The organism is Amycolatopsis sp. NPDC114505 (assembly GCF_055633615.1).
The window spans coordinates 729,787-786,055 of record NZ_JBVKDV010000003.1; the positions used below are offsets into that span (position 1 = coordinate 729,787).

Genomic DNA, 56,269 nt, shown 5'->3' on the forward strand with positions numbered 1-56,269 from the left:
GCCGACCTGCGCGAAGCCCACCGCCTCCGCGAGGTGCTGCGCGAACTCGCGCTGGGCGCGGTCGACGGGGTCGCGCCGCGAGCCGACCAGGTGACCCCGCTGACGGCGTTCCTCAAGACCGAGCCGATGCACCTGGCCGCGCTCGACCGGCTGCACCGCAGCGCGCCGCCGACGGCGTCGGACGCCTTCGCCCGGCTCGCCCATCAGGCGGCCGACTGGCTCACCGGACCGCTGCGCGAGGACCTGCGGGCCTGCCCGGAGCAGGACTGCCGGGGCGTGTTCGCCGACCCGGGCGGGCGACGCCGCTGGTGTCCCTCCCCCGCCTGCGCCAGCCGGGGCCGGGTGCGCGCGCTCAGGGAACGGCGGCGCACCGAAGACTCATGACGGCCAGAGGATCCGGCGCATCGGCACGGCGCCCCGCGCCCGCTTCCGCCACTCGCGCGGGTAGCCGAGCGACACCTCTTCGAACCGCACGCCGTCGGCCTCGGTCGTGCGCGGGATGTGCAGGTGGCCGTAGACGGCGATCTCCGCGCGGTAGCGGATATGCCAGTCCTCGGTCTTCGTGGTGCCGCACCACAGCGCGAAGTCCGGGAAGTACAGCGGTGCGGTCGGGTGGCGGTGCAGCGGCCAGTGCGACATCAGGATCGTGCCGTGGTCCTCGGGGATCGCGTCGAGGCGCTCGGTGCTGATCTTGAGCCGGTCCGCGCACCACGCCTGCCGGCTCGGGTACGGGTCCGGGTGCAGGAAGTACTCGTCCGTGCAGACCACCCCGGCCGCCCTGGCCTGGCTCAAGGCTTCCTCCAGGGACTTGCCCTCGGCCGCGGGGGTCCGCCAGCTGTAGTCGTAGAGCAGGAACAGCGGCGCGATCGTGAGGGGCCGCCCGCCCTGGTGCCAGACCGGGAACTCGTCTTCCGGGGTGAGCACGTCGATCGCGCGGCACTGCTCGACGAGGTATTCGTAGCGGGCCTGGCCGCGAAGCTGGCAGTCGTCGTTCTTCGTGGTCCACAGCTCGTGGTTGCCCGGTACCCAGACGACCTTCGCGAACCGCTCCCGCAGCGTCTTCAAGGTCCCGATGGTCGCCTCGGCCCGCTCGGCCACGTCCCCGGCGACGAGCAGCCAGTCGCCGGGCGTCTCCGGGACGACGTCGTCGAGGATGGGGCCGTTGCCCTCGTGGGTCACGTGGAGGTCGCTGGTGGCGAAGAGGTGCGGCACCCCTCCACCGTAACCATCGAAGTCGGGGAAGTTCCGCGAAACCCGCGCTTCCGGGCCAGCATGAGCATTCCGGCGAAGACGTAGATGCCCGCCTGGATGTTCAGCAGCAGCGCCGGTCCGGTCGTCGCGACCAGCGTGCCCGCCAGCAACGCCCCCACCGTCGTGAACGTCGCGATCGCGGCGAACGCCGTGCTCAGCACCCGGCCGGCCCGCTCCGGGGCCACCGCGCTCTGGATCTCCGACAGCACCCCCGCGCCCGCGGCCACGCCCGGCGCGCCGACCAGGACGAACAAGCCCACGTACAGCCCGAGCGCGGTCGTCACCAGGTACAGGTTCCAGATCACCGCCGACAGCAGGCCCAGCCCGATCGAACCCCAGCCGAGCAGCGCCGCCGGTGCCACCCGCCGCGCCACCGTGGCCAGCGCGAACCCGGCCGCCAGCCCGCCGATCGCCTGCACGCCCCGCAGCAGGCCCGCGTCGGCTTCGCTGCCGCCCAGCACGTCCAGGACGTAGACCACGAACAGCACCAGGAACATGCCCTGCGCCAGGGAGGTGAACACGACCGCGAGCCCGGTCCGCCAGAGCCGGCGGTTGCGCGTGAGCTCGCGCAGACCGTCGAGCCAGGCCCGCACCACCGGTTCGGGCGCGGCGGCCGGCACGGGTGCGCTCACCCGGCGGAACGGCTTGGCCAGCAGCGCCGCCGCCACCGCCAGCACCACCAGGTAGCCGGTGACGACGTGCGCGAGCCCGCCGAAACCGAGCAGCGCCCCGCCCGCCCAGCCGCCGGCCAGCCGCGCGACGCTGCCGTTCACGCTCATCAGCCCGTTCGCCCCGGTGACCTCCTCGATGCCGACCAGCTCCGGCACCAGCGCGTTGCGCGCCGGTTCGAACACCGACGCCAGCGCCGCCTGGGCGGCCATCACGGCGTACACGACGACGACGTCGGGCTCGGCCAGCAGCGGCAGCGCCACGACGGCCAGTCCGCAGCAGACGCCGAACAGCACGGCCCGCCGGTTCCAGCGGTCGGCCACGACGCCCGCGACCGGGCTCAGCAGCACCGCGGGCAGCAGGCCGAGCACGATGCTCAGCGCCGTCGTCGCGGCGGAGCCGGTGCGCTGGAAGACGTACAGCGGCAACGCCACCTGCAACATCCATTCGGCCGTCTCGCCGAAGAACGCGGCCACCCACAACCGCGCGAACGCCGGAACCCCCAGCAGCTGCTTCATTCCTCCGCCTTCCCCGAGTGTTCGATGCGCGGGAACGCCCGCAGGCCGACGTGCACCGGGCGCGCGCCCGCCGGCGCGTCGGTCCGGATGGCCCCGACGTAGGGCCGGACCAGTGCGTCGATCGCGTCGGTCAGCCGGGTCAGCTCCTCCGGCGTGACGCGCAGCGAGTAGGAGATGAGCCCGGCCGCCGCCCGCCAGGCCGGGTCCAGGTCGTCCATCGAGTCGAGGTAGCGCTGGGTCAGCTCCTGCTCGTTGGCCAGCGTCGCGCCGACCACCCCGAGCTGGGCCGCCCGGCGGACCGGGTCGTCGTCGATGTCGCCCAGGTCGAGCCCGACCTGCCGGGCGCGCCACGGCCGCTCCCGCCCGTCGTCGCCCTCGGCCCGCTCGACCAGGCCGAACTGCGCGAGCTGACGCAGGTGCCAGCTGCAGTTCGACGCCGTCGAGCCGACCGCTTCGGCGCACTCGCTCGCGGTGCGCGGGCCGACCGAGGTCAGGTGGTGCAGCAGCGCCGACCGCAGCGGGTGGGACAGCGCGCGCAGCAGCTCGACGTCCTCGATCCGCTTGCGCGGCGGCAGCTCGGCCATCTTCGTCCTATCTGAAAGAGTTGTTTCGAAAGTTTTCTTTCATAGTTGGTCCCGCCTGCGGGTTTGTCAAGCGGCTCCGCTATCGTTCGCGGGGCAGTCACTGCGCAAGGCAGTGACTGCTTCGTCACCCGACCTTGGATGGACGTTGCCCGACCAGCGCGAACTCGCCACCGCCGCCGCCCTCGCCCTCCCCCGGTTCGTGGGTTCGACCGCGCTCTTCCACGCCGCGGTCGCCGAGCGGATGGCCGTCACCCCGACCGAGCTGCACTGCCTGCACCTGCTCCACGGCGGGGTCAGCGACTCCCCGACCGAGCTCGCGCGGCTGCTCGGGATCTCCACGGGCGCGTTCACGCGGCTGCTCGACCGGATGGCGCAGCACCGCCTCGCCGAGCGCGCCCCGGACCCGGCGGACCGGCGCCGGCTCGTCGTCCGGCCGCTGCCCGACCGGATGGCCGAGCTCGCCGAGCTGTACGCGCCGATGGCGCGGTTCGTCGGCGAGCGGCTGGCGCGGCTGGACCGCCGTCAGCTGACCGCCCTCGTCGGGTTCCTCACCGACGGCACCGCCGCCGCCGAACAGGCGTCGGGGAACCTGCCGGATGTGACCCAGGCCATAACCAGTTGACTAACTCTACGGTTGTTGCGTTAACCTGGCTCCACTATGAAGAACTGAACCGCGCCCATCCCGCTTCCGAGGCGGTACCCGGTCGAGCCTGACGCTCCCGCGTGCCACGACGCCCGGCGGGATTTCCGCTTCTCTTCATCCGGGCCCGGTGATCGCACATGTCCACCCTCTTTCCGTTGCAGGCCAAGGACGTCGTCTTCGGCTACGGCACCCGCGTCGTCCTCGACGGCATCACGCTGACCGCCTCGGCCGGGCAGCGGCTCGGCCTGGTCGGCGAGAACGGCACCGGCAAGTCCACGCTGCTGCGGCTGCTGGCCGGGCTCGAAGAACCGCGCTCCGGCGAGGTCCGCCGCGGCCCGGACGTCGGGTTCCTGCTGCAGGAGCTGCCGTTCGCCCTGGACGCGACCTTCGCCGACGTCCTCGACGACGCGCTCGCCGAGATCCGCGCGGCCACCGCCCGGCTCGACGAGCTGACCGCGGCGATGACCGACCGGCCCGACGACGAAGGCGTGCTCGACGAGTACGGCCGCGTCCTGGACTGGGCGCAGGCCCACGACCTGTGGGACGCCGACCGCCGCGCGAAGCTCGTCTGCGACGGGCTCGGCCTCGGCGGCGTCGAACCCGACCGGCGGCTGGGCACGCTGTCGGGCGGGCAGCGATCCCGGCTGGGCTTGGCCGCGCTGCTGATCCGGCGGCCGGAAACCCTGCTGCTGGACGAGCCGACCAACCACCTCGACGACGCCGCGATGGACTTCCTGGAGCGCCACCTCACCGAGCTGACCGGGATCGTCGTGCTGTCGTCGCACGACCGGGTGTTCCTCGACGCCGTCTGCACCGACATCGTCGACCTCGACCCGGCCGCGGCCGACCGCCAGGCCGGCGGCGCGGTCCGCTACGGCGGCAGCTACTCCGACTACCTCGGGCACAAGAAGGCCGAGCGGGCGCGGTGGGAGCAGCGCTTCGCCGAAGAACAGGAGGAGCTGAAGGAGCTGCGGGAGACCGTCGCGGTCACCGCGCGCGACGTCGCCTACGGCCGCGCGCCCCGCGACAACGACAAGTTCATCCACAAGTTCAAGGGCGCCCGCGTCCAGAAGACGATCTCGCGGCGGGTCCGCGACGCCGAGCAGCGGCTCGAGCACCTCGAACGCGACCAGGTGCGCAAACCCCCGGCACCGCTGCGGTTCCGGGCGGAGCTCACCGGTCACGCCAGCGGCGACGGACCCGCGATCTCGGTGCGCTCATTCGAGGTGCCGGGTCGGCTGAGCCTGCCGCGGCTGGACGTCGGCGCGTCGGCCCGGCTGCTCGTCACCGGCGGGAACGGCGCCGGGAAGTCGACGCTGCTGTCCGTGCTGGCGCGGCGGCTCACGCCCGCGGGCGGCGCCGTCCACTTCGGACACGGTGTGCGCGTCGGCCTGCTGGAGCAGGACGTCACGTTCGCCGAGCCGGAGCGCACGGCGGCCCGGGTGTACCGGGACGCGCTCGGCGAGGACGCTCCCCCGCTGAGCCGGCTCGGCCTGCTGGCTTCCCGGGACCTGCGGCAGCCGGTGGGCGCGCTTTCGGTGGGCCAGCGCCGCCGGCTCGCACTGGCGGTGCTGCTCGCCGACCCGCCGGACGTGCTCCTGCTGGACGAGCCGACGAACCACATTTCGCTGACCCTGGCGGAAGAACTGTTCACGGCCCTGGAGACGGCGCCGGGCGCGGTCGTCATCGCGTCCCACGACCGGTGGCTGCGCCGGGACTGGTCGGGCGATCACCTGGAGCTGGCCGCCGGCCGGCCCGTGGCGGTATAGGTCGTTATACACGAGGAGGGCCCGGCACCGTGCCGGGCCCTCCTCGTGGTCGTCAGAGGGTGATGCCGAGCAGGCCGTCGACGGCGTCGCGGATCAGGCCGGGCGCCGCCGGGTCCGTGCCGTCGCGGCGCAGGGCCTCGCTCGCCCACGCGTCGATCGCCGCCAGGGCCTTCGGCGTGTCGAGGTCGTCGGAGAGGTGGTCGCGCAGCCGGGAGATCGTGTCCTCGGCGGACGGTCCCGTGGGCAGCGAGACGGCCTCGCGCCAGCGGGCCAGGCGGGCCTCGGCCTCGGTCAGCAGGGTGGCGGTCCAAGCGCGATCGGAGCGGTAGTGGCCGGCGAACAGCGCCAGCCGGATCGCGCCCGGGTCGATCTGGTCCGCCCGCAGCCGCGAGACGAACACCAGGTTCCCGCGCGACTTCGACATCTTCTCGCCGTCGAGGCCGATCATCCCGGCGTGCACGTAGTGGCGGGCGAACGGCCCGTCCTTGGCCACGGCCTCGGCGTGCGCCGCGCTGTACTCGTGGTGCGGGAAGATCAGGTCCGAACCGCCGCCCTGGAGGTCGAACCCGAGGCCCAGCCGGTTGACCGCGATCGCGCTGCACTCGATGTGCCAGCCCGGGCGGCCCGCGCCCAGCTCGGACTCCCACGACGGCTCGCCCTCGCGGGCCACGCGCCACAGCAGCGCGTCCAGCGGGTGGCGCTTGCCGGCGCGGTCGGGGTCGCCGCCGCGCTCGGCGAAGAACTTCCTCATGGTCGGCTCGTCGTAGTTCGACTCGTAGCCGAACCTGCCGGTCGCCGAGTGGTCGAAGTAGACGTCCGGGAACTCCGGGTCGTCCGCCCGGTAGGCGGCGCCGTTCGCGAGCAGCTTGGCGATGACCTCGACGATCTCGGGGATGCTCTCCACCGCGCCGACGAACTGCTTCGGCGGCAGGACACGCAGGGCCACCATGTCCTCGCGGAACAACGCCGTCTCGCGCATGCCGAGCACGACCCAGTCGTCCTGGTCGCGCGCGGCCCGCTCCAGCAGCGGCTCGTCGATGTCCGTCACGTTCTGCACGTAGTGGACGTCGTGCCCGTTGTCCCGCCACACGCGGTTCACCAGGTCGAAGGCCAGGTACGTCGCGGCGTGCCCCAGGTGCGTCGCGTCGTAGGGCGTGATGCCGCAGACGTACATCCGGGCGGTGGCGCCGGGCGCGGTCGGGCGGATCTGCCCGGTGGCCGTGTCGTGGAGCCGCAGCGGGCGGGGGGTGCCGGGGATGCGGGGCACGTCGACCGATGACCAAGTCTGCATACCCCCGACTGTAAGCGCTCCCCCCGGCGCCCTCCCGCCCGGTGGGACTCCTCCCCCACCTGGAGCAGCGGTTACTGCCGGCGTGCGATGTTCGCCACGATGGCGTCGCGGACGAACTCCCCGACGCCCGGCCGCTGCTCGTCCGCCCGGACCAGGAACCCGAGCTGCACCGGCTCGGTCACGTACAGCTCACCGATCCGCCGCTGCGTCTCGTACGAGCACTCGCCCATGACCCGGGCGAGCATCACCCGGTGCTCCTCGGCGAGGTCCGTCGCCTCGGTGCCGTCCGGCGCGCCACCCGCGTCCAGGACGGCTCGCAGACGGCGGACCCAGTCCTGGCGGGCCGCTTCCCCGGCCGCCAGGTCCTCCTTGGACGGTGGGGTCGCGCCCTGCCACTCGGGCGTGTCACCCCACCGCCGCGCGGCCTCTTCCGCGTAGCCGTCCGGCTCGCGGAACCCGCCGAACACTTCGAACTTCTCCTCGGGCGTCAACGCGTTGCCCATGGCTCTCGCCTCCATCGCGCGATCGACGGCCGCGACCATCCGCCCCAGTTCGCCCATCCGCGCGACCAGCAGCTCCCGCTGCCGCTTCAGGTGCGCGCCGGCGTCGATACCGGGGTCGTCGACGAGGGTCGCGATCGTCTCGAGGGGGAACCCGAGCTCCCGGTAGAACAGGATGCGCTGCAACCGGTCGAGATCGTCGTCGTCGTAGCTGCGGTACCCCGAGCTCGTCCGCCCGCTCGGGGTGAGCAGGCCGATCTCGTCGTAGTGGTGCAGCGTCCGGACGGTGACCCCGGCCAGCGCGGCGACCTTGCCCACGGGATGCCCCATCGTTTCCCCTCCTCTGCGGCCTTCCGGCCCTTCCGAAGACCACCGTGGTGCCTCACGCGACGTGAGAGTCAAGCGTCACCCTTCCGTAGCCGTCGCGCCGCGGCGAGCGCGGTTAGCCTGGCTCGATGAGCACGGAGGTCGCGGTGGGCAGCGCGGGCGCCGTGATCGTCCTGGCCGCGCTGGTCGTCGTGGTGCTGCTGCGGCGCCGGAAACCCAGGGTCCCCGCCGCGCCCCCGGTTCTCGGTGACGTCCCCCGGGAGCCGCTGTCCGCCGTGCACCGGGATTCGCTGCTGGCCAAAATCGAGGAGACGTTCGCCGCGGGCCGGTTCTGCGTCCTGCGCGGCGGAAGCGGCGTGGGCAAGACTCACCTGGCCGCCGCGTTCGCCCGCGACTGCCGTTCGCCCGTGGTGTGGGTGGCGGACCCCGCGAACGCCGACCTCGCGTACGCGAAGCTGGGCGGTGCCGACGCCGAAGCGGGCCTGGCGTGTCTCGACGGCCTCGACGACGCTCTCGTGGTCTTCGACGGCGCGACCGACCCGGACGCGCTCAACCGCTGGCTGCCCGCCCGAGCCAGGGTGCTGGTCACGACGACGGTGCCGGACTTCGAAATCCTCGGCGGCACGGTCCCGGTCGGCGGGTTCGACGAAGCCGAAGCGATCCGGTTCCTCGGCGCGCGAGCGGGCCGTGACCCCGACGAGGCCACTGTGGACGTCGTCCGCGAGCTGGGTTGCCTGCCGCTGGCGCTGGCCCAGGCGGGCGCGGTGATCCGGCGGCAGGGTTTCGCGGGCTACTTCGACCGGCTGCCGCACACGCCGCCGCTGGAGCGGGAGCCGGGCGAGACCCACCCGGCCTGCGTCGAGGACACGACGCTCGCCGCGCTGCGGATGGTGGCCGCCCGGGACAGCCGCGCCCAGGTCGTCGCCGAGCTGCTCGCGGTGCTGGCGCCGCGGGGCACGCGCCGAGCGCTGGTGCACCGAGCGGGGCCGGACCCGGTGGCGGTGGACGCGGCGCTCGCCGGCCTGGCGGGAGCCTCCCTGACGGAGTTCGACGTGCGCGGCGACGTGGTCGTGATGCACCGGCTGACCCAGCGAGCGGTACTCGGCCGGCTGCACGCGGAAGAGCGGCTGGCACCGGCGTTGGACCGAGCGTTCGACGTGGTCGAGGCCCCGGCGCCCGACCTCGTCGGCCATTCCGCGGCGCTGTGGCGGCACTTCCGCGCGCTGCCGTCCGCCGAGCTGGCCCCGCGGCTGAGCCGGATCCTGCGGCTGCGGCGCCGGTCGGTCGAGGTGCTGGCCGAGGCGGGTGCGGTAGCCCAGGCCCGCGCGCTGGGCCGCGAGGTGCTCGCGGACCACCACGCGTACCTGCCGGCCGGGCACGAGGACACCGCCCTCGCCGCCCGGTCCCTGCACCGGGTGGGTGGGCGGGTTCCCCGGGCCGGTTGAGCTCGGCCAACTGGCGTGCCGAGGACATCGAGGTCGGGCGCGATCTCGCATCAGCGGCGCCAAGGCCTTACCCACGCGGGCCTTGGACCGGCCCCGAGCGGGCTCTCGCAGCGCAGGGCGCGCTGGTTGTCCCCGACCACCGCTGCGCCAGGATCACCCAGGTCCGACGGCCGCCCGGCCAGGCTCCCAAGCCGGCCGAGCCCCGCCCATCAAAGGCGCGGAGGCCCTTCCAAGCCAGTTCCCCGACTGCCGCAGCGCCCGGACCAACCGGGTCCGGTGCGATCGCCCGACCAGGCGGCAGGCCCTACCGGCGCCGGGTGCGCAGGTAGTCGCCCACCACCGCGGCACCCAACCCATCCAGGTCCGGGGCGACCACCCGGCCGCCCGAGCGGCGGGCGATCACGTCCACGAACGCCGTCAACCTCGGGTCGTCGCCCAGGCGGAACACCGTCACCGACGCCCCCAGCTTCGCCAGGCGATCCACTTCGGACAGTGTCTTGTGGAGGGTCCTCGGCTGCGGCGGGTAGTCGAAAACCGCTTCGCCGTCCGGTTCGAGATGCGCGGTCGGCTCGCCGTCGGTGACCATCAGGACCACCGGCTGGGCGTCCGGGTGCCGGCGCAGGTGCTGACCGGCCAGCAGCAGCGCGTGGTGGGCGTTCGTGCCCTGCTCCCACGCACCCTCCAGCCCGATCAGCTCCGGCAGCTCCACCGACATCGCGTGCCGCCCGAACGTGATCAGCTGCAGCGCGTCGTTGCGGAAGCGCGTGCTGATCAGCTGGTGCAGCGCCAGCGCCGTGCGCTTCATCGGCAGCCAGCGGCCCTCCTGGACCATCGACCACGACGTGTCGACCAGCAGCGCCACCGCCGCGCGCGACCGGTGTTCCGTCTCGACCACTTCGACGTCCTCGACGTTCAGCCGGACCGCGCTCTCCCCCACCGATACCGACCGCAGCACGGCGTTGCGGATCGTCCGCGGCACGTCCCAGGGCTGCATGTCCCCGAACCGCCACGGCCGCGACGCGCCGGTGGGCTCGCCCGCCGCACCCGCCGACTCCGTCTCGCGGTCGCCCGTCTTGCCTCGCAACGCGTTCACGATGTCGGACAGCGCCGTCTCGCCCAGGCGCCGCAACGCCTTGGGCGACAACCGGAGCGTCCCGTCGGCGGCCCGTTCGAACAGGCCCTGGCGGCGCAGCTCACGCTCCAGTTCGGACAGTCGCCGCGCGTCGACGCCGGCGTCCTTGCCCAGCTGACGCTCGAGCGACTCCAGGTCGATGTCCTCCAGCCGCGCGCCGGGGTAGGACTGGCCGAGCTGCTCGGCCAGCGCGTCCAGCTCGGCGAGATCCGCCATCGCCTGGGCGCCTTCGCCCATGCCCAGCGGGTTCTTGCCGCGGAAGCGCTCCGAACCCGTCCAGTCCTCACCGGGCCGGGCGGCCTGAAGCTGAGCGTCCAAATTGGCCAGCTGCTGCGCGAGCCGCGGGTCGCCGAACGCCTGCTGGGTCAGCTCGGCCAGCTCCGCCCGCTGCTCGGCCGACATCGAGTTGAGCATCCGCTGGGCCGCCGCCGACCGCTCGGCGAGCGCGTCGATCAGCTCCTCGACGTTGCGCGGGTTCTCCGGGAAGAACTCGCCGTGCTTGCCCATGAAGTCGTCGAAGCGCTTCTGGATGTCCTCGGCGCCCCGGGCGTGGGCCGCGAGGAGGTCGTTGAGGTCGGAGAGCATCTCGTTGATCCGCTCGACGTCCTCGGGCCCGGCGTTCTGCAACGCCTGCTTCATGCCCTGGAAGCGCGACTCCATCAGCTCCTGGCCGAGCAGGTCCCGGATCTTCTGGTAGTTCTCGCGCCCTTGCTCCGACCGCCAGTCGTACTCGGAAAGCTCGTTCACGGCCGCGGCGGTACCCGGCGGCAGCGCGTCCAGCTGAGCCTCCCGAAAACGCGCTTCGTCGTCCGGGTCCGGGAACAGCTCACGCCGTTCCGCGTCGAGAGCTTCGGACAGGAGGCGCTGAACCTCCTGCAGGGTGCCGTCGAGGTTGTTGCGCCGCTGGATCTGCGACCGGCGCTGCCACAGGCGCCGGGTCAGCTCGTCGAGGCCCGACGTGCGCTCGGTGCCGCGCCGGAGCAGTTCCTCCAGCGCGGACCGCGGCGACGAGCCGGCCATGACCTCGCGGCCGATCTCGTCGAGCGCGTCACGCAGGTCGGCCGGCGGCGCGAGGGGATCCGGCCCGTCGTGCCACGGGCCGTAGGAGTAGCCGTCGGGGAGCGGGACCGCGGTCATCGGCCGTAGACGGTCGTCGCGTCGTCGGAGTCCTTGGCGAGCCGCCGGGCCAGGAACAGCGATTCGAGCGCGAGCTCGACGGCGGCCGCGATCCGGCCGGCGGGTTCGTCCGGCGAGACACCGGCCCGCCGGGCGACCTCGTGCAGCACCGGGAGCTCCGGCAGGGCCTTGAGGACGTCCGCGCCCGGCACGCGCTCGCCGGTGGCGACCAGGTGTCCCTCGGCGACGGCGTCGGCCAGCGGCCGCAGGTCCAGCCCGGCGAACCGTTCGCGGGCGGTCTCGGCGATCGCGCGCCGCAGCAGGTGCACGAGGTGCTCGATCTCGCGGCCTTCTTCGCCGGGCTCGAACTCGATCTTGCCGCGCAGCACCGACGGGACGGCGTCGAGGTCGACCGGCCGGGCCACCGCGGGCTCTTCCCCGGTCAGCGCGGAACGCCGCAGGGCCGCGGCCGCGACGGTCTCCGCCGCGGCGACGGCGAACCGGGCCGACACGCCGGAGCGCTGGTCGATGACCGGCGATTCGCGGAGGTTCCGGACGAACCGGGCGATGACCTCCAGCAGCGGCTCGCCGACCTCGGCGACGAGGTTCGCCTCCTGCCGGACGACGGCCACCTCCGACTCGACGTCGAGCGGGTAGTGGGTGCGGATCTCGGCGCCGAAGCGGTCCTTGAGCGGGGTGATGATCCGGCCGCGGTTGGTGTAGTCCTCGGGGTTCGCGGTGGCGACGAGCAGGACGTCCAGTGGCAGCCGCAGCGTGTAGCCGCGGACCTGGATGTCGCGCTCCTCCATCACGTTGAGCAGGGCGACCTGGATGCGCTCGGCGAGGTCGGGCAGCTCGTTGATGGCGACGATGCCGCGGTGGGCGCGCGGGACCAGGCCGAAGTGGATGGTCTCGGGGTCGCCCAGGCTGCGGCCTTCGGCGACCTTCACCGGGTCGACGTCGCCGATCAGGTCGCCGACGGAGGTGTCCGGCGTGGCGAGCTTCTCGGTGTAGCGCTCGGAGCGGTGGCGCCAGGCGACCGGCAGCTCGTCGCCGAGCTCCGCGGCGCGCCGGATCGACGCGGGCGTGATCGGCTGCAGCGGGTGTTCGCCCAGCTCGGAGCCCTCGATGACGGGCGTCCACTCGTCGAGGAGGCCGGCGAGGGTGCGGAGCAGGCGGGTCTTGCCCTGGCCGCGTTCACCGAGCAGGACGACGTCGTGGCCGGCCAGCAGCGCGCGTTCGAGCTGCGGCAGCACGGTGCGGGAGAACCCGACGATGCCGGGCCAGGCGTCTTCGCCCGTTTTCAGGGCGTCGAGGAGGTTGTCGTGGATCTCTCGAGCGATGGGCCGCGGCTCGTACCCGGCCGCGCGCAGGGCCCCGGCGGTGCGGGGAAGAGCGTCTGGAACTGCGTTCACCCGTTCGACGCTACTGCCGGATCGGCGGTCCGTCGATGTGGAGCGACTCCAGCGTGGGCGCGCTGCCGGATGGTGGGACGGCCCGGTAAAATAGGGCGTCGTGTGCCGTCCCAGTGCGACTTTCGCCGTCTGGTCGTCCGCGTGGCTGAACGGAGCCGCGGCGTCCGACGATGTCCTCGACGCCCTGCTCGCGTGGGGTGAAGCCCACGACGTCGTGGCGGCCGACGCGGCCGCGGCGGAGGCGTTCACGCTGCCGCTGGCCTTCAACCGCGCGGCCACCCCGGTCCAGCTGCTCATGGCCCTGCGTTCGCAGGGAGCGAAAAGCATGTGGCTGGTGCTCCCGGTCCCGGGCGACGTCCGCGGCCTCGGCGGCGGCGGGCCGTTCGCGGAGGCGGCGCTGCGCGCGGGTGACGCGGTGGTCCTCCCGGAGCTCGGTTTCGGGCTGGTGCCGCAGCCGATCGCCGAAGGGCTGGTGCGCTGGACGGTGTTCTCCCTGCCCGCGGCGGTCACGCCCGAGTACGTCGGCCTGGGCGAAGCGGAGCACGGGCTGACGGACGCGATCCGCAACAGCGCCGGCGCGCTGCAGGCGCTGGACGTGGCGTCGGATCGGCCGGGAGTGCGGGCCGAGCTGTCGGCGCACCTGCGGTCGCGCCCGGACGTGGACTGGCCCGCGGGCACGCCGGCGCGGGCGTTGCGGGTGCTGCAACGGGCGGAGGAGATCGCGGCGATCCTCGCGATCGCATCGTCCGACGACCCGGGCGGAGCGCTGTCGGCTTCGGCATCGTCGTTGCGGGCTCAGGCTTTGCGGCCGCTGTCGGACGCGGTGCGGACGGCCCGGTGCGCGTCGGTCAACGAGGCCGTGCGGGTGTTCGCGGAGCAGACGGCCCGAGAAGGCTGAGCCCGGGAGTCCTCGGCTCAGTGGATCTTCCGCTTACTGGCTGCCCCGGCCGCGGAGGCATCGGCGTCAGCCACGCTCAGTCCGCCAAGGACTGCCACACCCCGGGTGCCGGCCGGGCTTAGCCCGCCAACCGCAGCCGCACCCCGGCGTCAGCCGCGGCCAGCCCGCCCAGCATAGCCGCACCCAGGCGTCAGCCACACTCAACCAGCCAACCACTGCCGCACGCCGGCGCTGGCGTCAGCCGCGCTCAGCCCGCCAAGGACTGCCACACTTCCGGCACCGGCCGGGCTCAGCTCTGCCAACCACTACCGCACCCGGCATCAGCCGCGCTCACCCCGCCAACCACAGCCGCACCCCCGGCGCCGGCCGAACTAGCGGGCCGGGCGCTTGGCCGGCTCGCAGCAGGCCACCGCGCACGCCTCACCGTTCACCGTGCAGCCCGCCGCCGGGAACGGGGACAGCTTGCGCGGTGTCACCCCGTGCGTGTGCTCGCGGACCAGCTCCACCACCAGCTCCGCGAACCGGGGGTCCGCACCCGCCGTCGCCGCGCGGGCGAACGCCATTCCGTGCTCCGCCGCCCGCTCGGCCGCCTCGTTGTCCAGGTCCCAGATCACCTCGAGGTGGTCCGACACGAACCCGATCGGCGAGACGACCACCCCGGTGACTCCCGAGGCGTGCAGCGCGTCGATGTGGTCGACGATGTCCGGCTCCAGCCACGGCACCTGCGGCGGCCCTGACCGCGACTGCCACACCACGTCGTATTCGGAGATGCCCGCCTCGGCCGCGACCAGGCGCGCCGCTTCCGCGATCTGGCGGGAGTACCGGCGGCCGCCCTCGATCGGCGGGCCGGATGCCAGGTCCGCGCTCGACGGGACCGAGTGCGCCGTGAAGACCGTGCGGATGCCGGGCGCGTCGCCCAGGGACGCGTGCGCCGCGCGGACGCCGTCCGCCACCGCCGAGACGAACAGCGGGTGGTCGAAGAACTGGCGCAGCTTCACCAGTTCGGGGGCATCCGAGCCGACCGCCGCGCGGGCGCGCACGATGTCCTCGTCGTACTGGCGGCACGCCGAGTAGCCGCCGTACGCGCTCGTCGGGAACACCAGGATCCGCTTCGCGCCTTCCGACGTCAGCGACGCCAGGGTGTCCTCGACCATCGGGTGCCAGTTGCGGTTGCCGAAGTGCACCGGGAGGTCGATGCCGGCGGCCGCGAGCTGCTTCTCGACCGCGGCCATCGCGTCGCGGTTCAGCCGGTTGATCGGCGATACGCCGCCGAAGTGCCGGTAGTGCTCGGCGACTTCGAGGAGCCGTTCCCGCGGCACGCCCCGGCCCCTGGTGACGTTTTCGAGGAACGGCATGACGTCGTCAGGCCCTTCCGGACCGCCGAACGAAAGCCACAGCAACGCGTCGTATCCCACCCCGTCATCTTGCCGATGTGGCGGCCCGCACGCTGACGCGGGGCCGTTATGAATCGACCAGTACAAAACCCTGGTAGCCTCGTCCCATGGCCAGGCCACGGGAGTTCGACGAGACCGCCGCCGTCGAGAGCGCGATGCACGCGTTCTGGACGCGCGGCTACGAGGCGACCTCGACGCAGGACCTGTGCGAGGCCACCGGGCTCGGGCGCAGCAGCGTCTACAACACCTTCACCAGCAAGAAAGCCCTGTTCCAGCGGACCCTGACGCACTACAGCGCCCAGGGCCTCGCCGGCCGGAAAGCCGTCCTCGATGGACCGGGCACCGCCGCCGACCGTCTCGCGGCCATGTTCGACGACCTCGTCGACGACGAACTGGAGCACGGCCGCCGCGGCTGCCTCGTCGTCAACACCCTCGCCGAGCTCGGCACCCCCGACGACGAGGTCGGCGCCGCCCTGCGGAACGACACCGAAAAGCAGCTGGCCCTGCTCACCGGGTGCGCCCGGGAGGGCGTCCTCGACGGCAGCCTCCGGGACGGCCGCGCGCCGGCCGACGTCGCCGAGTTCCTGCTCGGCACCATTTCCGGGCTCCGGGTGATGTCCCGCCGCGGCGCGAGCCCCGAAGCGATGCACGCCGTCGCCGATCTCGCCCTGTCGGCGATCACCCGATAGAGCACACCCACACCACAACCAGCTGCCGCACGAATTTTGTACTGATCGATCCACAACTTAGGAGGACCCGTGCCCCTGGCCGTCTTCGTCCTCGGGCTCAGCGTGTTCGCGCTGGGCACGTCCGAGTTCATGATCACCGGCCTGCTCCCCGGGATGGCCGCCGACCTCGGTGTCACCATCCCCGACGCCGGGCTGCTGATCTCCGCCTTCGCGATCGGCATGGTCGTCGGCGCGCCGCTGCTGGCGATCGGCACCCTGCGCCTCCCCCGCCGCCGGACGCTCCTCGCGCTGCTCGTGGTCTTCTTCGGCGCGCACGTCGTGGGCGCGCTCTCCACCGGGTACGCGCTGCTCTTCGCGACGCGGGTGGTGGCCGCGCTCGCCTGCGCGGGCTTCTGGGCCGTCGCCGTGGCGACGACGATCGCGCTGGTGCCCGTCGAGCGTCGCGGCCGCGCGATGGCGGTGCTGGTCGGCGGGCTGACCGTGGCCAACATCGCCGGCGTCCCCGCGGGGACGTTCATCGGCCAGCACGCGGGCTGGCGGACGGCGTTCTGGGCGGTCGCGGCGGTGACGCTGCTGGCGGCGGCCGGGGTGGCCGCGCTGGTGCCGGAGACGACCGGCGGTGGGATGAGCGTCCGCACCGAGCTGCGGCTGTACCGGCGCGGCCGGGTCTGGCTCGCACTCGGCGTGATCGCGTTGTGCCAGGCCATGATCTTCGCCGCGTTCAGCTACCTCGCACCGCTGCTGACCGAAACGGACGGTCTGCCGGAGGCGTGGGTGCCGGGCGTGCTGGCCCTGTTCGGCGTCGGCGCGCTCGTCGGCATCACGGCCGGTGGGCGGCTGGCCGACCGCCGCCCGTTCGCCACGCTCTACGGCTGTGTCGGGCTCGCGCTGGCGGCCCTGGTCGTCCTCGCGACGACCACCGACGCCGTGGTCGCGGTGGCGGCCGTGCTCGTCTTCGGGGCCGCCGGGTTCGGCGCCAACCCGGCGCTGAACGTCCGCACGTACGCCGTGGCCGGCGGCTCGCCGACGCTCGTCGGCGCGAGCACGACGGCGGCGTTCAACGTCGGCAACACCATCGGCCCCTGGCTGGGCGGCGTCGCGATCGGCGCCGGCCTGGGTTTCCCGAGCGTGGCGTGGACGGGCCTCGCGCTCGGCGCCGCGACGCTGGTGGCGCTCACGGTCGCGGTCGTCGTCCAGCGGAACGACGACCGCGAACCGGTGACCGTGTGAGGCTCAGATCCCGAGGAAGTGGACCCCGCCGTCGACCATGATCATCGAGCCGGTGGTGGCGGGGAGCCAGTCCGAGAGCACCGCGCAGACGCTCTTCGCCACCGGGTCCGGGTCCGTGCTGTCCCAGCCGAGCGGCGCGCGCTCGCCCCAGCCGTCCTCCAGGTCGACGAAGCCCGGGATGGACTTGGCCGCCATGGTCTTCATCGGGCCCGCGCTGACCAGGTTGACGCGGATGCCCTGCGGCCCCAGCTCCTTGGCCAGGTACCGGTTGACCGACTCGAGCCCGGCCTTCGCGACGCCCATCCAGTTGTAGACCGGCCACGCGACGCGCGCGTCGAAGTCCATGCCGACGTACGACGAACCGCGCCCCATCAGCGGCAGGCACGCCTTCGCCAGCGACATGTACGAGTACGTCGAGATCTCGATCGCCGTCTTGACGTCCTCGGCGGGCGCGTCGAGGAACGGCGCGCCGAGGCACGTCTGCGGGGCGAAGCCGATCGAGTGCAGCACGCCGTCGAGGCCGTCGACGTGCTCGCGGACCTTGTCGGCGAGGCCGTCGAGCTGCTCCTGGTTGGTGACGTCCAGCTCGATCACGGGCGCCTCTTCGGGAAGCCGCTTCGCGATGCGCTCGACGAGCGACATCCGGCCGAAGCCGGTCAGCACCACCTTCGCACCCTCCTGCTGCGCGATCTTGGCCGCGTGGAAGGCGAGCGACGCGTCGGTGATGATGCCGGTGATCAGCAGGCGCTTGCCTTCGAGCAGTCCGGGCACGGGTCCTCCAAGTCTTGGTTCGGGTGAACGGAAATCAGTGGCCGAGGCCGAGGCCGCCGTCGACCGGCAACACCGCGCCGTTGACGTAGCCGGCCTCGTCGGAGGCCAGGTAGCGCACCGCGGCGGCGATCTCCGACGGCTCCGCGTACCGGCCGGAGGGCACCTGCGCGAGGATCTGCTTCTTGCGGTCCTCGGACAGCTCGTCGGTCATGTCGGTGTGCACGAACCCGGGAGCGATGACGTTCGAGGTGATGTTGCGCGAACCGAGCTCACGGGCCAGCGAGCGCGCGAAGCCGACCAGGCCCGCCTTCGACGCCGCGTAGTTGGCCTGGCCGGCCGAGCCGGAGAGCCCGACCACCGAGGAGATGAAGACGAACCGGCCCCACTTGCCGCGCAGCATGCCGCGGGAAGCCCGCTTCGCGACGCGGAAGGCGCCGGTCAGGTTCGCGTCGACCACGCGCTCGAACTGCTCGTCGCTCATCCGCATCAGCAGCGTGTCGTCGGTCAGCCCGGCGTTGGACACCAGCACCTCGACCGGGCCCTGGTGCTCCTCGACGAGCTTGAACGCCGCGTCGACCTGTTCGGTGTCGGTGACGTCCGCCTGGACGCCGAACAGGCCCTCGGGCGCGCCCGAACCACGGTGCGTGACGGCCACCCGGTGTCCCTGCTCCGCGAGGTCCCGGGCGATCGCCAGACCGATGCCCCGGTTGCCCCCGGTGATCAGAACCGACCGTCCCACAGTGTTCTCCCTCTTCGTCGACCGTGCGCTGATGTCGGGCACGAGGTTATCGGCAGCTCCGCCGGGCCGCGCACCCGCGCCCGGGGTGCCGGTGACCGTCCTAAGCCCGTGTAAGGAACTGCCCTCCGACCTTGCTGGTTACCCGCTGGTTGGTCACCGTGAGTCGCAACACAGGAGGTCGACGATGACAACCCGGATCAGCGGCACAGGCGCGGACGCCGTCAGCGAGAAACGCGTTATCGGCAACGTTTTGCGCGGCTCCATCGGCAATCTGGTCGAGTGGTACGACTGGTACGCCTATGCGGCGTTCACCACATACTTCGCCAAGTCGTTCTTCCCGACGACCGACACCACGGCCGCGTTCCTCGGGACCGCCGCCGTGTTCGCCGTCGGGTTCCTCATGCGCCCGCTCGGCGGCTGGATGCTCGGCCGGTTCGCCGACCGGTTCGGCCGCCGCAGCGCGCTCGTGCTCTCGGTGACGTTGATGGCGGGCGGCTCGCTGCTCATCGCCGTCACGCCGAGCTACCACACCATCGGGATCGCCGCGCCGATCCTGCTGCTGATCGCGCGGCTGATCCAGGGCCTCTCGGTCGGCGGCGAGTACTCCACCTCGGCGACGTACCTGTCCGAAGTGGCCACACCCGGCAAGCGCGGCTTCTACTCGAGCTTCCAGTACGTGACGCTCTACGGCGGCCAGCTCCTGGCGCTCGGCCTGCAGCTCATCCTGCAGGCGATCCTCACCGAGCAGCAGCTGACGGCATGGGGCTGGCGGATCGCGTTCGGCGTCGGGACCGTCGCCGCGCTCACCGTGATGTGGCTGCGCCGCGGGATGGACGAGTCCGAGAGCTTCAGGCGCGAAGCCGGCGAGAGCGCGACGACGGGTGAACGCGGCACGCTGCGCACGCTGGCCAAGTACCCGAAGGAGATCGCGCTCGTCGTGGGGCTGACCCTCGGCGGCACGGTGGCGTTCTACACTTTCGCCACCTATAGCCAGAAGTTCCTCGAGAACACCGCCCACATCCCGCGGCGCACGGTCACGATCATCCTGTTCTCGGCGATCCTCCTGGCCGCGATCCTGCAGCCGCTGGCGGGCCGGCTGTCCGACCGGATCGGCCGCCGTCCGCTGCTGCTGTTCTTCGGCATCGCGGGCACGCTGCTGACCGTCCCGATCATGACGATCATGGGCTCGACCCGGAACCCGGTCGGCGCGTTCTTCCTCGTCCTGGCCGGGCTCGTCGTCGTGGCGGGCTACACGTCGATCAACGCGATCGTGAAGGCCGAGCTGTTCCCGACGAAGATCCGCGCCATCGGCGTCGGCCTGCCCTACGCGCTCACCGTCGCGATCTTCGGCGGCACCGCCGAGCTGATCGCGCAGGCGCTGAAGAGCGCCGGGCACGAGTCGGTGTTCTTCTGGTACGTCGCGGGCTGTGTCCTGGTCTCCCTGATCGTCTACGGCACAATGCGGGAAACCTCGAAGACCTCCGAGCTCGAAGAACGCCCCGAGCCGGTGGGCGCGGGCGAACGCTGAGAAGGGGATGGCCGTGCGCGTGCTCCTCGTCGAAGACGACGCGGGGGTCGCGGGCGCCCTCGCGGAGTCGCTGCACGCGCGCGGTCATCCCGTCACCAGCGTCGGCCGCGGTGCCGACGCCCTGCACCGCCACCGCGACGCCGACCTCGTCCTCTTGGACCTCGGACTGCCCGACCTCGACGGACTCGACGTCCTGCGCAAGATCCGGGCGGTCTCGCCGGTGCCGGTCATCGTGCTGACCGCCCGCGGCGACGAGCGGTCCATCGTGCGTGGCCTGCGCCTCGGCGCCGACGACTACCTGACCAAACCGGTGCGGCTGGCCGAGCTGCTCGCCCGGATGGACGCCGTCGTGCGGCGCGCGGTGGCCCGCGAGGCACCCGCCGGCGACGTCGTGCGCATAGAGGACGTCGAGATCGACCTCGGTGCCCGCCGGGTCCTCGTCGCCGGCCACGACGTCGGGCTGACGACCAAGGAGTTCGAGATCCTGGCCGTGCTCGCCGCGCGTCCCGGGACCGCGGTCAGCCGCCAGCAGCTGATGGACGAGGTCTGGGGCGACGCCTACCTCGCGGTGTCGCGCTCGCTCGACGTCCACCTGACCGGCCTGCGCGCGAAGCTGGACCGGCCGGGCCTGCTCACCACCATCCGCGGCTTCGGCTACCGGCTCGGCCGGGACTGACCCCGTGCGCACCCGGCTGCTGGTCGTCCTGGTCGCCCTGGCACTCGCGGTGGTCGCCGCGTTCGCCGTGCCGCTGCTGCTGTCCACCGCCGAGCAGCGCACCCAGCAGCTGGTCATCTCCCGCACCGCCGACGTCGACCGGTTCGTCGTGCTGGCCCAGCAGGCCGTCGACACCCACGACTCCGCCGCCCTCGTGGCCGACGCGGCCCGCTACGCCGATCTGTACGGCGAAGGCGTCGTCATCGTCGACGCCCGGCGCGCACCGCTGGTGCAGGCCGGCGGGCTGACCGCGGCCGACCCCGCGGTGCACGCGCTGGTCGAGGCGACCATGCGCAACGAGCCGGCGCCGCAGGTCGGCCGGCTCGGCCCGTCGTCGGCCGAACCGGCGTACTTCGCGCGGCCGGTCGGCACCGGCACCCGGGTGTCCGGCGTGGTCGTGCTGCGGGCGTCGGTGACGGCGGCGGCCGCGGACGTCGCCACCCGCTGGGGCACGATCGGCGCCGGGGCGCTGCTGGTCGCGGTGGTGTTCGTGCTGCTCGCGGTGGTGCTGGCCCGCTGGATGGTGCGGCCGCTGCACGAGCTGGAGACCGGGGTCCTCGCCGTCGCCGCCGGGCACCGCGCGCACGTCCCCGAACGCACCGGGCCGCGGGAGCTGCGGGTGCTGGCCGGCGAGGTCAACCGGATGTCCGAAGCCGTGCTCGAAGCGGCCGACCAGCAGCACCGGCTGGTCGCCGACGCCTCCCACCAGCTGCGCAACCCCATGGCGGCGCTGCGGCTGCGCGTGGACTCGCTCGCCGGCCGGGTCGAGGGCGACGAGGCCACCTACCGGGCGACCGTGGCCGAGGTGGAACGCCTCGAACGGCTGCTCGACGGGCTGCTGGCCCTCGCGCTGGCCGAGAGCACCGCGACGCGGGTCGCGGCCGGGGGCGCGGACGAGTCGTGCGACCTCGCCTCGGTGCTCGCCGAACGCGTCGACGCCTGGCGCCCGTCCGCCGAGGACGCCGGTGCGACGCTCGTGCCGCCGCCCGGGCACGACGAGCCGGTGACCGTCCGCTGCCCGGAAGGCGAGCTGGCCCAGATCCTCGATGTTCTGCTGGACAACGCCGTCCACTACGCCGGCCGCGGCGCGAAGATCACCACGGACTGGGAAAGCGGTGCGGAGACGGCGACCCTCGTCGTCCGCGACGACGGACCCGGACTGTCCACTGAGGACCGCGCGCGGGCGACCGAGCGGTTCTGGCGCGCGGGCGGCGAAGGCGCCCCGCGCGGGACCGGGCTCGGGCTCGCCATCGCGCACCAGCAGGTGCGCACCCGCGGCGGGGTCCTGGAACTGCGCCAGGCGGAGCCGCACGGGCTCGAAGTCCGCGTCACCCTGCCGCTGGAGGTGCCACGATGAGGTGCACCCGCCGCACCGCCCTGCTCGGCGGTCTCGGCCTGGCCCTGGCCGGCTGCTCGACGTCCGGCTACGGCGGTCCGGACCGGACGCTCACCATCGCGGCCGGCGAGCGCGGCGGGTTCTACCTGGCCTTTGCCGAACTGCTGGCCGCCGAGCTGAGCCGGGTCGAGCCGCGGCTGCACGCCACCGCCGTGCCCACCGAGGCGAGCGTCGCCAACGTCAGCCTGGTCCGGAGCGGCCAGGCCGATCTCGGGCTGGTGCTCGCCGACGTCGCCCAGACCGCGCTCGCCGGGAACGCGCCGTTCACCGCGAAGGTGCCGCTGCTCGCGCTCGGCCGCGTTTACGAGAACTACCTGCAGCTCGTCGTGCGCGCGGACGGCCCGGTGCACCGCCTCGCCGACCTGGCGGGACGTCCGGTGTCGCTCGGCGCGAGCGGGTCCGGCGCGGCCCAGCTCGGCGAGCGGCTGTTCGCGAAGGCGGGGATCACGGTCGACGCCCGGCACCTGCTCTTCGACGACGCCGTCCAAGCACTGGCCGCCCGGCGGATCGACGCCATGCTGTGGTCCGGCGGGGTGCCGACGCCGAAGCTCGCGGACCTCACCCGCACGACACCCATCGCCCTGCTCCCCCTGGATTCGGTGGTGCCCGCGCTGCGGGCCGCGTACGGGCCGGTGTACGACCAGGTCCAGGTGCCCGACGGGGCGTACCGCGGGGTCGGCGCGCTCGGCACCATCGGCGTGGCGAACCTGCTGGTCTGCTCCCCCGCCCTGCCCGGCGACGTCGCCTCGGCGATCGTCCGGCTGCTCGTGGAACGGGCGACCGACCTCGTGCCCGCCGAGGCGGTCGGCACGCAGTTCCTCGACGTGCGGACGCTGATCGGCACGCAGCCGGTGCCGCTGCAGCCGGGCGCGGCGGCCGAGTACCGAGCGTTGCACGGCTGAGCGCTAGATTGGGCCGGTGACCGAACCCCGCCACCGAGTCGTCGAGATGCCGCTGCGCGTGCGCTACCACGAGTGCGACGGCCAGGGCATCGTCTTCAACGCCCACTACCTGGCCTATGTGGACATGTGCGCCTTCGAGGCGGAGAAGGCGCTCTTCGGTTCGCACGACGAGTTCCTGGCCCACCGCACGGACGTCGTGGTGGCGGAGGCGAACCTGAAGTTCCGCTCGCCGGCCCGCTATGACGACGACCTGGTCGTCTCGCAGTACCTGGCCCACCTCGGGACGACGTCGCTGATCTTCGACTTCGAGATCCACCGCGGCGAGACGCTCGTCGCGGCCGCGAACGTCCGGTACGTGTTCATCGACCCGGCGACGCTGCGTCCGGCGGCGCCGCCCGAGGCGGTCCGCAAGGTGTACGCGGACCTGCTCGGGGACTGAGCCCGTGTTCCGCATTCTCTTCCACCAGCCCGAAATCCCGCCGAACACGGGCAACGCGATCCGGCTCGCGGCGAACACGGGGTGCGAGCTGCACCTGGTCGAGCCGCTGGGGTTCACCCTGGAGGACAAGCAGCTGCGCCGGGCCGGGCTCGACTACCACGACCTCGCGCGCGTCCACGTGCACGCGTCGCTGTCGGCGGCGTGGGAAGTGTTGCTGCCGGCCAAGGTCTACGCGTTCAGCGCGTCGGCGACGCGGCTGTACACCGACGTCGCGTACGCACCCGGGGACGTGCTGATGTTCGGGCAGGAGTCGGTGGGGCTGCCCGCTTCGGTGCAGGAGGCCCCGGAGGTGACCGACCGCGTGCGGCTGCCGATGCTGCCGACCAGCCGGTCGCTCAACCTGGCCAACACCGCGGCGATCACGGTCTACGAGGCCTGGCGGCAGAACGGGTTCGCGACCCCGGGCGCGTGAGGCCGCCACGCGATCGCCGCACCGGCCGGTCGCTCGGCGGAACGGGTTCGCGGGCGCGTGATCACCCTCCGGTAGGTTCGCCGGATGCGACAGCAGTTCCTGGGGGCGCTCATCGGCGCCGCGTTCGGCACCGTGTTCGTCCTCGTCAACTCCGGCGACCCGCTCCCCGCGGCGATCGGCTGGGTGCTGCGCGCCCTCGCCGTGGCCGCGCTGGCGGCGGTGGTGGTCCTCGGCGTCCGCGCCGGCGGGCGGCCGACGCTCGAAGACCGGCCGATGTTCGGGCCGAGCTACCGGGTCATCGTGATCGGCGAGGTGGTGCTGCTCGTCGCCGGGTTCTTCGTGCTCAGCCTGCTGGACGCGCCGGTGCAGGCGAACGTCGCGTGGATCGCGACCGTCGTCGGCCTGCACTTCGTCGCGCTGGCCTCGGCGTGGAAGGCGCGCTCGATCCTGGTGATCGGGGTGGCCTTGACCGTGCTGGGGGTCGTCGGGCTCGCTCTGCTCGGCACCGCCGCGGCGTGGGTCCCGTTCGTGAGCGGTGTGCTTTCCGGCGTGACCCTGCTCGGCGGAAGCCTCTACGGCGTCCGCCGAGCCTGAGTCACGGGAGCCGCTGGCCGAAGAACAGGCTGGCCGCCGCACCCATCATGAGGATCAGCGTGCCCACGACCACCCACGGCTTGCTCGCGTCGGCGTCCTTCAGCTCGTAGCCGATCTGCTCGCCGAGGTCCGCGTAGACCTTCTTCAGCTCCTCGGCACTGGCCGCCTTGTAGAAGTCGCCGCCCGAAAGCCGCGCGATCTCCCGCAGGGACTCGTCGTCCACGCTGACCGGCTGGGCCTTGCCGTCGATGTCGACCGAGCCGTGGGTCGTGCCGAACGAGATCGACGAGATCGGCACGCCGGCCTGCTTCGCCGCCTGCGCCGCCGTGTAGCCGCCGCGCGCCGCGTACAGGTCCTCGGGCACCGTCTGCTTGCCGTCGGACATCAGCACCACGCGGGCCGGCGGCGGTCCGTCGGCCCCGCCCACCACGCTGGAGAAGCTCTCCACCGACTGCAGGGCCGCGAAAATACCCTCGCCGGTCGCCGTCGACTGGGCCAGCTTCAGGTTCTCGATCGCCTTGATCACGCCGTTGCGGTCGGTGGTCGGGTTGACCAGCACGGTCGCCGTGCCCGCGAACGAGATCAGGCCCAGGTTGATCCCCGGGGTCATGTTCCGCGCGAACTGCGTCGCCGCGTCCTGCGCCGCCTTCAGCCGCGTCGGCGCGACGTCGGTGGCCTCCATCGACAGCGACACGTCGATCACGAGCATCACGGTCGCCCGGTTGCGCGGCACCTTCTGCTCGGCGGTCGGCCCGGCCAGCCCCACGGTCAGCAGCAGCAGCGACAGCACGATCAGCACCGCCGGCAGGTGCCGCACCCAGCCCTGGCTCTTCGGCGCGACCTTGTCCAGCAGCGCCAGGTTCGCGAACCGCATGGTCCGCTTCCGCCGCGCGCGCTGCGCCAGCACGTACCCGATCGCGACCGCCGCGACGGCGATCAGCAGCAGGAACCACCACGGCGCGCTGAACCCCGTCAAACTCATGCGCACACCTCGCTGACGCTCGGTGCCGCCTGAGCCGGAAGCGCTGTGTTGAATGGTTCGGTCGCAAGCTCCCTCACGCGACACCCCCCGACCAGCGGCGCTTGCGGGCGACGACGAACCGCACCATGTCGGCGATCCAGTCGGCGTCCGTGCGCAGCGTCAGGTGCGCCGCACCCGCGCGCCGCAGGCCGGCCGCCACCGTCTGGCGGTGGGCGTGGGCCGCGGCCCCGAACTCCTTGCGCAGCAAGGCCGACGCATGCACTTCGCGCTGTTTCCCTGTCTCCGGGTCGGCCAGCACGACGGTCCCCACCTCGGGCAGGTCGACGTCGCGCGGGTCGAGGACTTCGATCGCGATCAGTTCGTGGCGCCCGCCCAGCGCCCGCAGCGGCCGCTCCCAGGACGTGTCGCCCAGGAAGTCGGAGATCACCACGGCCAGGCCACGGCGGCGCGGCGGCCGGCGCAGCGCCTCCAGGGCCTCGGCGAAGTCCCCCCGCGTGCCCTCGGCCGCCCGCGGTGTCTCGGCCAGCCTCCGCACCAGCCCGCGGGCGTGCGCCAAGCCGCCCCGCGCCGGGATGCGGGTCGTCTCGGCGCCGGTCGACACGAGCGCGCCGATCCGGTTGCCGCCGCCCCCGGTCAGGTGGGCGACCGCCGCGACCGCGCAGACCACCAGGTCACGCTTCTCGCACAGCGCCGTCCCGAAGTCGAGGCTCGCCGAGAGGTCGGCGACGACCCACGTCTCCAGCTCGCGGTCGGCCACGGTCTCGCGGATGTGCGGGGTCGTGGTGCGGGCGGTGACCGCCCAGTCCATCCGGCGCACGTCGTCGCCGGGCTGGTACGGCCGCGCCTCGCCGGGCTCGGACCCCGGCCCCGGCACCAGGCCGAGGTGGTTGCCCTGCAGCAGCCCGTCGAGCCGCCGGCGGACGTCCAGCTCCAGGGTCCGGAGGCCGGCCTCCAGCCGTTCGCCGCGCAGCACCGGCGGCGCCCACGAAGGGCGGGGCGTGCCCTTCTCGTTCTTCGCCATCGCCGGCTACCTGACCGGCGCGCCCGCCGGGACCGGGCCGCCCTGGCCGGCCCCGCCCTGCGGCCGGGCCGAGACCTGCGGCAACGGCACGGTCTGCAGCACGCGCGTGATGATGTGGTCGATGGGCACGCCGTCGGCGAGCGCGTCGTAGGACAGCACGAGCCGGTGGCGCAGCACGTCCGGCACGACGTCGACGACGTCCTGCGGCAGCACGTAGTCGCGGCCGCGGACCAGGGCCAGCGCCCGCGCGGCCGCGATGATGCCGAGGCTCGCGCGCGGCGAGGCGCCGTAGGACACCCAGCCGGCGACGTCGGCGAGGCCGTGCTCGTTCGGCGTCCGCGTGGTCAGGACGAGCCGGACGACGTAGTCGACGAGGGCGTGGTGCACGAACACCTGCGCGGCGACGCCCTGCAGCCGGACCAGCTCGCCCGGGCTGAGCACCTCGTGCGGGGTGGGCGGGGTGACGCCCATCCGGTAGATGATCTCGCGCTCTTCCTCGGCCGTGGGGTACTCGACGAGGATCTTGAACAGGAAGCGGTCGCGCTGCGCCTCGGGCAGCGGGTAGACGCCCTCGTTCTCGATCGGGTTCTGGGTGGCCAGGACGAGGAACGGGTCGGGCATCGGGAAGGTCTGCCCGCCGATCGACACGTGCCGCTCGGCCATCACCTCGAGCATCGCCGACTGCACCTTCGCCGGCGCGCGGTTGATCTCGTCGGCGAGCACGAAGTTCGCCACGACCGGGCCGAGCTCGACGTCGAAGCGCTCGGCGCCCTGGCGGTAGATCCGGGTGCCGAGGATGTCCGCGGGCACCAGGTCGGGGGTGAACTGGACGCGGGAGAACGAGCCGCCGACGACCCGGGCGAACGTCTCCACCGCGAGGGTCTTCGCGACGCCGGGCACGCCTTCGAGCAGCAGGTGGCCCTTGGCCAGCAGGCCGACCAGCATCCGCTCGACCAGGCGGTCCTGCCCGACGATGATCCGCTTGACCTCGAACACGGTCCGCTCCAGCAACTGGGCGTCCCGGGCCGGCGTCCCGGGCTGCTGCCCGTTCCCGCCCTCGGCGTAGCCGGGCTCGGTCACTCTGCCTCCTTGAAAGTCCGTGCGCCGCCCCCGCGACGGTGATCACGCGGTGCGACCGTACTGCGTCCCCCGGTCGTCCGTCCGTCCGGCACGCGGACGCACGCGTTGGCCCCTGAGTAGCCAACACCTTCTTCGGTGTGACATCTGTGAAGCAGGCGATCAGCGGTGGCGCTCGAGGTCCTCGGGGGTGTCGATGTCGTCCGCTTCGCCCCGTTCCGCCGGAATCTCGGTGACGGTCAGTGCGCCCAGCACGCGCCGCAGCGCCGCGTTCTCCAGCCGCTCCGGCAGCGCCGCCTTCAGCGCGGCGACCCGCCAGGCGCCGAGCAGCCACTGCCGGGACCCGCCGGCGTCCACGAGCACGGCGCCGTCGCCGTCGCCGAGTGCCGTGACCAGGCGGTCCACTGTGGACCGGCGGACGCCCGGGAGGTCCGCGGCCAGCACCGCGACCACCTCGACGTCGTCCGGGACGAACGCGAGCCCGGCCGCCAGCGCCGCCACCGGCCCGGTGCCCGGCACCGGTTCCCGCGTCCACACGACGTCGAAGCCGGACCGCCGCGGGCCGACGGCGATCACCCGTTCGGCGCCTTCCAGCGCGTGGATCGCGCGGGCGAGCAACGGTTTCCCCCCCACCGACAGGGCCGGCTTGTCCACACCGGACAGTCTGCGGGCCGAGCCCCCGGCCACCACGATCCCCGCGTACCGCATCCGGGGAATCTAACCCATACTGGACGCGTGTCCTACACCGTCGAACCGCGCGTCGACGCCTACATCGACGCCCTGCCCGAGTGGCAGCAGGCGCTCTGCCGCGAGGTCCGCGAGCTGGTCCACGCCGCGGACCCCGACGTCGTCGAGACCATCAAACGCACCCGCCAGCCGTACTTCGTGCTGGACGGCAACATCTGCGCCCTGCTGGCGGCGAAGGACCACGTCAACGTGTTCGTCTACGACGGCGGCATCGTCCCGGACCCCGAGGGCATCATCACCGCCGGGCACGGCAACAAGACCGCCCGGACCGTGGCCTTCCGCGAAGGCGAGACGGTCAACGCGCCCGCGCTCACGGCGATGTTCCGGCAGATCATCGCGAACAACCGGGCCGGCGGCTGGCGCAAGCTCAAGCGCGAGCAAGCCTGACCGTCAGCGGGCCAGCACGAGGTAGGCGAGCCCCAGTACACCCCGGTAGTCGCGGACGTACTCGCGCAGCCGGTGGTCGAGCCACTCCCGTACCTCCGGTGCCCGCGGGTCGTCCGGGTGCGCCGCCTGCCACTCTTCCCAGCCGGCGCGGGACGTCGACTCGAAGTCGTCCCATTCGAGCTGGTCGGCCGTGCTGAGGTGCCGCACGCGCCAGCCGGCGCCGGCCGCGGCATCCACGAGTTCCGGCAGGGTCAGTGTGTCGGGACCGAAGATCTCCAGAGCCGCCGAGCTCGGCGGGGCCGCCCAGAAGCCGTCGCCGTAGAGCAGCCTGCCGGACGGCACCACCCGGGCGAGCCCCTCGAGCGCCGCCTTGGTCGAGCCGAAGATGTGCGCGGCCCCGATGCATAAGGCCCGGTCGACGGGGACGTCCCAGGTCGCGGCGTCCGCCTCGGTGAAGTCCACCGTGAGGCCCCGTTCCGCCGCCGCGGCCCGCCCGCGCTCAAGACCGGTCGCGTCGGTGTCGACGCCGGTCACGCGCAGGCCGGGCGCCCGGGCCGCGGCCCGCAGCGGCAGCTCACCCCAGCCGCAGCCGAGGTCGACGAGGTGTCCCTCCCCCAGGTCCATCCGGTCGAGCAGCAGCTCCGCGTGGGGCTCGGACAGGGGCGTGTTCCAGCGCATCCGGGTGCGCCGAAGCGCGTTCAGCTCATCATCCACACCGGCGATCCTGGTGGCCGGCGGCGACGGCGTCGAACGGATTTCAGCCGATCAAGCGGGTCGCGTACGGCATGATCCCGCCGTAGCGCACCGCCGCGATCCGGACCCGCAGGCCGGACTGCGGTGCCTCGACCATCTGCCCGCCGCCGAGGTAGAGCGCGACGTGGTGGATGCCGCCCGCGCCGCCCCAGAAGAGCATGTCGCCGCGGCGCATCTGCGACAGCGGCACGCGCCGCCCCGCCGTGTACTGGTAGCCGCTGTAGTGCGGCAGGCCCCGGACCCCGGCGAACGCGTAGATCATCAGGCCGGAGCAGTCGAAGCCGATCTTGTTGTAGTCGCCGTAGCGGTCGGCGACGCCGCCGTCGCGGATGCCGCGGGTCGGGCCGCTCGCGTTGCCGCCGCCCCAGGCGTACGGCAGGCCGATCTTCGACAGCGCCCGGGCGATGACCGCCTCGATCGACGAGCCGGCCGGGCCCGCCGCGGGCTTGCTCGCCGGGCGGCCGCCCCCGCCGGACGAGCCGAGCGCGGCCTGGCGGGCGCGCTCGTCGTCCTCGCGCTGCTTCTGGGCGAGCCAGTCCTGGTAGCGCTGCCGCTGGCCCTGCAGGCCGTTGACCTTGGACTGGGCGGTGAACAGCTGCTGCTCGACGTCGGACTTGGTGTTCTGGAGCTGGGTGTTCTGCGTCGCCTGGCTGTCCTGGGCCGAGATGGCCCTGGACTGCGCCGAGTCGGCGCTGCTCTTCGCCTCGCGCGCGGCGTCCTGCTTCTGCTGGGCGATCTCGGCGGCCTTGCGGGCCGCGGCGTCCTTGTTCGACTTCTCGGTCTGCGCCTGCTGGAGCCGGTCGAGGGCGTTGAGCCGGTCGCCGCCGACGGCGTCGAGCAGCTGCGCGCGGGCCAGCATGTCCTTGGGGCTGTCAGCGCTCAGGTACGCCGAGAGCGAGCCGACCGTGCTGCCCTGCTGGAAGCTCGCGGCGGCGAACGACTTCAGGTCGTTGCGCGCCTTCTCGATGGCGCCGGCCGCCGCGTCCGCCTCGGTCCGGGCGGCCTTCGCGTCGTTCTCGGCCTGCGCCGCCGCGTCCTGCGCGGACTGCAGGTCGACCAGGGCCTTGTTGGCCTCTTCCTGCTTGAGCTCGACGTCGTCCTGCAGCTGCGACAGCTTCTGCTCGGCCTGGGCCAGCTGGTTGGTCAGCCGACCGACTTCACCGGCCTTCGCGTTGGCGTCGGCCTTGCTGTTGTTCAGCTCGGAGTCGCTCGGGTTGGGCGGCGGCGGTGGCGCCGCGAGGCCCGTGCCGCCGGCCCCGAACAAGATCACCAGGGTGAGCGCGCTCACGGTGAGTCCCCGGCGGGTCCGCGGCACCTCCGGACCCCCACGCCGTCCCGCCACGACCGCCCACCTCCGCTCACCTGCGCACATCGCGCGTCACTGCAGTCACACCACTATCACAAGCATCACCGGAAACTTACACACCGTAGGCACCAATTCCCCTTATTGAGGGACCCCCGGCGCGGATGGCGCAGCCCACACCGCGTGTCGTCTTGAACCCCAAACAGGACGCGCGTACTGTTTGGGGCACCGCGAGGTGTGCCATCCCGAATCCGGTCCTACGGTGGGGGTGCGCAAGACTCGCCACCACCGAACCCGACCGAACTGACCTCAGGACTCGACCGCCGCACCGGCGCGGAAGTCCATGCCACTGGAGTTAGACGTGACCGCACCTGCCAGCAAGGACAGCTTCGGCGCCAAAGACACGCTGAAGGTCGGCGACGCCTCGTACGAGGTGTTCCGCCTGAACAAGGTCGAGGGCGCCGAACGGCTGCCCTACAGCCTGAAGATCCTGCTCGAGAACCTGCTGCGCACCGAAGACGGCGCGAACATCACCGCCGACCACATCCGCGCGCTGAGCTCGTGGGACCCGTCGGCCGACCCGTCGATCGAGATCCAGTTCACGCCCGCCCGCGTGATCATGCAGGACTTCACCGGCGTCCCGTGCGTCGTCGACCTCGCCACCATGCGCGAGGCCGTCACCGATCTGGGCGGCGACCCCGACAAGGTCAACCCCCTCGCGCCGGCCGAGCTGGTCATCGACCACTCGGTGATCATCGACGTCTTCGGCCGCCCCGACGCCTTCGAGCGCAACGTCGAGATCGAGTACGAGCGCAACCGCGAGCGCTACCAGTTCCTGCGCTGGGGCCAGGGCGCCTTCGACGAGTTCAAGGTCGTCCCGCCGGGCACCGGCATCGTGCACCAGGTCAACATCGAGCACCTCGCGCGCACGGTGATGTCCCGCAACGGGCAGGCCTACCCCGACTCCTGCGTCGGCACCGACTCGCACACCACCATGGTCAACGGCCTGGGCGTGCTGGGCTGGGGCGTCGGCGGCATCGAGGCCGAGGCCGCCATGCTGGGCCAGCCGGTCTCGATGCTCATCCCGCGCGTCGTCGGCTTCAAGCTGACCGGCGAGATCCCGGCGGGCGTCACCGCCACCGACGTCGTCCTCACGATCACCGAGATGCTGCGCCGCCACGGCGTGGTCGGCAAGTTCGTCGAGTTCTACGGCGAGAGCGTGTCCGCGGTGCCGCTGGCCAACCGCGCCACCATCGGCAACATGAGCCCGGAGTTCGGCTCCACCGCGGCGATCTTCCCGATCGACGAGGAGACCGTCCGCTACCTCAAGCTGACCGGCCGCTCGGCCGAGCAGGTCGCGCTGGTCGAGGAGTACGCCAAGCTCCAGGGCCTCTGGCACGACTCGTCGCGTGAGGCGGCCTACTCCGAGTACCTCGAGCTGGACCTCTCGACGGTCGTCCCGTCGATCGCCGGCCCGAAGCGCCCGCAGGACCGCATCGAGCTGTCGGACGCGAAGTCGGCGTTCCGCAAGTCGATCCACGACTACGTGGACGGCGAGGACACCACGCCGCACACCAAGATGGACGAGGCTTCGGAGGAGTCCTTCCCGGCCAGCGACGCCCCGTCGCTGTCGTTCGCCGAGGACGACGCCGCGCCGGTCACCAGCTCCGCCGCGAACGGCGCGTCGGGCCGCCCGAGCAAGCCGGTCAAGGTCTCGACGTCCGACCGCGGCGAGTTCGTCCTCGACCACGGCGCCGTGGTGATCGCCTCGATCACCTCCTGCACCAACACCTCGAACCCGTCGGTCATGCTCGGCGCCGCGCTGCTCGCGCGCAACGCCGTGGACAAGGGCCTCGCGGTGAAGCCGTGGGTCAAGACGTCGATGGCGCCGGGCTCGCAGGTCGTCACCGACTACTACACCAAGGCCAACCTGTGGCCGTACCTGGAGAAGCTGGGCTACCACCTGGTCGGCTACGGCTGCACCACGTGCATCGGCAACTCGGGCCCGCTCTCGGACGAGATCTCCGCGGCGATCCAGGAGAACGACCTCACCGCGGTCTCGGTGCTCTCGGGCAACCGGAACTTCGAAGGCCGGATCAACCCCGACGTGAAGATGAACTACCTCGCGTCGCCGCCGCTGGTCATCGCCTACGCGCTGGCCGGGACGATGGACTTCGACTTCGCGAACCAGCCGCTGGGCCAGGACAGCAACGGCACCGACGTCTTCCTGAAGGACATCTGGCCGACGGCGCAGGAGATCCAGGAGACCATCGACTACGCGATCACGCAGGAGATGTTCACCAAGGACTACGCCGACGTCTTCGACGGTGGTGAGCGCTGGAAGGCACTGCCCACCCCGGAGGGCAAGACCTTCGAGTGGGACGCCGAGTCCACCTACGTCCGGAAGCCCCCGTACTTCGAGGGCATGACGCCGGAGCCGTCGGCGGTCACGGACATCTCGGGCGCGCGCGTGCTGGCGAAGCTGGGCGACTCGGTCACCACCGACCACATCTCCCCCGCCGGGGCGATCAAGCCGGGCACCCCGGCCGCGCAGTACCTCACCGAGCACAACGTGGACAAGAAGGACTTCAACTCCTACGGCTCGCGGCGCGGCAACCACGAGGTGATGATCCGCGGCACGTTCGCGAACATCCGGCTGCGCAACCAGCTCCTGGACGACGTGCAGGGCGGCTACACCCGCGACTTCACCCAGGACGGCGCCCCGCAGGCGTTCATCTACGACGCGGCCCAGAACTACGCGGCGGCCGGCATCCCGCTGGTCGTGCTGGGCGGCAAGGAGTACGGCTCGGGTTCGTCGCGCGACTGGGCGGCCAAGGGCACGTCGCTGCTGGGCGTCCGCGCGGTGATCACCGAGTCGTTCGAGCGCATCCACCGCTCGAACCTGATCGGCATGGGCGTCATCCCGCTGCAGTTCCCGCAGGGCGAGTCGGCCTCGTCGCTCGGCCTGGACGGCACCGAGACGTTCGACATCTCGGGCATCACGGCACTCAACGACGGCGACACGCCCCGCACGGTGCACGTCACCGCGACTCGCGGCGACGGTACGAAGGTGGAGTTCGAGGCGGACGTCCGCATCGACACCCCGGGCGAGGCGGACTACTACCGCAACGGCGGCATCCTGCAGTACGTGCTGCGGAAGATGACGCAGGCGTAAGGGTTTCCGCTACGAAAAGGCCTCCCCGCTCGGTGAGCGGGGAGGCCTTTTCTCATGCCGGCACGGCTTCCCAGCGCACGCTGGACACCGACGGCTCCAGGGAAAGCCGCGACACCGCCGCCTCCATCTGGGCGTCGTCGCGCTGGTCGCCGACCAGCTCGGCGCGGACCTCCACCGTGCGGTCCTCGCGGTCCGTGCTCAGCACCGACAGCAGCCGGAAGTCCGTGCGGTTCAACGACTGCACGAGCAACGCCCGCACGTGCGCCTCGGTCGCGTCGCGGGTCACCGCCTGGAACGCGTACCTCGCCGGTGTCTCGTCCCCCGCCTCCGGGCGGCGGTCGACGACCCGGCCCAGTGGCCGCAGGAGCACGTTCACCCCGACCACGACGGCGGTGCCGGACGCCGCGATGACGTACAGCCCGGACCCGGCGAGCGACCCGACCGCGGCCGAGCACCACAGCGTCGCCGCCGTGTTGAGACCGCGGATGTTGAGACCGTCGCGCAGGATGACGCCGGCGCCGAGGAACCCGATGCCCGAGACGATCTGCGCGGCCACCCGGGTCGGGTCGGCGTCGCCGCTCGTGGTCAGGCCGCCGAACCCGTGGGCGGACAGCAGCACGAACAGCGTCGCGCCGACCGCGACGAGGGCGTTGGTGCGCAGCCCGGCCATCCGGGCGCGGAACTGGCGCTCGAACCCGATGACGGCGCCCAGGCCGACGCCGGTGCCGACGCGCAGCAGCATTTCGAAGATGGTCATGTCCGACTCGTTTCCGGCGTGCGCGCACTGCCGGACAGGAGGAGACCGGACGAGGTCAGCCCAGCCGGAAGCCTCCGGTGAGCGCACGCCCGGTCGTCCGCTGACTGTCCGCTGGCATGTGCCGCTCACCTCGCTTCCGTTGCTCGTGGTTGATCAACCCGACCACTGTAGCGCCCGGCCCACGACCCTGGCTGTGATGATCACAACCCCCAGTGGCGGCGCAAGTGCGGGACGAGGTCTTCGGGCCGCTCGTCGGGGAAGAACAGCTTCGCGCCGGGCACCTCGACGACTTCGGTCACCCCCGGGACGGCGTCGCGGAAGCGGTACGCCCACTCGATCCCGAAGTTCGGGTCGCCGGTACCCCAGACCAGCAGGGTCGGCACCCGGAACTCCTTGAGCAGCGGCTCGATCGCGTCCAGCTCCTCGCCGCGGACCGACGTCAGCAGGCGTTCGAACTGCCGCGCCGCCGCCAGGGTCCCGAACACCGGGCGCACGAAGGCGTCCAGGACGTCGTCGGGAACCAGGTCCGGACGTTCGTAGCCACCCCCGAGGGCGCCGCCCCGCGCCCGGTCCGTCGCCTGGCGGACGGCCAGCGGCGCCAGCTCTCCGCGTTCGGCCAGCTCGACGATCGGGCGGAACGCCTCGGGCGGCAGGTTGCCCTGGGTGTCGCAGTTGGTCAGGGTGAGCGTCCGGAGCCGGTCGGCCCGGTGCACGGCGAAGACCTGCGCGACCGCGCCACCGGTGTCGTTGGCGACGACGTCGAGGTCGCCCAGCTCCAGCGACTCGCAGAAGTCGCCCAGCCACCGCGCCAGCCCGTTCAGGCTCAGGTCCTGCTCCGGCGTCACCGGCGAGGCGCCGTGACCCGGCAGGTCGGGCGCGATGCACCTCCGCTCCCCCGCGAGTGCGGCGATCGCCTTGCGCCACAACAGGTTGTTCGTTCCCACGCCGTGCACGAAGAGCGCGACCGGCCCTTCCCCGACGTCGGTGTAGCTCACGTCGCCGGACGGCGTCGACACGCGCCCGCGCTGGTCCTCCCAGGTTCGCAGATCCATCGGTACAGTCCCTCCAGAAGTAAACCGACTGACGGTCTAGTATGAACAGACCGTCAGTCGGTTTGTCAACGACGGAGGCAGCCGAGCGGCATGAACAAGAAGATCGACCGCGGCCAGGCGACCCGCGAGCACCTCGTCGCGGTCGCCACCGGCCTGTTCACCGAGCACGGCTACGACGGGACCTCGATCGAGGCCGTCCTGCGGGCCGCCGACGTGAGCCGGGGCGCGCTCTACCACCACTTCCCCGGCAAGGACGCGCTGTTCGCGGCGGTGCTCGACACCGTCTACGACCGGGTCGAAGCCGAGGGCGCGAAGGCCGTCGAGGGCATGACCGATCCGGCGAAAGCACTGCGCGCCGCCTGCCTGACGTGGATCCGCAGCGCCGCGGACCCCGTGGTGCGGCAGGTGATGCTCATCGACGCGCCGGCCGTGCTCGGCTGGCAGCGCTGGCGCGACGGCGACGAAGCCCGCACGCTCGGCAAGCTCAAGGTCGCCCTGCGGATGGCGGGCCGCCTGGACCCGGTGCGCGTCGACTACTTCGCGCACGTCCTGCTGGCCGGGTTGAACGAGATCGCGATGCTGGTCGCCCGCGCCGACGACCGGGCCGCCGCCGCGGTCGAGGCCGAAGCGGCGGCCGCGGACCTGCTCGACCGGCTGCTGCGGGCATGAAAACAGGCCGGGGCGACAGTGGTCTCCCCGGCCCGTTTCCCCTGGCGCTACGAGGTTTCGAACGGCTGGACGTTCGGCTGGAACACCTGGCCGTTGGCCGGCACCTTGAGGTCGGTCAGGTAGTCCGCCACGGCCTTGTCGACGCCCAGTGCGTCACCGAGGATGCAGTGACCGAACGCGTCGACCGACAGCAGCCGCGAGTTGCCGAGCTCGGCCGCCATCCGCTGGGCGAACTTGTACTGCGTCGCCGGGTCGTAGTAGTTGCCGACCACGACCACCGGGACGTCGGTCTTGGCCCGCCACGGGCCGCGGTAGACGTCCGGCTTCTTCGCCGGCCACACCGGGCAGCCCGCCGTGTCGGCGAACGCCTGGTAGCGGCCGAAGGTGCGCGACTCGCGCTCCCACTTCGCGGCGATGTCCGGCACCTGCTCCTGCTTGATCTTGAACGGCTTGTCGGAGCAGTTGACGGCGAAGTACGAGTCGTCACTGGTGTAGGGGCTGTCCGGGTTCTGGTCGGCCAGGCCCTGCTTGCCGCCGGTGAGCACCTTCAGCTGCCGCGCCTGCAGGGTCTGCGCCTGCACGCCCGCCGGGTGGAGGACGTCGTAGAGCGCCTGCAGGTCCTCGGCCAGGCCGGGGAACGCCGACGGCGAGTACAGGACGCTCGAAACGCCGCCGGTGAACGAGTTGATGTCCACGCTGCCGCCGCCGGGGATGGTGATCGGCTGCTTGCGGAGGTACTCGCGCAGTTCGTCGAACTTCGCCCGCGGGGTGCCGTCGCTGAACGCGCACTTCGCGCCGGCCTGGTCGCAGCGCTTCAGGAACCCGTCGAGCGAGATTTCGAAGCCCTGCGCGCGTTCCCGGTCGTACTGCACGCCGTCACTGGTGCGCAGCGCCGGGTCGACGTTGCCGTCGATGACGATCGCGCGGGACTGCTTGGGGAACATCGACGTGTAGGTCGACCCGATCAGCGTGCCGTACGAGAAGCCGACGAAGGTCAGCTTCTGGTCGCCGACCGCCGCGCGCAGCGTGTCGAGGTCGCGCACGACGTCCTTGGTGGACATGTGGTTCAGGAGCGAACCGGCGTTGTTCTTGCAGAACCGGCCGTAGTCGCGGTAGCTGGCGAGCGTGCCGGAGATCTCGGCGCGGCTCAGCGGCACCGGGATCTGGGCGCCGAAGACCTCGTCGGCGTCCTCCTGGGTGGTGAAGCAGCGCAGCGGGTTGCTCTGGCCGACGCCGCGCGGGTCGAAGCCGATGAGGTCGAAGCGGTCGAGGACCTGCGGCTGGAAGTAGAACTGGCCGCTGATCGGCATCCGCAGGCCCGAGCCGCCGGGGCCGCCCGGGTTGAGGAACAGCGACCCGACGCGCGCGTCCGGCGTGCGGGCCGCGCGCTTCAGCAGCGCGATGTCGATGGTGCCCAGCGAAGCGTTGTCGTGGTCGACCGGCACGCGGTAGCGCGCGCAGCTGTAGAACTTGACCTGGTCCGCGGGCACCCCGGCGACGGTGGCGGCCGGGCAGGTACCCCAGTTGACGGCGGCGGTCGCGCCGACGACGGCGGGCTTGGCGACCGCGTCTTCGGCCGCCGCGGCGGTCCCGGCCGTGCCGGCCAGTCCCAGACCGGCCACGAGCGCCCCCACCAGCGCGAACGACCGCAGCCGGCCCTGTGTGGATCTCGGCAAGACGTCTCCTCCCTTAGTGGCGCATTCCCTTGAATGTGCACAGCACCGCGCGTCCGAGACGTCACGGCGCGTTACCCGGGAGAGACTGGCACAAACCGGTGAATCCCGGCACCGGCCGAAAGGATGGTGGGAACCTACCGATCAGGTCGGCTGAGGAGGAAAACCGGCAACGGCCGCCCGGCCTCCCGCCGCTCCATCGCGTACCCCGGCCAGAACTCGAGCAGCTCGGCCCACATCGCCGCGTACTCCTCGCCGTGCAGCTCCCGCGCGACGACGTCCACCGGCTTCCCGGCGCGCGCCACCACGCACTTCGGGTCGGCGCGGAGGTTCAGCGCCCACGCCGGGTCGTTCGGGCGGCCCCAGTTGGAGGCCGTCAGCACCACGTCGTCACCGCGGGGGAAGCAGAGCAGGTTCGTGCTCCGGGACAGCCCGCTCTTGCGGCCGGTCGTCGTGAGGCGCAGCGACGGCAGCCCGGCGAGCCCCACGAGGCTCACCCGGCCGCCGAACGCCTTGTGCAGTTTCTTGTCCGCCCACACGACGAACCCGGCCGTGCGCATCAGCCACGGCTTGGTGCCGACGGCCCGGGCGAGCGCCCGGAGAGGATTAGCCACGCACAGATCTTGCCAGGCTCACCCCGAACCGCTGCTGCGAGTCGGTCCACCAGCGGTCGAGGGCGAACCCGGCCGCGGCCAGCTCGGCCTCGACGCCGCCCGGGCGGAACTTCGCCGAGATCTCGGTGCGGATGTGCTCGCCCTCGGCGAACTCCACCGTGAGGTCCGCGCCGGGAATCGACACCGTCAACGCGCGCCGGGCCCGCAGCCGCATCTCGATCCACTCGTTCTCCGCGTCCCAGTGCGAGACGTGCTCGAACTCGTCGACGTCGAAGTTCGCGCCCAGCCGGGTGTTGATCACCCGCAGGACGTTCTTGTCGAACTCGCCCGTGACGCCCGCGGCGTCGTCGTAGGCGCGTTCGAGGATGCCGGGGTCCTTCACCAGGTCGGTGCCGAGCAGCAGCCACTCCCCCTCGTCGAGCACTTCCCGCACCGAGCGCAGGAACACCGCGCGCTCGGCGGGCAGGAAGTTGCCGATCGTGCCGCCGAGGAAGGCCACCACCCGCGGCTGGCCGCCGGGCAGCAGGTCGAGGTGCTGGGTGAAGTCGCCGACGACCCCGCGGACGGTCAAGCCCGGGTAGTCCTTCGAGATCGCCTCCGCCGCCTCGGCGAGCGCGGACTCGGACACGTCGAGCGGCACGAACGCTTCCAGGGTCCCGTGGCCGGTGAGCGCGTCGAGCAGCAGCCGGGTCTTCTCGCTCGACCCGGACCCGAGCTCGACGAGCGTGTGCGCGCCGGTCAGCTCCGCGACGTCACCGGCGTGCGCGGCCAGCACCTCGCGCTCGCTGCGGGTCGGGTAGTACTCCGGCAGCTGGGTGATCTTCTCGAACAGCTCGCTGCCTTCGGCGTCGTAGAACCACTTGGGCGGCAGCCACTTCTGCGCCGCGGTGAGCCCGGCGACGACGTCGGCGCGCAGCTCCGCGGTGACGGCGTCGCCGGAACGATGGTGGTCGAGATCGACTTCGGTCATGAGAGCTCCTGGGTCAGGGGAAGCAGGGCGACGCCGGCCGCGGTGGCGCGCACGGCGTGGTGGTCGGGGACGGCTTTCCAGTTCGGATCGCCGTCGAGGGGTTCGGACGCCAGCAGCACGCCCGCCGGGGTTTCCAGCAGGGACAGCGCGTGCGTCCAAGCGGTACCGATCAGCGTTTCGCCGTCGGTGAGCAGGAAGTTCAGCCGGGAGCCGGGCGCGGCCGCCTCGACGGTGGTCGTCAGCCACCGCACCGCTTCGAGAGGATCCTCGCCGGTGGCGAGCCGGGCGCGCAGCAACGCCCAGAGCACCGCCGAATCCGTCGGCGCCTCCAGGGTCAGCAGCTCGGTGACGGGCAGGGTCTTGGCCAGTTCGGCCAGGGACCCCGGCCAGCCGCGGACGACGCCGTTGTGGCTGAACAGCCAGCGCCCTCCGGTGAACGGCGCCGCGGCCGCTTCGGTGACCGGCATGCCGGTAGTGCCGTTGCGGACAGCGGCGACGAACGCGCCGGAGGTCACCGACGCGGCCAGCGCCGGCAGCGTCTCGTCCGTCCACAGTGGAGTGGACCGGCGGTGGCGCAGCGGCGGCGAGCCCGGGCCGGGGTACCACCCCAGCCCGAACCCGTCGGCGTTCACCGAGCCGCCGCCGCGCATGTCCGCCGGCGCGTAGGACTGCACCAGCAGCGAATGCGGCGCGCGGAAAACCGCCTCGGCGGGCGCGACCGGCTCGCCGAGGTAGGCGATGTGCCTGCACATGGCGCCTAGCCCACCTCGCCGGGTGCGGCGTCGCGGGCGGTGCGGAAGCCGGCGAAGATCTGCCGCCGGATCGGGTAGTCCCAGTTGCGGAACGTGCCCCGGATCGCCGCCGAGTCGGTGCCGAACGAGCCGCCGCGCAGGACCTTGTACTCCGGCCCGAAGAAGACCTCCGAGTACTCCCGGTACGGGAACGGCGCGAAGCCCGGGTAACCGTGGAAATCGGTCGAAGTCCACTCCCAGACGTCACCGATCAGCTGGTGCACCCCGGTCGGTGACGCGCCGGCCGGGTACGCCCCCGCCGGCGCCGGGCGCAGGTGCCGCTGGCCGAGGTTGGCGTGCTCGGCCGACGGCTCGTCGTCGCCCCACGGGAACCGCCGCGAGCGGCCGGTCGCCGGGTCGAACCGGGCGGCCTTCTCCCACTCCGCCTCGGTCGGCAGGCGCCGCCCGGCCCAGGCCGCGTACGCCTCGGCCTCGAAGTAGGAGACGTGCACGACCGGCTCGTCGGCGGTGATCCGCTCGTACACCCCGAACCGGGTGCGCCACCAGCCGTCCTGCTCCCGCTTCCAGAACCGCGGCGCGGTGACGCCGCTCTCGCGCAGGTAGGCCCAGCCCGCCGGGCTCCACCACCGCTCGTCGGCGTAGCCGCCGCTGTCGAGGAACTCGGCGTAGGCCCCGCACGTCACCGGGGTCGTGTCCAGCCAGAACGCCTCGACGGCGAGCTCGTGCGCCGGGCGCTCGTTGTCCAGGGCCCACGGCTCGGCCGAGGTGCCCATGGTGAACGCTCCACCTGGGACGAACACCTCGGCGGGCAGCGCGCCCGACCGGGCCGGCGGCGGCTCGGGCGCGTGCAGCACCGGGTCGCCCTGGCGCAGCTGGTGGGTGGCCAGCATGGTCTCGTCGTGCTGCTGCTCGTGCTGGGTGATCATGCCGAACGCGAACGCCTGCTCGGTCAGCCGCCGACCCTCCATCGGGGCGTGTTCCAGCACGTCGAACGCCTTGTCGCGGACCTGCTTGACGTACGCGCGCGTCTCGGCCGGGCCGAGCAGCGGCAGCTCCGGCCGGTCGGCGCGGGCGTGCTGGAAGGCGTCGTAGATGTCGTCGATGTCCGGCCGCAGCGGCTCGCGGCCGCCGACGTCGCGGACCAGCCAGAGCTCCTCCTGGACGCCGATGTGCGCCAGGTCCCAGACCAGCGGCGACATCAGCTTGGAGTGCTGGCGGACGAGGTCCTCGTCGTCCACCGCGTCGGTCAGCGCCACGCTGCGCGCCCGGGCCCTGGTCAGTGCTTCGGCGGCCCGGGCGCGCAGGTCCTGCGCGCTCAGCTCGCCCAGTGCTTCCGTGCTCATGCTTCGCTCCTCGATCGGTACGCGCGCCCCTGCACGCTCTCGCTGATCTCGGTGATCGACTCCTCCGCCAGCCCCGTCGCGCCCAGCTCGGCGCAGCCGAGGTCGGCCAGCTCCGCCGCGGCGGACGCCAGCTCCGGGTCCGCCAGGCCGCACCGCGCCGCCGTGGTCCAGCGGTCGGCGACCGGTGCGCAGAGGTCGCGCACCTTGTCCACAGTGGACGGACGCGCGAGCAGCGCGGCGACCAGGGCCACCGGTGGCAGCCACTGGTCCGCAGGCTGCGCGTCGAGGTACCGGATCTCCAGGTACCCCTGCGGGCGGACCGGGGTGAACATCGTGGTGAGGTGGTAGTCGAGGTCCGCCACCGTCGGTTTCGGCAGCAGGGCACCCGCGCCCCTGCCGTCGATCCAGTCGGCGAACGTCAGCCCCTCCGGCGCGTCCCACGGCCGGTCGCCGCGCGGCAGCACCATCAGGGGGACGTCCATCAGGCGTTCGGCCCACTCTCGCGCCGGGTCGTCGCCCGTCACGCGCGCGGTCCGGGTGCGGACCGCCTCCGTGTCGTGCACCGCGAGCCAGCGCGCGGAGGCGTGGCCCGTGTCGCGGCCGGCGTGGACGCGGGAGTTGGCGAAGAGGGCGAGCAGTGGCGGGCCCATCGCGTGGGCCGCCGCCCACCGGGCCGCGTAGTGCTCGGGCTCCCCCGCGTCGACGCAGACCTGCAGGCCGGCGGTGCCGGCCATCATCGTGATGCCGCCCGGGCCGATCGGGGCGAACCGGCGTTCCATCGCCGCGTAGCGCGGCGTGTGCAGGACCCGGCGCGGCGGCCGGTGGGCGTCGATGCCCGTTTCGCCCAGCACGAGGCCGTGCCCGGCGAGGCGGTCACGCAGGTGGTGGAGGTCGGCCGTGACCACTGCGTCGAGGTCGCGCAGGGAGGCCTGGGGAAGAGCGGAGATTTCGACCTGGCACCCGGGCTCGAGGCTCACTGGTGAACCTGCCGGGAGCGGCGAAGCGGGACTGTCGGGGCGGAGGGTCCGCGGGGTGTGCGGGCCCAGCGCCGTGGCGAGGACGTCGGGATCGAGGGATCTGGCCGGGTCGTCGGCGTGGTGCACGGTGAACTCCAGCTCGACGCCGATCAGGCGCGGTGGGCCGTGCTTGAAGCACACCGATGCCACGTACGCCTCCCCGGCCGCGCGGTCCGCCAAGACGCGCGCGGTGCGGTTCGACGCACTGCCCGATTTCTCGGGAAAATCGTGCACCGTAGACGCTTCTGTCATGTCCGTCCTTGTTCCGGGTGGTGGAACTTCTTGACTTCGGACGCTACACGCGGGGTACGACAAAATCAGGCCCGATCTTGCGCAGCGGGACCGGTTCACCACTCCGTAAGAAGTCGCTGATCAGGGCAAAGCGGACTCGGTGCCCAGGCCGAGCTCGGCCGCCGACGCCCGCACGGCCTCGATCACCAGGTGCAGCGCGGGCCGCCGGAACGCGGTGCGCCGGTAGGCGATCGACACCGTCCGCAGCAGCGGCGTGGTGAGCGCGACGACGTCGATCCCGGGCGGCCGCAGCAGCCGCAGACCGAGGTCCGAGACCAGGGTGACGCCGAGCCCGGCACCGACCATCGCCATCGCCGTGGACTGCTCTTCGACCTCGTGGTTGATCTTCGGGGAGAAGCCGTGCCGCTGGCAGGCGGTGCGCATCGCCCGGCCGAAGTGCGACTTCGGGCTGGCCAGGATCCACGGGTGCTCGGCGAGCTCGTCCAGCGACGCGGTCCCCGCCGGAACCGCGCCCCGCGGCACCGCCGCGTGCAGCCGCTCGACGGCGACGACCGCGCGTTCCAGCCCGGCGTCCCACGCCGTCGGCGTGTCGGAGTAGTCGATGACGAACGACAGGTCGAGCGTGCCGTCCCGGACGGCCTCGGCGGTGTCCTCCGGCGCCAGCTCGCGCGTGCGCACCTCGATGCCGGGGTGCTCGCCGGCCAGCGCGGTCAGCGCCGTCGGGAGCAGCCCGGAGGCGACCGACGCCCACACGCCGGCGACCAGCCGGACCGTGCGGGCCTCCTGCGCCTCCTCCAGGGCGAGCGTCGCGCGCTCGACCGAACTGAGGATCTCCTCGGCGTGCTCTGTCAGCAGCTTGCCCAGCTCGGTCAGCTGGACGCGCCGGCCGAGCCGTTCGAACAGCTTGGAGCCGACGTCGCGTTCGAGCTGCGCGAGCTGCTGCGAGACCGCTGAAGCGGTGTAGTGCAGCGAAGCGGCGGCCGCTGTCACAGTGCCCCGGCGGTGCAACTCGCGAAGCATCCGCAAGCGGTGCAACGAGAGTTCCATACACCAAACCTAAACGAGATCGTGCAGGTTCGTTAAATGGACGCGCGGGCCACCCGGGGCGCACGCTCGGGAGAGGCGGTCGCCGGACCGCCCCGGACTTCCCCTGGAGGTGAGTGGCCCTGATGACCCCGCGCAACGCCGAGCCGCTGATGCGACTGACGTGGACCGATCCCATCACCGGCGCGAACGGCTACCTGGTCCTGCACAGCCTGGTCTCCGGCGTCGCCACCGGCGGCACCCGGATGCGAGCGGGCTGCACGATGACCGAGGTCGAGGACCTCGCCCGGGGCATGGCCAACAAGACCGCGACCTTCAACCTGCCGGTCGGCGGGGCGAAGGGCGGCATCGACTTCGACCCGAAGGACCCGCGCGCGTTCGGCGTGCTGAAGCGGTTCTGCGCGTTCCTGCGACCGTGGCTGGACGCGCACTGGGTGACCGCCGAGGACCTCGGCGTGCCCCAGCACCTGATCGACGAGGTGTTCGCCGAGCTCGGGCTCGAGCAGTCGTACCACGCGGCGATCGCCCGTTCGGCCGATCCGGCGCGCACCCTGCGACGGGTCCAGGCGGGCCTCAACGCCCCGGTGCCCGGCGGCCTGCTGCTCGGCGACGTCGTCGGCGGCTACGGCGTGGCGCAGGCGTGCCTCGGCGTCGCGGCGGCGTGGGACTGGGACGTGCGCGAGACGACCGTGGCGATCCAGGGCATCGGCACCATGGGCGGCGGCGCGGCCTGGTACCTGCACGAAGCCGGCATGAAGGTGGTCGCGGTGGCCGACGCCGCGGGCACGCTGTACGACCCGGTGGGGCTCGACGTCCCGGCGCTGCTGGAGCTGCGCGACCGCTTCGGCGAGGTCGACCGCTCCCGGCTGCCCGAGGGCGTGCGCTCGCTGCCCCGCGAGACGGTCGTCGGCATCGACGTGGACATCTTCGTCCCGGCCGCGATCTCCTACGCGCTGCGGCCGGACAACGAGAACCTCGTCAAGGCGTCGGTGGTCATCGAGGCCGCCAACGCGGCGACGACACCGGAAGCGGAAGCGGCCCTTTCGGCACGGGGTGTCGCGGTGGTGCCGGACTTCGTCGCCAACGCGGGCGCGGCGGCGTGGGCGTGGTGGCTGCTGCTGGGCGAGGTCGGCGCGGACCCGGCCGACTCGTTCCTGCGGCTGCGCACGGAGATGCAGGCCAAGGTCGCGCTCCTGCTGGCCGACTGGAAGATGGACCGGCTCCCGCTGCGCGTCACCGGCCTGAAGCTGGCCGAGACCACCCGGGCCCAGCGCGCCGAGGCGGCGCTCGCGCCCGAAGGTGAGCCGGCGCTGCTCATCCCGTAAGCACCGGTCGTGAGTGAGAAACAGCGTTAGAACACTGTTTCTCACTCACGACCCCCTAGCGGGCGAACCGGTCGGTGGCGCCGACGAGGACGTCCTGCATCGGGGCGTTCTGCGTCGAATGCCCGATGTCGTTGAGCATGACCAGTTCACTGCCCGGCCAGCCGTGGTGCAGCAGCCATGGCGTGCCGACGATGTTGTTCGTGTCGAGCACCCCCTGGGCCAGCACGGCCGGGATGCCGGCGAGCTTGCCGAGGTTCCGCAGGATCTCGCCGTCGGGCAGGAACGCCCGGTTGCCGAAGTAGTGCGTGACCAGCCGGGCGAAGCAGAGCTGGAAGGCCGGGTCCTCGAAGGACTTGTACGGGGGCACGCCCGGGAGCATCGCGTCTTCCCAGGCACTCCAGTCGTCGGCCGCCTTGCGGTGGATCGCCGGGTCGGGATCCATCAGCAGCCGGTGGTAGGCGACGGCGAGGTCACCGTCGCGCTCGCTCTCCGGCAGGCCGTCGCGGAACTTCTCGAAGGCCTCCGGGAAGTACGCGCCGAGCCCGCGGATGAGCATCTCGATCTCGATGAAGCGGTCGGTCGCCAGGCCCATCAGGACCATTTCGCTGACCCGCTCGGTGTGCCGCAGGGCGTAGGTCAGGCTGAGCACGCATCCCCAGGAACCGCCGAACAGCAGCCACTTCTCGATGCCGAGCCGGGTCCGCAGCAGCTCGAAGTCGGCGACGAGGTGGTCGGTGGTGTTGGCGGACAGGTCGGCGACCGGGGCGCCGGCGTGCGGGGTGCTGCGGCCGCAGCCGCGCTGGTCGACGAGCACGACGCGGTACCGGGCCGGGTCGAAGTACCGGCGGAGGTTCGTCGAGCAGCCGGAGCCCGGGCCGCCGTGCACGACCAGCGCGGGCTTGCCGTCCGGGTTCCCGCAGGTCTCCCAGTAGATCTCGTGCCCGTCGCCGACGTCGAGCATGCCGTGTTCGTACGGTTCGATCTCGGGGTACAGCCCAGCCATCAGCGCGTCCTTCCACCGGAATACAACAGCGCTGTCACATTACTGCTGAAGGCCGGGCTCCGCGTCCCCTTTTCCGGTCAGACGAGGGCGCCGGCCAGCTCCATGAGCGTGTCGGCCAGTTCGCGCGGGCCCGCCGGGCCGATGTGGATGACGGCGTCGTCGCCCGTGCCCGAGGTGTAGCTGAGGTAGCGGCCCCAGTCCGTGTCGGCGTAGTGCAGCGGCTGCTGCAGGCAGGTGTGGCGCCCGACGTCGTCCCGGCGGCCGACGTAGAGCTCCCCGCTGCCCGAGACCGGCCGCTGCACGAGGCTGACGACGTCGGCGACCGCCGGGTCGAGCGGGTAGGCGTCCTGGCCGCGGCGGGCCGCTTCGCTCAGGTCCGCGACCCGGACGGCGCGCGGGTGCCCGCCGCCCGCGCCCAGCGGCGGCAGCTGCTCGACGAGCGACTCGGCGAGCCGGTTCCGGTCGATCTCCTGGACGCCGACCTGCGTCCCGTCGGAGACGGCGAGGACCGCCTGCAGGCCCTTCGCGGCGGCGAGCACGCCGTAGGTCCGGCCGTCGACGCCCACCCAGCCGTAGCACTCCCGCGCCGGGCTCACCAGCAGCGGCAGCCAGTCGAGGAAGTCGACGCTGGCCCGGCCGCGCGCGTCGACCAGCCCGGCTTCGGCCAGCGCGGCGTCGATCCGCTTGCCGGCCTCGTCCCGTTCCTCGTCCGACAGCCACAGCGCCTCCGGGCGCAGGGTGATGTGCAGCTGACCGACCTGCTCGCGCTCCGCCAATGCGGCCAGCGCCTCGACCGGAACATCCACCCGGCCTATTGCCACGTCCACCCGCCTTTACTCGCTCTACTCGCCGATGACCGGCGGACTGGTCCGCTGGTCGGTACCGAAGATGGCGTCCGGGTCCGCCTCGATCAGGAAGTCCGGCCGCTGGTGCTCATCGTCTTCGTCGCCCTCGCCCCGACGGCCCCCGGCACCCATGGGTCCCATCTGCCCGGACCGGCCACCGGCGGACCGCGCCGCGGCGGCTTCCGCGGCGGCCGCGTTGCCGAGACTGCCCATGCCGGAGCCGCGGCCACTGCCGAGCCCGCGCTCCCCCGCCGCACCGGAACCACCGCCGGCGCCGGAGCCGCTTCCGCTGATCGGACGGCCGTTCGAGTCGAGCAGCCGGCTGCCGGCGTTGCCGCTCGTCGGCCCGCGTCCGCCGGTGCTGGAGTTGGGGTCGTTGCCGAAGGTGTTCGAGTAGTTCTGGCCCCCGCCGCCGCTGTTGGTGGGGTAGAAGTCGATCCCGCCGGTCCCGGGCGGCGTCTTGCCGGGCCGGTCCGTGCTCGTCTGACCGGGCCGGGTGGGCGTGGTCGGCAAGGTCGTGCTCGTCGGCCGGGTGGTGTCGGTGGGGCGCGTGGTGTCCGTCGGCCGGGTGGTGTCGGTCGGCCGTCCGGTGTCCGTGGGGCGCCCGGTGTCGGTCGGCCGGGTCGTGTCGGTCGACCCGGGCTTGTCGGGACCACCGGTGTGCGTGGTGTCGACGCTGGTGGTCGAGGTGTGGTCGTCGGCGCCACCCGGCGGGATCGGCTTCAGCTCGTGCTCGTTGATGATGACCGGCGGCTTGATCGGCGGCGGCCCGCCACCCTGGTTCACGGCGATCGTGGAGCCGTCGGACTCGAGGATGCCGTACTCGGTGGGGAGCGCCGACCTGGTGCTGTCGGTGGCGTTGCTGTACTGGTCCATCACGCGGACGTTGGTGTCGTTCGCCGCGTTGTACTTCGCCATGCCCTCTTGGTAGCTGTCGATGTCGTCCTTGGCCATGAACGGCCCGGCGATCGGGATTGCGGCCTTCAACCCGATGCTCCAGGCACTGGGCTTGTCCGGCTTCGGCGGCACCTCGACGACGCTGTAGCTCGAGTCGTCGAACGCGGCAGCCTGAGTCTTCACGGAAGCGGTGGTCGCGTCCAACGGCACCGAACTCTCGCGGAAGGCTTGTTCCATCGGACCCGCGCCCGCGTTCGCGGCGTCCGCGGCGTCGCCGCTCCAGGAGCTCACCATGCGCTCCTGGAGCGCCTTGATGCTCGCCCCGTGCTCCATGTAGGCGTCGGACAGCTCCTGGACCGTGTCCGCCATCTGCTGCAGCCCGCGAGTGTCACCCTGTCTGAAGTTGTCGAAGATCTGCTTGCCGTCCACTCGTCATGCCCCCTTGAGTGTTTTGATGATGCTCGACGCCACTTCACCGGCCGCGCCGCAAGAATCGTCCTGACCCTGGTAGCCCTGGGCGTACACGTCGAACGTGAGGTCGTCGGCGATGCCGACACCGAGGCCGCAGGAACCGGTCGGCCGTTCATCCTTGATGCCGTAGTAGATGGCCGGGTAGCCCTCGACGTCCGAGGCTCGCTCGAGGAAGCGGATGAAGGTCTTGGCGCGGTACCCCGCGTAGAGCCCCGCCAGGCCACCCGCTCCCCGGTCACGGTTACCCGTCGCGAGCGTCACGGAGAGGCCGATGCCTTCGCCGCGGCGCGTCCACGCACAGGACGGCCCGGCCTCGGTGAAGGCTGTGTCGCCCTTCGCCTGGTACACACCCGGGTCGGTGTAACGAAGCGGGGTGAGGACGTCCTGCGGGACGATCGCGCAGGTGTCGCCGAGGTACTTGGTCGCGTCCAAAGGGACGGAGACCTTCGGCACCTCGGGATCGGCCGACGGCGCGTCCGTCGCCGACGATCCCGCCGTCGACGGCGAAGCCGTGCCCCCCGTCGTCGTGGTGCACGCGGTCGCGAGGCCGGCCGAAACGGCCAGGAGGACCGCCAACACGCCCAGTTTGCTTCGGAACAAGTTCGGCTCGCCTATGCCTTGAAGGTGTCGGACATGTCCTGGTCGGTGACCACGGTCTTCGACTGGGCGTCCTTGAGCTTCTTGATGTAGTCCTGCGCGTACTTCTGCATGGACTCGTTCTGGTTGAGCAACGCGAGGATCGAGTCGGAGCTGGTCGTGGCATAACCCCCGCTGGCCGGGTCCTTGCCGGGCGCCATTCCGCTCGCGACGACCAGGTGCCGGATCTTGTCCCCGTCTTTGGAGATCTTGTCGAGCACGTCCTCCCACTGGCCGATCACCGCGTTCAGCTCCGCGGGGTCCATCTTGAACTGGCCGCCCTTGCCCCCGCCGTAGACCCGGCCCGGGGTGTTCAAGACGTCGCCCCACAGCGCCTGTGCCGCCTGCCCGGCTTCGCCGATGATCACGCCCCAGCACCTTCCCCTCAGTTCACCCACCGTGATGGTGCAGAGATTAGCCAACTGTCTCATGTCGTGTCAGCGAATCGCCGCAACGTTCCGACGATGGGGTCTTCGGTTCGGTTCCCGGGCACTCCGGGTCACAGTACGTACGTACGGATTGCGAGATCCGGGTCCGCGGTGCCAGGATTTCAGGATGCCACGCGTAAGCCAGGATCACCTCGACGCACGACGGCGCCAGATCCTCGACGGCTCGCGCGTGTGCTTCGCACGCTACGGCTACGAAGGTGCCACAGTCCGGCGCCTGGAGGAAGCCACCGGCCTGTCGCGCGGTGCCATCTTCCACCACTTCCGCGACAAGGAGTCGCTCTTCCTCGCCCTCGCCGAAGACGATGCCATCCGGATGGCCGACGTCGTCGCCGAACAGGGCCTGGTCCAGGTGATGCGGGACCTCCTCGCCGGTGGTGACCACCCCGCCGACTGGCTCGGCACCCGCCTCGAGGTCTCCCGGCGGCTGCGCACCGATCCCGAGTTCCGCGGCCGCTGGGCCGAGCGCTCCGAACAGCTGACCACCGCCACCCGCCTGCGCCTGCTACGCCAGCGGGAGGCCGGGATCCTGCGCGACGACGTCGACGTCGACGTCCTCACCGCGTTCCTGGAGCTCGTCCTCGAAGGCCTGGTCTCGCACCTGGCCATGGGTCTGCCGGCCGCCGGCCTCGGCCCGGTGCTCGACCTCGTCGAGGAGACCGTGCGGCGGCACCGGCCGGGCACCACCTGATCCGACGTGGTCGAATGGCCCGCGTGGATCTCCTCGAAGCGCACGGCCAGGCGGTGCGGGCCTTCGGCGACGCGGTGCACGCGGCGGGCGAAGCCGACTGGGACCAGCGGACGCCGTGCACCGAGTGGACGGTCCGCGCCCTCGTGAACCACCTCGTCGCCGAGCAGCTCTGGGCCCCGGCCCTGCTGGCCGGCGCCACTTTGGACGACGTCGGCGACCGCTACGACGGCGACGTCCTCGGCGACGACCCGGTGGCCGCCTGGGACACCGCCGCCGAAGCCGCTCGCGAGGCCTTCCTCGACGAGGGCGTGCTGGAACGCGCGGTGCACGTCTCGGCCGGACTGCTCCCCGCCCGCGAGTACGGCTGGCAGATGACGATCGACGCCGCCGTGCACGCGTGGGACCTCGCGACGGCGCTGGGGCTCCCCTGCCCGGTGACCGAGGACCTGGCCGAAGGGCTGCTCGACGTCGTCCGGCCGTGGGTGGACGAGTGGCAGGGGCTCGGCATCTTCGACCCGCCGGTCCCGATCCCCCACGGCGAAGGTCCCGTCGCGCGGCTCGTCGCCCTGCTCGGGCGGCGGCCGCGGTGAATCACCCGCCGAGGTGAGCGCGCCGACACACCGATATCCCGGCGGGCGGCGGCAGGGACACGTTAAGATTGTCCGCATATCCGCAGTACACGCCGATTCACTGCTAGGAGTGACCGTTTCGTGCGCGCAGCGCAGTCACCTGGTGACAGTACCGAGCCGGGTGACCGACCCGGCTGTCCGATAGGTTCATCCCCCGCCGACCGGGCGGGTGCGGAATGATCCAGATCCTCTTCGCCGTGCTCGGCGTCCTCCTCTTCGTGCTGCTGACGGTCGGCACCGGACTCGCCGTCGCGGCCGAGTTCTCGCTGACCGCGCTCGAGCGCAGCACCGTCGACGCGAACGTCCGCCAGGTCGGCGACCGCCGGGCGCTGACCGTCCAAAAGGCACACCGGACACTCTCGTTCCAGCTCTCCGGCGCCCAGGTCGCGATCACCCTGACCACGCTGATCACCGGGTACCTGGCCGAGCCGCTCATCGGCGAGCTCGTCCGGCCGCTGCTCACCGGCGTCGGGCTCTCCGAAGGGTTCGCCGGGGGCGCGTCGATCGTGCTCGCCCTGGTCATCGCGACCTCGCTGTCGATGATCCTCGGCGAGATGGTGCCGAAGAACCTGGCGATCGCCCGGCCGCTGCCGACCGCGCGCGCCGTCGCCGGCTACCACTCGCGGTTCTCCGCGCTGTTCCGCTGGCTCATCACGATCATGAACAACAGCGCGAACTTCCTCGTCCGCAAGTTCGGCGTCGAGCCCCAGGAGGAGCTGCGGTCCGCGCGCTCGCCGCAGGAGCTGGGCTCGATCGTGCGCTCCAGCGCCGAAAGCGGCACGCTCGACACGTCGACGGCGGAGCTGCTGGACCGCTCGCTGCGGTTCGGCGAGCGCACCGCGGAGGAGCTCATGACCCCGCGGGTGCAGATCGAGTCCCTCGCGATCGACGACACCATCGAGGACCTCATCGACCTCTCGCGCCGCACCGGGTTCTCGCGGTTCCCGGTGCACGCCGAGGACCTCGACGACGTCCGCGGCGCCGTGCACGTCAAACAGGCCTTCGCGGTGCCGGCCGCCGACCGCGCCGCCGTGCCGATCGGCTCGGTCATGCGGCCGGTGCCGACCGTGCCCGAGTCCCTGCCCGGCGACGACCTGCTCAACCGGCTGCGCGACTCCCGTTTCCAGCTGGCGATCGTCGTCGACGAGTACGGCGGCACGGCCGGGCTGGTGACCCTCGAGGACGTCGTCGAGGAGATCATCGGCGACGTCCGCGACGAGCACGACGACCACGAAGGCCCGGCGGCGCAGCAGGTCGGCACCGACAGCTGGCTGGTGTCCGGGCAGCTGCGCGCCGACGAGGTCACCGACGTGACCGGGTTCCGGATGCCCGACGGCGACTACGAGACCATCGCCGGGCTGATCCTCGAACGGCTGGGCAAGATCCCCGACGAGGGGGACGCCGCGGAGGTCGACGGCTGGCGGCTCACCGTCACCACCATGGACAAGCGCCGGATCGCCGAGGTCGAGGTGGCCCCGGTCAGGACGCCCGAAAGCATCCCCGAACCCGCGGTAGCCGAGGTGGCCTCGTGAGCGACTGGCTGAACATCGCCCTCGTGGTGGTCCTGCTGCTGACCAACGCCTTCTTCGTCGGCGCGGAGTTCACCCTGATCTCCTCGCGGCGCGACAGGCTCGAAGCGCTGCTGGAGCAGGGCAAGACGCGCGCGAAGATCGTGATCAACGCGAGCAAGCACGTGTCGCTGATGCTCGCCGGCGCGCAGCTGGGCATCACCATCTGCTCGCTGCTGCTCGGCCGCCTCGGCGAGCCCGCGATCGCGCACCGCCTGTCGGCGTTCTTCGACCTGCTGGGCCTGCCCGAGGCGCTGCTGCACGCGGTCTCGTTCGCCATCGCGCTGGCGTTCATCACCGTGCTGCACGTCCTGATCGGCGAGATGGTGCCGAAGAACCTCGCGATCGCCGAGCCCGAGCGGCTCGCGCTGTGGCTGGTGCCGGTGCACGTCGGGTGGGTCAAGATCGCCAACCCGTTCATCTGGCTGCTGAACTTCGTCGCCAACTCGCTGTTGCGCGCGTTCAAGGTCGAGCCGAAGGACGAGCTCGAGACGGCCTACACCTCCGACGAGCTGGCCGAGCTGCTCAGCGAGTCGCGGCGGGAAGGCCTGATCGACCAGTCCGAGCACCGGCGGCTGACCCAGACGCTGTCGTCGGTGCAGAAGACGGTGGCCGACGTGCTGGTGCCGACCGCGGAGCTGACGACCCTGCCCTGCGGGCCGACCGTCGGCGACGTCGAGCGGGCGGTCTCGTCGACCGGCTTCTCGCGGTTCCCGGTGTGCACCGACGACGGCAGGCTGACCGGCTACATCCACGTCAAGGACGTCCTCGACCTGGCGGGCCACGACCCGGCGACGGTCGTGCCCGACGCGAAGACGCGCCCGCTCACCGAGCTGCACGCCGACGCCCGGCTCGACGTCGCGCTGTCGGCCATGCGCAAGGAGGGCAGCCACCTGGCGCGGGCGCTCGACACCACGGGCAACGCCGTCGGCGTCGTCGCGCTCGAGGACCTCGTCGAGGAGTACGTGGGCACGGTGCGCGACGGAACCCACGTGGGCGCATGACCGCCGTCGACGTGCTCGCCGAACCGGACTGGCTGGCCCGGGAGGCGGCGCACGTCGAGCGGATGCGGCGGTGGACGGTCCCGCACCAGGAACGGCGCTCGCGGGGCGAGAAGCACCCGGTGCTGGACTTCCTGTTCACCTACTACTCGCACCGGCCGTCGCACCTGCAGCGGTGGCAGCCCGGGCCCGGCGTCGCGCTCGCCGGGCCCGCGGCGCGGCGCTTCCTGGACCGCAAGGGGTACGTCGAGACCGCCGACGGCGTGCTCCTCGACCCGGCGGGCTTCACCGAGGGCAAGAAGCGGACGGCCGAGTTCGTCCTGGGCCTGCTGACCGCGACGGCGTCCCGCGCGCCGCGGCTGAGCTGTTTCGGGCTGCACGAGTGGGCGATGGTCTACCGCGAGCCGGCCGACTCGGTGCGCCACGACCAGGTGCCGCTCCGGCTCGGCTCCGCGGGCACCGACGAGGTCGTCGAGTCCCTGGACATCCGCTGCGGGCATTTCGACGCGTTCCGGTTCTTCACCGCCGACGCCCGGCCGCGCAACGAGCTGACGCCGGCCAGGGAGACGCAGGTCGCACTCGAGCAGCCGGGGTGCCTGCACGCGAACATGGACCTGTTCAAATGGGCGTACAAGCTCGACCCGTTCGTGCCCGCGGAGCTCGTGGCGGACGGGTTCGAGCTGGCCGTCGAGATCCGGACGCTGGACATGCGGGCGAGCCCGTACGACCTGGCCGCGCTGGGCTACCCGCCGGTGCGGATCGAGACGGCCGAAGGACGGGCCGAATACGCCAGGGCCCAAGGTGACTTCGCCCGACGGGCGGCACCGGTGCGTGCTCGGCTGATAGCGCACTGCCATCGCCTGGTCAGCGCAGCACCCTGAGTACGCGCCACTGTGAGTCAGATTATTCTCTCACCGATACTCACCTGTTAGGGTGATAACGGTTTCATTGCATCGCAGCGCGTGCTTGACATGCGCAGACGCGGAAAGGACGAGGGACGATGGGGCGACACACCCGGGACGACGAGCCCGTGCCGCACCCTCAGGACCAGACCGGCACACCGGGCGGCCGCCGCCCGCAGCCGGACGAGCCCCCCGCCCCAGCACGCGGCAAGGCCTCCGGCGCTGGTCCGGGCACCTCGAAGCGCAGTTCCATCTCGGCGGCGTTCGGGATCGCCGGACGGGGTGCCGCTCCCGGCCAGTCGTCGGGTTACTTCGTCTCCGGGGGTGAGGCTTCCGGAGCGCACCCCGTCGCGGGCCGTGGTGAGGCCTCCGGTTCGTACCCTGTGGTCGGGCGCGGTGAAGCCTCCAGTTCCTACCCTGCCGCCGGCCGCGGTGAAGCTTCCGGTTCCTACCCTGTCGTTGGCCGCGGTGATGCCTCCGGCTTCCACCCCGGGCGTGGCGAGACTTCCGGTTCCCACCCGGTCGCGGGCGACGCTTCCGGTTCCTACCCCGCCGCCGGCCGCGGTGAGGCTCCCGCCGGCCGCCGCGGTAAGGCCTCCGGCTCCCACCCCGGCGCTGGCCGCGGTGAAGCTCCCTCCGGCCGCCGCGGCGAAGCCTCTGGTTCCTACCCTGTCGCCAGCCGCGGTGAAGCTCCGGGCGCCGGCCGCGGTGAGGCCTCCGGCTCCTATCCCGTCGCCAGCCGCGGCGACGCTCCCACCGGCCGCGGCAAGTCTTCCGGCCGCCGGGGCGAGGCCTCCGGCTCCCACCCTGTCGCCGGCCGCGGTGAAGCCACCGGTGCCCACCCCGCCGCCGGCCGCGGTGAAGCTCCCGCCGGCCGCCGGGGCGAGGCCGCCGGCTCCCAGCCCGTTGCCGGGCGTGGCGAGGCTTCCGGTTCCTACCCCGCCGTCGGCACCGGCTCGCACCCTGCCGCCCGCCGCGGTGAGAACTCGAGCTCCCACCCCGTCGCCGGCCGCGGCGAAGCTCCTGCCGGGCGCGGTGAAGCTCCCGCCACCCGCCGAGGCGACGGCTCCGGCGGAGGCCGCCGCCGGGGCAAAGCCGCCCGGCCGGCCGAGTCGGCCGCCGAGCGGACCGAGGTCATCACCCGGCACGGTGAGACCTCCGGGGACTACCCGATCACCGTCCGGAACGAGCCGTCCGGTTCCACTCGGGCCGGCGGCCGCACCCTCGACCGCGAAGAATCCGCCGGCGAAGAAGCCCCTTCGCGCCGCGGCCGCCGTCGCAGCGAAGTCGCCGAGGGAGAGACTCCCGGCCGTCGGCGCATGCCCCCCACCCGCACCGACACCACCGCGCCCGATGGCAAGAGCGAGGCCACCGGCTCGCACCGGACCCTCGGCAAGGGCGAAGCCACCGGCTCGCACCGGATCGTCGGCAAGAAGGCCCCGCGGCGCCGGATCGCCGGCTGGCCGATCGCCTGTGCCGTCCTCGCCGCCCTGATCGGGCTCGGCGTGATCGGGTGGAACTGGGCCGACAGCGAGCTCAACAGCCGCGCCGAAGCACAGGCCGCCAGCTGCTCCGGCGGTACCTCGCACATGCGGATCATCGTCACCCCGAGCGCGCAGAAACCCCTCACCGCCGCGGCCGACCGCTGGAACCAGGCCGCGACCGTCGTGCACGGCCAGTGCGTGCACGTGATGATCGAGGCCAAGCCGTCCGCGCAGGTGCTCGACGCGCTGGTCGGCCGCACCAACCTCGACGCCATCGGCGGGCTCCCGGCCGCCTGGCTGCCCGAGTCGACCTACTGGATCAGCGAGCTGACGACCAAGAAGCCCGAGCTGATCGGC

The 56,269-nt window shown here is 72.3% G+C and carries 54 protein-coding genes (2 of these 54 running past the window's edge); 24 read left to right on the plus strand and 30 right to left on the minus strand.

Going from position 1 to position 56,269, the window contains the following annotated elements; translation table 11 throughout:
* Positions 1-384 carry the 3' portion of a CGNR zinc finger domain-containing protein gene (locus tag ACZ7OU_RS32650; protein WP_470258162.1) on the plus strand. 165 nt of this gene lie to the left of the window's left edge, so 384 of the gene's 549 nt are visible here — the last part of the coding sequence; its start codon lies beyond the left edge, outside the window; it ends in the stop codon at positions 382-384.
* On the opposite strand, the gene ACZ7OU_RS32655 is transcribed toward ACZ7OU_RS32650, so the two are convergent.
* The 3 genes from ACZ7OU_RS32655 to ACZ7OU_RS32665 are packed head-to-tail and all read right to left on the minus strand — an operon-like array spanning position 379 to position 3,022.
* Positions 379-1,212 carry a metallophosphoesterase family protein gene (locus ACZ7OU_RS32655; protein WP_470258163.1) on the minus strand — a complete coding sequence of 278 codons (834 nt, stop codon included), beginning with the start codon at positions 1,210-1,212 and terminating at the stop codon, positions 379-381. The two genes, ACZ7OU_RS32650 and ACZ7OU_RS32655, sit on opposite strands and share 6 nt — an antisense overlap.
* The gene (locus ACZ7OU_RS32660) at positions 1,176-2,438 is read right to left on the minus strand and encodes an MFS transporter (RefSeq protein WP_470258164.1); all 1,263 of its coding nucleotides are present in this window, start codon (positions 2,436-2,438) and stop codon (positions 1,176-1,178) included. Before ACZ7OU_RS32660 ends, ACZ7OU_RS32655 begins: the two co-directional genes overlap by 37 nt.
* Positions 2,435-3,022, minus strand: coding sequence for an ArsR/SmtB family transcription factor (locus ACZ7OU_RS32665; protein ID WP_470244287.1), 588 nt, complete (start codon positions 3,020-3,022; stop codon positions 2,435-2,437). The genes ACZ7OU_RS32660 and ACZ7OU_RS32665 overlap by 4 nt, the downstream gene beginning before the upstream one ends.
* A 145-nt stretch (positions 3,023-3,167) precedes the next feature.
* Between ACZ7OU_RS32665 and ACZ7OU_RS32670 the strand changes: the two genes are divergently transcribed.
* Positions 3,168-3,644, plus strand: coding sequence for a MarR family transcriptional regulator (locus ACZ7OU_RS32670; protein ID WP_470258165.1), 477 nt, complete (start codon positions 3,168-3,170; stop codon positions 3,642-3,644).
* 158 nt (positions 3,645-3,802) lie between these two features.
* Positions 3,803-5,434, plus strand: coding sequence for an ABC-F family ATP-binding cassette domain-containing protein (locus ACZ7OU_RS32675; protein ID WP_470258166.1), 1,632 nt, complete (start codon positions 3,803-3,805; stop codon positions 5,432-5,434).
* Between the two features lie 52 nt (positions 5,435-5,486).
* Here ACZ7OU_RS32675 and mshC read toward each other — a convergent pair whose 3' ends face one another.
* Together mshC and ACZ7OU_RS32685 are read right to left on the minus strand one after the other, a co-directional pair.
* On the minus strand, positions 5,487-6,725 hold the full coding sequence (gene mshC, locus ACZ7OU_RS32680) for a cysteine--1-D-myo-inosityl 2-amino-2-deoxy-alpha-D-glucopyranoside ligase (RefSeq protein WP_470258167.1): 1,239 nt from the start codon (positions 6,723-6,725) through the stop codon (positions 5,487-5,489).
* A 71-nt stretch (positions 6,726-6,796) separates the two neighbouring features.
* Positions 6,797-7,555 carry a MerR family transcriptional regulator gene (locus ACZ7OU_RS32685; protein ID WP_470258168.1) on the minus strand — a complete coding sequence of 253 codons (759 nt, stop codon included), beginning with the start codon at positions 7,553-7,555 and terminating at the stop codon, positions 6,797-6,799.
* A 125-nt stretch (positions 7,556-7,680) separates the two neighbouring features.
* Between ACZ7OU_RS32685 and ACZ7OU_RS32690 the strand changes: the two genes are divergently transcribed.
* Positions 7,681-8,997 (plus strand): hypothetical protein, encoded by a 1,317-nt coding sequence (locus ACZ7OU_RS32690; RefSeq protein WP_470258169.1) that lies wholly within the window; start codon positions 7,681-7,683, stop codon positions 8,995-8,997.
* Positions 8,998-9,301: 304 nt separating this feature from the next.
* Here the strand turns inward: ACZ7OU_RS32690 and ACZ7OU_RS32695 are convergent, their stop codons facing one another.
* Both ACZ7OU_RS32695 and ACZ7OU_RS32700 read right to left on the minus strand, forming a co-directional pair.
* Positions 9,302-11,266 carry a vWA domain-containing protein gene (locus ACZ7OU_RS32695; protein ID WP_470258170.1) on the minus strand — a complete coding sequence of 655 codons (1,965 nt, stop codon included), beginning with the start codon at positions 11,264-11,266 and terminating at the stop codon, positions 9,302-9,304.
* On the minus strand, positions 11,263-12,660 hold the full coding sequence (locus ACZ7OU_RS32700; RefSeq protein ID WP_470258171.1) for an ATP-binding protein: 1,398 nt from the start codon (positions 12,658-12,660) through the stop codon (positions 11,263-11,265). The genes ACZ7OU_RS32695 and ACZ7OU_RS32700 overlap by 4 nt, the downstream gene beginning before the upstream one ends.
* Before the next feature lie 100 nt (positions 12,661-12,760).
* On the opposite strand from ACZ7OU_RS32700, the gene ACZ7OU_RS32705 reads away from it, so the two are divergent.
* Positions 12,761-13,558: a hypothetical protein gene (locus ACZ7OU_RS32705; RefSeq protein WP_470258172.1), complete on the plus strand. Its 798-nt coding sequence runs from the start codon at positions 12,761-12,763 to the stop codon at positions 13,556-13,558.
* A gap of 371 nt (positions 13,559-13,929) precedes the next feature.
* Here the strand turns inward: ACZ7OU_RS32705 and ACZ7OU_RS32710 are convergent, their stop codons facing one another.
* Complete coding sequence (locus ACZ7OU_RS32710) at positions 13,930-14,973, minus strand: ferrochelatase (RefSeq protein ID WP_470258173.1); 1,044 nt, start codon at positions 14,971-14,973, stop codon at positions 13,930-13,932.
* An 86-nt stretch (positions 14,974-15,059) separates the two neighbouring features.
* On the opposite strand from ACZ7OU_RS32710, the gene ACZ7OU_RS32715 reads away from it, so the two are divergent.
* Complete coding sequence (locus ACZ7OU_RS32715) at positions 15,060-15,641, plus strand: TetR/AcrR family transcriptional regulator (RefSeq protein WP_470258174.1); 582 nt, start codon at positions 15,060-15,062, stop codon at positions 15,639-15,641.
* 69 nt (positions 15,642-15,710) lie between these two features.
* Positions 15,711-16,871, plus strand: a complete 1,161-nt coding sequence (locus tag ACZ7OU_RS32720) for a Cmx/CmrA family chloramphenicol efflux MFS transporter (RefSeq protein ID WP_470258176.1) — start codon at positions 15,711-15,713, stop codon at positions 16,869-16,871.
* 3 nt (positions 16,872-16,874) lie between these two features.
* On the opposite strand, the gene fabI is transcribed toward ACZ7OU_RS32720, so the two are convergent.
* Both fabI and fabG read right to left on the minus strand, forming a co-directional pair.
* On the minus strand, positions 16,875-17,642 hold the full coding sequence (gene fabI / locus ACZ7OU_RS32725; protein WP_470244299.1) for an enoyl-ACP reductase FabI: 768 nt from the start codon (positions 17,640-17,642) through the stop codon (positions 16,875-16,877).
* 34 nt (positions 17,643-17,676) lie between these two features.
* Positions 17,677-18,381, minus strand: a complete 705-nt coding sequence (gene fabG, locus ACZ7OU_RS32730; RefSeq protein ID WP_470258177.1) for a 3-oxoacyl-ACP reductase FabG — start codon at positions 18,379-18,381, stop codon at positions 17,677-17,679.
* Positions 18,382-18,565: 184 nt separating this feature from the next.
* On the opposite strand from fabG, the gene ACZ7OU_RS32735 reads away from it, so the two are divergent.
* The 7 genes from ACZ7OU_RS32735 to ACZ7OU_RS32765 all read left to right on the plus strand — a co-directional run bounded on the left by ACZ7OU_RS32735 (position 18,566) and on the right by ACZ7OU_RS32765 (position 24,427).
* Positions 18,566-19,909 carry an MFS transporter gene (locus ACZ7OU_RS32735; RefSeq protein ID WP_470258178.1) on the plus strand — a complete coding sequence of 448 codons (1,344 nt, stop codon included), beginning with the start codon at positions 18,566-18,568 and terminating at the stop codon, positions 19,907-19,909.
* 7 nt (positions 19,910-19,916) lie between these two features.
* The gene (locus ACZ7OU_RS32740; RefSeq protein WP_470258179.1) at positions 19,917-20,585 is read left to right on the plus strand and encodes a response regulator transcription factor; all 669 of its coding nucleotides are present in this window, start codon (positions 19,917-19,919) and stop codon (positions 20,583-20,585) included.
* Between the two features lie 4 nt (positions 20,586-20,589).
* On the plus strand, positions 20,590-21,981 hold the full coding sequence (locus ACZ7OU_RS32745) for a sensor histidine kinase (RefSeq protein ID WP_470258180.1): 1,392 nt from the start codon (positions 20,590-20,592) through the stop codon (positions 21,979-21,981).
* On the plus strand, positions 21,978-22,922 hold the full coding sequence (locus ACZ7OU_RS32750) for a TAXI family TRAP transporter solute-binding subunit (RefSeq protein WP_470258181.1): 945 nt from the start codon (positions 21,978-21,980) through the stop codon (positions 22,920-22,922). The genes ACZ7OU_RS32745 and ACZ7OU_RS32750 overlap by 4 nt, the downstream gene beginning before the upstream one ends.
* Before the next feature lie 16 nt (positions 22,923-22,938).
* Positions 22,939-23,361, plus strand: coding sequence for an acyl-CoA thioesterase (locus ACZ7OU_RS32755; RefSeq protein ID WP_470258182.1), 423 nt, complete (start codon positions 22,939-22,941; stop codon positions 23,359-23,361).
* Positions 23,362-23,365: 4 nt separating this feature from the next.
* A complete protein-coding gene (locus ACZ7OU_RS32760; protein WP_470258183.1) occupies positions 23,366-23,833 on the plus strand; it encodes a tRNA (cytidine(34)-2'-O)-methyltransferase in 468 nt (155 codons plus the stop codon).
* Between the two features lie 84 nt (positions 23,834-23,917).
* The gene (locus ACZ7OU_RS32765) at positions 23,918-24,427 is read left to right on the plus strand and encodes a hypothetical protein (RefSeq protein WP_470258184.1); all 510 of its coding nucleotides are present in this window, start codon (positions 23,918-23,920) and stop codon (positions 24,425-24,427) included.
* Between the two features lies 1 nt (position 24,428).
* Here ACZ7OU_RS32765 and ACZ7OU_RS32770 read toward each other — a convergent pair whose 3' ends face one another.
* The 4 genes from ACZ7OU_RS32770 to mobA form a co-directional block, all read right to left on the minus strand.
* Positions 24,429-25,409, minus strand: a complete 981-nt coding sequence (locus ACZ7OU_RS32770) for a VWA domain-containing protein (RefSeq protein WP_470244308.1) — start codon at positions 25,407-25,409, stop codon at positions 24,429-24,431.
* A 73-nt stretch (positions 25,410-25,482) separates the two neighbouring features.
* On the minus strand, positions 25,483-26,430 hold the full coding sequence (locus ACZ7OU_RS32775) for a DUF58 domain-containing protein (protein ID WP_470244309.1): 948 nt from the start codon (positions 26,428-26,430) through the stop codon (positions 25,483-25,485).
* 6 nt (positions 26,431-26,436) lie between these two features.
* The gene (locus ACZ7OU_RS32780) at positions 26,437-27,510 is read right to left on the minus strand and encodes an AAA family ATPase (RefSeq protein ID WP_470244310.1); all 1,074 of its coding nucleotides are present in this window, start codon (positions 27,508-27,510) and stop codon (positions 26,437-26,439) included.
* 159 nt (positions 27,511-27,669) lie between these two features.
* Complete coding sequence (gene mobA, locus ACZ7OU_RS32785) at positions 27,670-28,215, minus strand: molybdenum cofactor guanylyltransferase (protein WP_470244311.1); 546 nt, start codon at positions 28,213-28,215, stop codon at positions 27,670-27,672.
* Positions 28,216-28,242: 27 nt separating this feature from the next.
* Between mobA and ACZ7OU_RS32790 the strand changes: the two genes are divergently transcribed.
* A complete protein-coding gene (locus ACZ7OU_RS32790; protein ID WP_470244312.1) occupies positions 28,243-28,641 on the plus strand; it encodes a DUF1801 domain-containing protein in 399 nt (132 codons plus the stop codon).
* A gap of 3 nt (positions 28,642-28,644) precedes the next feature.
* On the opposite strand, the gene ACZ7OU_RS32795 is transcribed toward ACZ7OU_RS32790, so the two are convergent.
* Positions 28,645-29,355, minus strand: coding sequence for an SAM-dependent methyltransferase (locus tag ACZ7OU_RS32795; protein WP_470258185.1), 711 nt, complete (start codon positions 29,353-29,355; stop codon positions 28,645-28,647).
* 43 nt (positions 29,356-29,398) lie between these two features.
* A complete protein-coding gene (locus tag ACZ7OU_RS32800) occupies positions 29,399-30,709 on the minus strand; it encodes an NlpC/P60 family protein (protein ID WP_470259018.1) in 1,311 nt (436 codons plus the stop codon).
* Positions 30,710-31,040: 331 nt separating this feature from the next.
* On the opposite strand from ACZ7OU_RS32800, the gene ACZ7OU_RS32805 reads away from it, so the two are divergent.
* Positions 31,041-33,872: an aconitate hydratase gene (locus ACZ7OU_RS32805; RefSeq protein ID WP_470258186.1), complete on the plus strand. Its 2,832-nt coding sequence runs from the start codon at positions 31,041-31,043 to the stop codon at positions 33,870-33,872.
* A 52-nt stretch (positions 33,873-33,924) separates the two neighbouring features.
* On the opposite strand, the gene ACZ7OU_RS32810 is transcribed toward ACZ7OU_RS32805, so the two are convergent.
* Both ACZ7OU_RS32810 and ACZ7OU_RS32815 read right to left on the minus strand, forming a co-directional pair.
* Positions 33,925-34,629, minus strand: coding sequence for an MgtC/SapB family protein (locus ACZ7OU_RS32810; RefSeq protein WP_470258187.1), 705 nt, complete (start codon positions 34,627-34,629; stop codon positions 33,925-33,927).
* A gap of 200 nt (positions 34,630-34,829) precedes the next feature.
* Positions 34,830-35,681, minus strand: coding sequence for an alpha/beta fold hydrolase (locus ACZ7OU_RS32815; RefSeq protein ID WP_470258188.1), 852 nt, complete (start codon positions 35,679-35,681; stop codon positions 34,830-34,832).
* A 90-nt stretch (positions 35,682-35,771) separates the two neighbouring features.
* Here ACZ7OU_RS32815 and ACZ7OU_RS32820 point away from each other — a divergent pair, with 90 nt between their 5' ends.
* Entirely contained in the window at positions 35,772-36,350 is a 579-nt protein-coding gene (locus tag ACZ7OU_RS32820; RefSeq protein ID WP_470258189.1) for a TetR/AcrR family transcriptional regulator, read from the plus strand.
* 47 nt (positions 36,351-36,397) lie between these two features.
* On the opposite strand, the gene ACZ7OU_RS32825 is transcribed toward ACZ7OU_RS32820, so the two are convergent.
* The 7 genes from ACZ7OU_RS32825 to ACZ7OU_RS32855 form a co-directional block, all read right to left on the minus strand.
* Complete coding sequence (locus ACZ7OU_RS32825; protein WP_470244720.1) at positions 36,398-38,002, minus strand: alpha/beta hydrolase; 1,605 nt, start codon at positions 38,000-38,002, stop codon at positions 36,398-36,400.
* A 158-nt stretch (positions 38,003-38,160) separates the two neighbouring features.
* Positions 38,161-38,583 (minus strand): nitroreductase family deazaflavin-dependent oxidoreductase, encoded by a 423-nt coding sequence (locus ACZ7OU_RS32830; RefSeq protein WP_470244721.1) that lies wholly within the window; start codon positions 38,581-38,583, stop codon positions 38,161-38,163.
* Positions 38,584-38,629: 46 nt separating this feature from the next.
* Positions 38,630-39,607 carry an L-histidine N(alpha)-methyltransferase gene (egtD, locus tag ACZ7OU_RS32835; protein ID WP_470244318.1) on the minus strand — a complete coding sequence of 326 codons (978 nt, stop codon included), beginning with the start codon at positions 39,605-39,607 and terminating at the stop codon, positions 38,630-38,632.
* Positions 39,604-40,359: an ergothioneine biosynthesis protein EgtC gene (gene egtC / locus ACZ7OU_RS32840; protein WP_470258190.1), complete on the minus strand. Its 756-nt coding sequence runs from the start codon at positions 40,357-40,359 to the stop codon at positions 39,604-39,606. Before egtC ends, egtD begins: the two co-directional genes overlap by 4 nt.
* Positions 40,360-40,364: 5 nt before the next feature.
* Complete coding sequence (egtB, locus tag ACZ7OU_RS32845; protein ID WP_470258191.1) at positions 40,365-41,702, minus strand: ergothioneine biosynthesis protein EgtB; 1,338 nt, start codon at positions 41,700-41,702, stop codon at positions 40,365-40,367.
* Positions 41,699-42,970 carry an ergothioneine biosynthesis glutamate--cysteine ligase EgtA gene (gene egtA, locus ACZ7OU_RS32850; protein WP_470258192.1) on the minus strand — a complete coding sequence of 424 codons (1,272 nt, stop codon included), beginning with the start codon at positions 42,968-42,970 and terminating at the stop codon, positions 41,699-41,701. The genes egtB and egtA overlap by 4 nt, the downstream gene beginning before the upstream one ends.
* A gap of 120 nt (positions 42,971-43,090) precedes the next feature.
* Positions 43,091-44,017: a LysR family transcriptional regulator gene (locus tag ACZ7OU_RS32855; RefSeq protein WP_470258193.1), complete on the minus strand. Its 927-nt coding sequence runs from the start codon at positions 44,015-44,017 to the stop codon at positions 43,091-43,093.
* Positions 44,018-44,139: 122 nt separating this feature from the next.
* Here ACZ7OU_RS32855 and ACZ7OU_RS32860 point away from each other — a divergent pair, with 122 nt between their 5' ends.
* A complete protein-coding gene (locus tag ACZ7OU_RS32860) occupies positions 44,140-45,339 on the plus strand; it encodes a Glu/Leu/Phe/Val dehydrogenase dimerization domain-containing protein (RefSeq protein WP_470258194.1) in 1,200 nt (399 codons plus the stop codon).
* Positions 45,340-45,394: 55 nt separating this feature from the next.
* Here ACZ7OU_RS32860 and pip read toward each other — a convergent pair whose 3' ends face one another.
* From pip to ACZ7OU_RS32885, 5 genes are all read right to left on the minus strand, one after another.
* Complete coding sequence (gene pip / locus ACZ7OU_RS32865) at positions 45,395-46,342, minus strand: prolyl aminopeptidase (RefSeq protein WP_470258195.1); 948 nt, start codon at positions 46,340-46,342, stop codon at positions 45,395-45,397.
* A 77-nt stretch (positions 46,343-46,419) separates the two neighbouring features.
* Complete coding sequence (locus tag ACZ7OU_RS32870; RefSeq protein WP_470258196.1) at positions 46,420-47,148, minus strand: ESX secretion-associated protein EspG; 729 nt, start codon at positions 47,146-47,148, stop codon at positions 46,420-46,422.
* Positions 47,149-47,184: 36 nt separating this feature from the next.
* Positions 47,185-48,513 (minus strand): hypothetical protein, encoded by a 1,329-nt coding sequence (locus ACZ7OU_RS32875; protein ID WP_470258197.1) that lies wholly within the window; start codon positions 48,511-48,513, stop codon positions 47,185-47,187.
* Positions 48,514-48,516: 3 nt separating this feature from the next.
* A complete protein-coding gene (locus tag ACZ7OU_RS32880) occupies positions 48,517-49,134 on the minus strand; it encodes a DUF3558 domain-containing protein (RefSeq protein ID WP_470258198.1) in 618 nt (205 codons plus the stop codon).
* A gap of 32 nt (positions 49,135-49,166) precedes the next feature.
* A complete protein-coding gene (locus tag ACZ7OU_RS32885; protein ID WP_470244328.1) occupies positions 49,167-49,559 on the minus strand; it encodes a hypothetical protein in 393 nt (130 codons plus the stop codon).
* A 187-nt stretch (positions 49,560-49,746) separates the two neighbouring features.
* On the opposite strand from ACZ7OU_RS32885, the gene ACZ7OU_RS32890 reads away from it, so the two are divergent.
* From ACZ7OU_RS32890 to ACZ7OU_RS32915, 6 genes are all read left to right on the plus strand, one after another.
* Positions 49,747-50,328, plus strand: a complete 582-nt coding sequence (locus tag ACZ7OU_RS32890) for a TetR/AcrR family transcriptional regulator (RefSeq protein WP_470244329.1) — start codon at positions 49,747-49,749, stop codon at positions 50,326-50,328.
* 23 nt (positions 50,329-50,351) lie between these two features.
* The gene (locus ACZ7OU_RS32895) at positions 50,352-50,918 is read left to right on the plus strand and encodes a TIGR03086 family metal-binding protein (protein WP_470258199.1); all 567 of its coding nucleotides are present in this window, start codon (positions 50,352-50,354) and stop codon (positions 50,916-50,918) included.
* Positions 50,919-51,133: 215 nt separating this feature from the next.
* Positions 51,134-52,489, plus strand: a complete 1,356-nt coding sequence (locus ACZ7OU_RS32900) for a hemolysin family protein (RefSeq protein WP_470244331.1) — start codon at positions 51,134-51,136, stop codon at positions 52,487-52,489.
* Positions 52,486-53,529 (plus strand): hemolysin family protein, encoded by a 1,044-nt coding sequence (locus ACZ7OU_RS32905; RefSeq protein ID WP_470258200.1) that lies wholly within the window; start codon positions 52,486-52,488, stop codon positions 53,527-53,529. The genes ACZ7OU_RS32900 and ACZ7OU_RS32905 overlap by 4 nt, the downstream gene beginning before the upstream one ends.
* Positions 53,526-54,407 (plus strand): 3-methyladenine DNA glycosylase, encoded by an 882-nt coding sequence (locus tag ACZ7OU_RS32910; RefSeq protein ID WP_470258201.1) that lies wholly within the window; start codon positions 53,526-53,528, stop codon positions 54,405-54,407. Before ACZ7OU_RS32905 ends, ACZ7OU_RS32910 begins: the two co-directional genes overlap by 4 nt.
* A gap of 1,340 nt (positions 54,408-55,747) precedes the next feature.
* Positions 55,748-56,269: the 5' portion of a hypothetical protein gene (locus tag ACZ7OU_RS32915; RefSeq protein WP_470258202.1), read on the plus strand. It continues 168 nt past the right edge of the window; 522 of the gene's 690 nt are visible here — the first part of the coding sequence; it begins with the start codon at positions 55,748-55,750; its stop codon lies beyond the right edge, outside the window.

Coding starts and splice junctions, on each gene's coding strand:
- ACZ7OU_RS32665 (WP_470244287.1), bottom strand. CDS start 3,022: ATGGCCGAGCTGCCGCCGCGCAAGCGGATCGAGGACGTCGAGCTGCTG.
- mshC (WP_470258167.1), bottom strand. CDS start 6,725: ATGCAGACTTGGTCATCGGTCGACGTGCCCCGCATCCCCGGCACCCCC.
- mobA (WP_470244311.1), bottom strand. CDS start 28,215: ATGCGGTACGCGGGGATCGTGGTGGCCGGGGGCTCGGCCCGCAGACTG.
- egtA (WP_470258192.1), bottom strand. CDS start 42,970: ATGACAGAAGCGTCTACGGTGCACGATTTTCCCGAGAAATCGGGCAGT.
- egtB (WP_470258191.1), bottom strand. CDS start 41,702: ATGAGCACGGAAGCACTGGGCGAGCTGAGCGCGCAGGACCTGCGCGCC.
- ACZ7OU_RS32810 (WP_470258187.1), bottom strand. CDS start 34,629: ATGACCATCTTCGAAATGCTGCTGCGCGTCGGCACCGGCGTCGGCCTG.
- pip (WP_470258195.1), bottom strand. CDS start 46,342: ATGGCTGGGCTGTACCCCGAGATCGAACCGTACGAACACGGCATGCTC.
- ACZ7OU_RS32900 (WP_470244331.1), top strand. CDS start 51,134: ATGATCCAGATCCTCTTCGCCGTGCTCGGCGTCCTCCTCTTCGTGCTG.
- ACZ7OU_RS32735 (WP_470258178.1), top strand. CDS start 18,566: ATGACAACCCGGATCAGCGGCACAGGCGCGGACGCCGTCAGCGAGAAA.
- ACZ7OU_RS32690 (WP_470258169.1), top strand. CDS start 7,681: ATGAGCACGGAGGTCGCGGTGGGCAGCGCGGGCGCCGTGATCGTCCTG.
- ACZ7OU_RS32685 (WP_470258168.1), bottom strand. CDS start 7,555: ATGGGGCATCCCGTGGGCAAGGTCGCCGCGCTGGCCGGGGTCACCGTC.
- ACZ7OU_RS32815 (WP_470258188.1), bottom strand. CDS start 35,681: ATGGATCTGCGAACCTGGGAGGACCAGCGCGGGCGCGTGTCGACGCCG.
- egtC (WP_470258190.1), bottom strand. CDS start 40,359: ATGTGCAGGCACATCGCCTACCTCGGCGAGCCGGTCGCGCCCGCCGAG.
- ACZ7OU_RS32750 (WP_470258181.1), top strand. CDS start 21,978: ATGAGGTGCACCCGCCGCACCGCCCTGCTCGGCGGTCTCGGCCTGGCC.
- ACZ7OU_RS32740 (WP_470258179.1), top strand. CDS start 19,917: ATGGCCGTGCGCGTGCTCCTCGTCGAAGACGACGCGGGGGTCGCGGGC.
- ACZ7OU_RS32765 (WP_470258184.1), top strand. CDS start 23,918: ATGCGACAGCAGTTCCTGGGGGCGCTCATCGGCGCCGCGTTCGGCACC.
- ACZ7OU_RS32890 (WP_470244329.1), top strand. CDS start 49,747: ATGCCACGCGTAAGCCAGGATCACCTCGACGCACGACGGCGCCAGATC.
- egtD (WP_470244318.1), bottom strand. CDS start 39,607: ATGACCGAAGTCGATCTCGACCACCATCGTTCCGGCGACGCCGTCACC.
- ACZ7OU_RS32770 (WP_470244308.1), bottom strand. CDS start 25,409: ATGAGTTTGACGGGGTTCAGCGCGCCGTGGTGGTTCCTGCTGCTGATC.
- ACZ7OU_RS32660 (WP_470258164.1), bottom strand. CDS start 2,438: ATGAAGCAGCTGCTGGGGGTTCCGGCGTTCGCGCGGTTGTGGGTGGCC.
- ACZ7OU_RS32855 (WP_470258193.1), bottom strand. CDS start 44,017: ATGGAACTCTCGTTGCACCGCTTGCGGATGCTTCGCGAGTTGCACCGC.
- ACZ7OU_RS32805 (WP_470258186.1), top strand. CDS start 31,041: ATGCCACTGGAGTTAGACGTGACCGCACCTGCCAGCAAGGACAGCTTC.
- ACZ7OU_RS32675 (WP_470258166.1), top strand. CDS start 3,803: ATGTCCACCCTCTTTCCGTTGCAGGCCAAGGACGTCGTCTTCGGCTAC.
- ACZ7OU_RS32910 (WP_470258201.1), top strand. CDS start 53,526: ATGACCGCCGTCGACGTGCTCGCCGAACCGGACTGGCTGGCCCGGGAG.
- ACZ7OU_RS32830 (WP_470244721.1), bottom strand. CDS start 38,583: ATGCGCACGGCCGGGTTCGTCGTGTGGGCGGACAAGAAACTGCACAAG.
- ACZ7OU_RS32775 (WP_470244309.1), bottom strand. CDS start 26,430: ATGGCGAAGAACGAGAAGGGCACGCCCCGCCCTTCGTGGGCGCCGCCG.
- ACZ7OU_RS32860 (WP_470258194.1), top strand. CDS start 44,140: ATGACCCCGCGCAACGCCGAGCCGCTGATGCGACTGACGTGGACCGAT.
- ACZ7OU_RS32695 (WP_470258170.1), bottom strand. CDS start 11,266: ATGACCGCGGTCCCGCTCCCCGACGGCTACTCCTACGGCCCGTGGCAC.
- ACZ7OU_RS32715 (WP_470258174.1), top strand. CDS start 15,060: ATGGCCAGGCCACGGGAGTTCGACGAGACCGCCGCCGTCGAGAGCGCG.
- ACZ7OU_RS32820 (WP_470258189.1), top strand. CDS start 35,772: ATGAACAAGAAGATCGACCGCGGCCAGGCGACCCGCGAGCACCTCGTC.